The sequence below is a fragment of the Curtobacterium sp. MCLR17_040 genome (assembly GCF_003234735.1).
Classification (GTDB): domain Bacteria; phylum Actinomycetota; class Actinomycetes; order Actinomycetales; family Microbacteriaceae; genus Curtobacterium; species Curtobacterium flaccumfaciens.
In genome coordinates this window covers 1-54,724 of record NZ_QKTE01000014.1, presented here as the reverse complement: position 1 = coordinate 54,724, position 54,724 = coordinate 1, and the positions used below count along the sequence as shown (strand labels likewise).

Below are 54,724 nucleotides of genomic sequence, written 5' to 3'. Positions count from 1 at the left end.
ATGGGCTCGGACCTGCGCGAGAGCGACGTCACGAACGCCGCGGACAGCATCACCGCCTACGTCGACGCGATCGAGGAACTCCGGAACGGCGACGCCGCCGAAGGGCAGCGGATGCTCGACCAGGTCGCCGACTACAACGCCTACGACTGCCGTTCGACCCTGCGCCTGCGCGACTGGCTCCGCTCGCTGCGCACCGACGACCCCGATGCGGCCGACCCCGCGCTCGAGCTCGAGGTCCCGCCGATCCCGGTCGAGCGCGAGCCGAACCCGGTGTCCGTCGCCCTGGCCGCGCAGCTCGAGGACGTCGACGCCCTCGACCGCACCCCTGACCAGACCGCGCTGGCGCTCGCCGCAGCCGCGATCGACTACCACCGCCGCGAGGCCAAGACCTTCTGGCAGGACCACTTCGACCGCCTGCGGAACCCGGTCGACGACTGGGCCGACACCCGCGACGTCCTGGTCGTGGAGCGTGCGTCCGTCGAGCGTGACTGGGACACGCTGCCGCGTGCCCGCTCACAGTCGCGGGAACTCCGGTTGTCGGGGACGCTCGCGCCCGGCTCGCGGCTCCGGCCTGGAGGCACGCCCCACCTGGTCTACGACGACCCGCTTCCGCCATCGGTCGCCTCACCGGGCCCCGGGTCGAAGGGCGCGTCGTCGCGCGCCGTGATCGTGGACGTCTGGGACAACGGCGATGCCGTCGAGGTCCTGCTGAAGGAGGGCCTGCCCGTCGGTGGCGAACCGCACCACGAGTTCCCGGTGGCCCTCGCCCCGTCGGCACCGCCCCGCGCGAAGCCCCAGCCCGAGGCGATCGCCTGGTGGGGTCAGGCCGTGCTCGACGAGCTGCCGGCGATGCTGCCCGACCCGGCGCTCGACCTGCTGCGTCGGGTGCCCCCGCGTGGCCCGATCGTCCCGGTGCAGGGCGACGACACGGTGTCGGCCGTCGTGTCGACCCTGCTCGGCCTCGACCGGTCGTACCTGGCGATCCAGGGCCCTCCCGGCACGGGCAAGACCTACGTCGGCTCGAACGTCGTCGCCCGGCTCGTCCGCGAGCATGGCTGGCGTGTGGGGGTCGTCGGCCAGTCACACGCGACGTCGGAGAACTTCCTCGCCTCGGTGGTCAAGGCCGGCGTCCCGGCGGACCGGGTCGTGAAGGTGCCGAAGTCCGGCGCGACCGAGGACGAGCTCGACGCCGCGGCCTGGACCCCGGTGAAGAACGGTGCTGCGGTCGCCGCGTTCCTGTCCTCCTCCGAGGCCTCGGGTATCGGCGGTGTCGTCGGTGGCACGGCATGGACGTTCGCGAACGAGTCGACGATCGAGCGCCGTTCGCTCGACCTGCTCGTGGTCGACGAGGCCGGACAGTTCTCCCTCGCACCGACCATCGCGTCGTCGGTCGCCGCGACCCGGCTCCTGCTGCTCGGGGATCCCCAGCAGCTGCCCCAGGTGTCACAGGGCTCGCACCCGGAGCCCGTCGACGAGTCCGCGCTCGGCTGGCTCGCCGACGGCCAACACGTCCTGCCGCCCGAGTTCGGCTACTTCCTGGCCCGCACCCGCCGCATGGAGCCCGCGCTGACCGAATCCGTCTCTGCCCTGTCGTACGACGGAAAGCTCGCCTCGATGGTCTCCGGACGGCACCTCGACGGCATCGACGCGGGTGTGCACCCCGTGCCGGTCGTCCACGCGGGCAACACGACGTCCTCTACTGAGGAGGCCGCCCGGGTCGTCACCCTCGTCGGTGACGTCGTCGGCCGCACATGGACGGACGGTTCCGACACCCGTGCACTGACCGACGAGGACGTCATCGTGGTGGCGCCGTACAACGCGCAGGGGGCACTGATCCGGCAGGAGCTCGACCGCAAGGGCTTCACCGGCACCCAGGTCGGCACGGTCGACCTGTTCCAGGGCCGAGAGGCCGTCGTGTCGATCGTGTCCCTGGCGGCGTCGAGCGCAGCGGACATCCCGCGCGGCCTCGACTTCCTGCTCATGCCGAACCGGTTGAACGTGGCGATCTCGCGGGCGAAGTGGGCGGCGTACCTCGTGCACTCACCGGCGCTGACCACCGGACTGCCCCCGTCGATCGCGGGCCTGTCCCTGTTGTCCCGCTTCATCGAGCTCGTCGAGCCGTGCCCGCAGGCTGTCCGAGCCTGATCGCGAAGGCGGGGGACATGCTGGAGGACTGGGCGAGCCGACCCGCGCCGTGGCGCTCTCGGGCGTCGACGGCTGACCTCGTCGTGACCGTTTCGCTGTTCGTCGCGACGGCGCTGGCTGGGATCGCCGCTGTGCTCATCGGGTGGGTCTTCGCCGGACTGTCGCAGTACAGCTGTGACTGGGAGACGTCGACGCGTCCGTGCACGCCGTGGGTCGCGTGGCTCCCGAGCCTGGTCGAGAGCATCGTGCTCGTCGCCGTCTTCGTCGGGGGTGCGGTCGTCGCCGCACGGGTTCGGCGGACGAGGTCGCAGGGATGGGCGGTCGCTGTCGGCACCGCGACCGTCATGGCGATCGTGGTGTCCGTGACCTGGGTGGTCGTCGCGGAGCACGCCGGCTGAGTCAGCGCTGCGTGACGGTTCTGGTTCACGAACCCTGGGGATCGTGAACCAGAACCGTCAACCGCGAGAAACCATGGGCCCGCCCGCCGCGCTGTGACGCCAGAACGAGGGCTGGCCGGACCAGGCGTCGTCCTGAAACGGTGGAGGCATGGGGGAGCACACGATCACCGCGGACCGTCCGAGCCCGAAGGGAACGGCGCCGCTGACACTCCGCGCCCGCAAGCCCGGGTACGCCGTGATGCAGCAGTGTCTCGCGATCCAGGCCGACGGCCGCGCACTGACGACCTGGCAGCGGTTCTGGGGGCACGACCCGCTCCGGCCGGAAGCCCGTTCGTGGTTCAAGGGGGCGATCGGCGAGCGGCAGGTCGCGGCGCAGCTCGAGGAACTCGGCCCGGACTTCACGGTCCTGCATGCCGTCCCGATCGGGAGGGGCAGCACGGACATCGATCACATCGTGGTCGGTCCGACCGGCGTCTTCTCGATCAACACGAAGAACCACTCCGGTCACGCGGTCTGGGCGGGCGGACGCACACTGATGGTGAACGGCCAGCGGACGCCGCACGTGCACCGCGCGCTGGCCGAGGGAGAGCGTGCAACAGCACTGCTGTCGGCCGCAGCGGGCGGTCCGATCCTCGTGCAGCCGATCCTGGTGGTCGAGACTGCCGAACTCCGGTTCGGCAAGAAGCCGCCGGCCGCCGTGGTCCTCGAGCCCGAGCGTGTGGGGAGCTGGATCCGCGGCCTCCCACGTGCGCACTCCGACGAAGCCGTGCGCTTCCTGTCGATGCTGGCGGAGGAACGGGGCACCTGGCACGTCGATGCCGTGGTCATCAACGACACACTCCGCCACGTCCAGCGCTTCGAGCGACTCGAACGCGAGATCGCCGACGCTCGCTCCCGCCGCAGCCTCATGCGCCGGGCTCGGGTCGTCGCGGTCCTGGCAGTTCCGGCGGGTGGTCTGCTCGGGTACTGGTGGGCCGTCGCTGTCGCGGCGATGGCGGCTGCCTGACGACGATCGCGCCGAGCCTCTGACGCAGCGGTCAGTCGTCGCTGGTCGGGACGCCGCTCTGCATCTGCACCCGCATCTGGGCGAGGACATCGGCGTGCAGGAAGTTCGCCTCGGCCGCACTCGTGGGGTCAACCACGATGCCGAACTCCTCGGGGAGCGCGGACACGAGCTCGGACATCGGCACCGGACGCCCCTCGGCCTCGGGCAGACCGGCGGCGAGCTCGGCCGGGTCGGTGAAGACCGGCACGAACGGCTTGTCCCGGATCATGACGTGGGCGACGCTGCCGGCTTCCGGAGTGCCCGCCGGCTTCCAGGGGACCCATGCCGCGCTGCGCAGGAAGCCCGCGGGCGAGGCGGCCATCCGGCGGCGGAGTTCGGCGGCCGCGGTCGGCGGGGCCTTGTCGACCCCTCGGCCGAAGGCTGATCCGTTGGTCTGATCGGTACTCACACCAGCCATGCTGTCACGGTCGGCGGACACGGCGGGGCCGAGCCGCGCCTCCAGGCCGAAGCCCGGAGCACGCGGACGTGCGCCGGGCGTCGGAGGTGACGGTCTCAGTACGCGGCCGACTGCCCGCCGTCGATCGGGACGACCGTCGCGTTGACGTAGGACGCGTCGTCCGACAGCAGGAAGGCGACGACGGCGGCGATCTCGGGGGCCTCGCCGTAGCGCTTGGTCGGGTTGACCTGGATGAACTCCTCGGCGGCCTTGCGCGGGTTCTCGGCGTCGAGCTGCTTCATCGAGTTCTCGACCATGGGCGTCCAGATGGCTCCGGGGGCGATGGCGTTGATGCGGATGCCGTAGCGGCCGTACTCGACGGCCGAGTTGCGGGTGAGGCCGACGACGCCGTGCTTGGCTGCCGCGTACCCGGACTGGTTGCCGATGCCACGGATGCCGCCGACGCTCGCGGTGTTCACGACCATGCCGGAGCCCTGCTCGCGCATGACCTTGAGCACCTTCTCGAGCCCGAGGAACACGCCGCGCAGGTTGATCGACACGACGCGGTCGAACTCGGCAGCGGTGAAGGACTCGGTGGGGTTCTGCTTGCCCTCGATGCCGGCGTTGTTGAAGAAGCCGTCGATGCGGCCGAAGCGCTCGGTCGTGGCGGTGACGTAGGCGTCGACCTGGGCTTCGTCGGACACGTCGGCGACGGTCGTCAGGACCTGCGCATCCGGGGTGGCCTCGAGCACGGCGGCCTTCGTCGCCTCGAGTCCCTGCTCGGAGACGTCGACGAGGGAGAGCGCAGCGCCCTCGGCTGCCAGGCGGACGGCGGTCGCGCGGCCGAGGCCGGAGCCCCCGCCGGTGATGAGGACGACGCGGTCAGCGAAGCGGGTGGCGCCGGTGGTGGTTTCGGGCATGGTGGGAGGCCTCCTGAGGTCTTCGACGGTGAAGGGCTCGGGGTCCGCGGTGGGGCAGCGAGTCCGATCGATGCATCTGCATCGAGATACCTAGACTACACCTGTCGTTTAACGGCGGAGTCAGCAGGCGTCCAGCACCCGCACCATCGCGTCCCGCTCCGCCGGAGCCACCCACAGGCGGTACTTCGCCTTCACCGTGACCTGGTGCTCGACGTAGGTGCAGCGGAACGCCTTGTTGGCGGGGAGCCAGGTCGCCGCGTCGCCGGAGCCCTTCTGCGAGTTGGACCGCCCGTCGACGGCGAACAGGTTCACCGGGTCGTTCGCCAGCGCCTGCCGCTCGGTCTCGGTGAGCCGCTGCGCCCCGGTGCGCCAGGCGTTCTCGAGTGCGACGACGTGGTCGATCTGCACGAGCGTCGAGGTCGTGTTGCCGCGCACGAAGTCCACCCTCGCACCCGTGTACGGCGAGACGAGGGTGCCGGTGAGCACCTTGCAGCGGCCCTCGCGGGTGATGTCGGCGAGATCGCGGGCGAGGACGTCGTTCCGGGTGTCGCACCCGTTGCGGTCGACGTCGAGCCAGGCGCTGCCGAAGTCGCCGGTGCGGTCGTAGCCGGTGCCGGCGGCCTTGCCCTTGACGGGCAGGTCGGCGAGCTGGGTGCGTGCGCGGACCGCGTCGGCGTCGGCTCCGCGGCTGACGGTCGGACTGGAGGCGGGGTTCGCCCCCGACGACGCCTGCTGCGGTCCGATGGTGGTCGTCTCCCCGGCCGTGGGGTCGCCCGCAGCGGTCGTGCCCGCCGCGTCGGCGTCCGGCCCGAGGACGCCGGACGCGTCGAGCGCGTACCCGCCGACGGCGAGGGCCAGGACGACGAGGACGGAGGTCAGGGTGATGCGGCTGCGGCGTCGGCGGGACGTCATGCGGTGGGACTCCAGGTGGTGCGGGGCGGAACGTGGTGCGGGTCGAACGGGGGCGCGGGCGGCGGGTCAGGTCAGCAGCGAGCGGATGTCGTCGGCGGTGAGGTCGTCGGCGAACAGGGCGTCGTCGTCGATCATCGTGGCGAACAGCTCGGCCTTGCGAGCGGCGAGGGCGAGGACCTTCTCCTCGATGGTGTCCTCGGCGATGAATCGCTGGACGCTGACCGACCGGGTCTGCCCGATGCGGTGCGTGCGGTCGACGGCCTGGGACTCGGCGGCGGGGTTCCACCACGGGTCGAGCACGAACACGGTGTCCGCCTCGGTCAGGGTGAGCCCGAACCCGCCGGCCTTCAACGAGATGAGGAACGCCGGGGCGGTGCCCTGCCGGAAGCGCTCGATGACCTCGGGGCGCTTGCGGGTGGAGCCGTCGAGGTACTCGTAGCCGATGCCGCGGGCGTCGAGGGCGTCGGACACCATCCGCAGGAACGAGGTGAACTGGCTGAACACCAGGGCGCGACGGCCCTCCGCCGCGAGCTGTTCGAGTTCGTCGAGCAGCAGGTCGAGCTTGGCCGAGGGGATCGGGGTCGATCCCGACGTGACGTCCGAGTCCGCTGACGCTGACCCGGACGACCCGGACGACCCGGACGACACCAGCGCCGGCGACAGCGCGAGCATCCGCAGCAGCGTCAGCGACCGGAACACGATCATCCGGTTCTTCGACAGGTCGTCGATCAGGTCGAGGACCTTCAGGCGCTCCCGGTTCAGGGTGCGCTCGTACAGCTCCCGGTGCCCGGGGTCGAGCGTGACCCGGACGACTTGTTCTTGCTTCGGCGGCAGGTCGGCCGCGACGGCTTCCTTGGTGCGGCGAAGCATGAGCGGCCGGATCCGTCGACGCAGCCGCCCGGTGAGCTCTTGCCGGGCCTCGCCGCGGAGCTCGGGCGAGGCGAGGGGCTTCACGTAGTCGTCGCCGAACCGGGTCCAGGTGGACAGCAGCCCCGGCGCGACGATGTGGAACAGTGCCCACAGGTCGGTCAGGCCGTTCTCGAGGGGGGTGCCGGTGATCGCGAACTTCACGGGTGCCTGCAGCTCCGAGGCGACGCGGTGGGTCTGGGACTGCGGGTTCTTCACGAACTGGGCCTCGTCGAGCACCAGCGCCGACCACGGCAGGTCCGTCCAGGCGCGGGCGTCGAGCCGGAGCAGCGCGTACGAGGTGACGACGATGTCCGACGCAGCGGCGGTCCGGGCGACGAGCCCCGGGTCCTTCAACGACGTCGAGGTCACCGTCGCGACCCGCAACGACGGCACGAACTTGGCCGCTTCGGCCGCCCAGTTGCCGACGACCGACGTCGGTGCGACGACCAGGAACGGGGGCGCGTCGGGCTCCGCGGCACGACGGGCGGCGACCATCGCGAGCACCTGCAGCGTCTTGCCGAGGCCCATGTCGTCGGCGAGCACCCCGCCGATGCCGTGCGTCACCAGGAACGACAGCCACGCGTACCCGGCGTGCTGGTACGGCCGCAGGTCGGCGTGCACGGTGTCCGGCACGGGGACGTCACCCGGGGGAGTCGCCCCGAGCAGCCCCGAGGTGATCGCCTGCCACCGCTCGTCGTGCGAGGTCTCGTCGGCCAGCAGGTCGAACTCGGTCCACAGCCCGGCGTGCAGCGGCGTGACGGCGATCGGCTGGTCGGGCTCCCACTCGTCCAGCTCGCGGGCCTCGTCGATGAGCTCCTTGAGCCGGTCGAACGCGGGGTCGGCCAGCGACAGGTACGAGTTGTCGACGAGCTTGAGTCGTCGCTGCCGACCCGCGAGCGCGGTGAGCAGCGGCGTGAAGGGGATCTGCTTGCCGTTGACGCTGACGATGATGCCGAGGTCGAACCAGTCGTGCTTGTCCGACGGCATCGTCGTGACGCGGATGTGCGGCCGCCCGCTCAACCGCTCGTAGTCGAGCCGCTCACCCTGCACGACCGTGCGGACGCCGAGCGACGGCAGCTCGGGCAGGAACTCGTTCGCGAACACCGCGACGTCGGCCCCGTCGATGGTGCCGTCCTGGAACCAGTCCAGTCCGCCACCGGGTCCGGCAGGGCGGACGGGAGGCCCGGCCTGCGTCGCGTCGTCGGTCGGCGTCGACGACGTGGTCGGCTCCACCGCCGCGGCCGGGTCCGCGACGGGAGCGTCGTCGCTGCCCGTCGGATCGTCGGCGGCACGGAGCCCGGACAGGTCGGGGAGCGGGCCGTGCAGGGACACCGGGTCCTTCCGGCCGTCGACGTGCCAGCGCCAGTGCAGGTGCACGCGGTCGTCGGTGCGCGGGGCGCGGGCCGGCTCGAAGGTCGCGGTGAGCACGAGCTCGGGCGGGGTGCGCTCGGGCAGCTCCACCGAGCCGTCGGAGCTGACCAGCCCGAGGGCACCGCGCAACCGGGGTGACCAGTCGGCCAGGAACTCGTCGACCTCGGCGGTCGGCACGGTGATCCGGGTGCCTTCGACGAGCATGCGGCGCTGGTCCTCGGGCACCGGCGCCGGGGTCGGTGCGACGGCGACCGTGAACTCGGGGCTCTCGCGGAACACGTAGACGCCGTGGTCGCCGATCATCCGCGCCGCTCCGGGCACCACGGGCCGGCCGTCGAGCACGGCACTCGCACCGATCACCACGGCGTCGTCGTGCCGGCCGACGTCGAGCAGCACCTGCGCCTGCGTGCCGAGCACCGCACCGCCCTCGCGCTTGCCGGTGACGAACGCGATGTCGAGCGCCGCTGCCTGCTGCAGGAGCGGCCAGAGCAGGGGGCTCCGGAAGTCGTCGAGGTGCAGCCAGTCGCTCTCACCCGGCAGGCCCGCGAGCTGTCCGGCGCGGTGCAGGGCGGCGAGCTGCAGGAACCAGGCGTGCTGCTCGGCACCGACGCCGAGCCGGTTCTGCGAGTACGGGAGCGTGCCCCACGTCAGCTGCCCGCGCACCCAGTTGCCGGCGTCGCTGCGGGTCACCGGCCGGACGCCGAGCCGCACGCCGCGGGACGGCGCCGGCAGGGCGCGGCCGGCGGCACGGGCGCGCGAGGCGAGCTTGGCGGGGACCGCGTCACGCAACTCGAACTGCAGACCCATCCGGGTGCCCTGCGGGATGGGCGCCCGATCGTCGTCACCGGCGAGGCGGGCGAGGTCGTGCCTCCAGTCCGAGGGCGGCGGAGCCGGCGTCTCCGGGCGTGGGCCGGCGTTCGCGGCGAGGGCGCGGGCGTTGATGGTGAGGAGCGCGGCCGCGACGTGCTTGCAGTCACCGCCGAGCGGGCAGCTGCAGGTGCTGCGGACCGGGCGGACGAAGTCGCCGCGCGCCGGGGTGGTGTCGACGCGGAGTTCGTACGGGTCGTCGGCGGTGCCGGACACGATCGCGGTGACCGTGCCGTCGTCGTCGTGCCAGGTGGCGTCGTCGACCAGGCCGGCGCGGACGACGTCGCGTGCGCGGCCGAAGGTCTGCGGCCCGACGAAGCGGATGACGTCGACGGCGTCGATCATCGGGGCAGCAGGCACGGGACCATCGTGCCAGTCGCCACCGACGATCCGGGCCGCCACCCTGTGCGACGGACATCTGACAGGACTACCGTCCAACTCGGAGCGCGACGACTGCGGTCCACGGAACCGATTGGAAACGCATGCCGGACCGACTGCGGTGGGTACGCGATTCAGCCGACCACTGGAACGGGTGGATCGACGCCGAGGTCGTGTGCGACATCACCCGGACCGACACGTACACCGTCGATTCCCCGGACCACTCGTTGACCGGCGGGCACTCGTCCTTCGAGAGCGCGGCGGCTCAGGTGCACGGCTGGGTGCGCTGGACCGGCCGTTAGGCCGCGGAACGCAACCCGGTTGTACGTCCACCCGCTGCTCCCTAGCGTGAGAGGGCAGGCCGGGGACCACCCGGAGGTGACCACACCGCTCTGCTCCAGGAGAGAGAGGTGTTCCCATGACCGACACGACCGAGTCGCAGGCGCCCGCTCCGGGTTCCGATCCTGCTGCGCGCCCCGCTTCGCCGCGGTCGCTCGTCGCCGTGGCCGGTCAGGACACCGACGAAGCCATCAGCTCGCTCGCCGGCATGTACGCCGGCAAGGCCTGGTACTCCCGCGCCCTCGACCAGGAGTACTGGTTCAAGTACGTCGGTGTCGGTGACCAACGGCTGAGCGTCCGCCGTTCCCAGATGCACGGCTACCTGCGCGGTGACGTCGCCACCGAGGGCGAGGTCGTCGTCCAGTGGCTCGAACGCGGCGAGGCCCGCGTCGACGTCGGCCGCGACGAGGTGCGCATGCAGCCCGGCGTCCCGACGCTGTTCCCCGTCGAGCGCCGGTTCGAGATGGAGTACCAGGACTGGGACCAGCGCCTGGTGCACCTGCGCCGTGACCTGGTGCTCGACGTCGCCGCCGAGGACCACCTGGTCGACGGCACCATGGCGTTCGACACCACGACGACGCCGGACTCCGCAGCCCTCGGCCTGTGGCGGACCGCCGTGTCCGGCGCGCTCCGTGCGCTGCGCGAGGAGGGCGACGAGTCCCTTGCCTGGCACGAGGCGCAGCGTGACGTCGCCCGGGCCCTGTTCCGGATGTACCCGCTGCAGGCCGAGCGGTTCCCCGCGGGCTACGGCACCCGCAGCGACGGACGGCTCCGGGCCGCGGTCGAGTTCATCCAGGCGCACGCCCACCAACCGCTCACCGTCGCCGACATCGCACAGGCCGCGGGGCTGAGCATCCGGGGGATCCAGGAGTCGTTCCAGCGGGCGTTCGAGCGCTCGCCGATGACGTACCTGCGCGAAGTGCGGCTCGGACGGGTGCACGAGGAACTGCGGATCCTCGACCCGCAGGCGACCTCGGTGGCGGACGTCGCCCGGCGGTGGGGCTTCGCGCACATGGGGCGGTTCGCCTCGGTGTACGCGAACCGGTTCGGGGAGTACCCGCGGGAGACGTTGCGGCGTTGAGGGGCGCGGGCGTCGGCTGTGCTCAGCGCTTCGTCGGCTGTGCTCAGCGCTTCGCCGGCTCGGCCAGCTTGCTGTGCTTCCGCGAGTACCCGAAGTAGACGCCGAGCCCGATCGCGAACCAGATCGCGAACCGCACCCACGTCTCCCACTGCAGGAACGTGACGAGCCACAGCGACGCGATGACGCCGATGATGGGGATGACCGGCATGAACGGCAGCCGGAACTGGCGGTCCAGGTCGGGCTGCCGGTAGCGCAGCACCACCACGGCCGAGCACACCACGACGAACGCGAGCAGGATGCCGATGTTCGTGAGCTCGGCGACGACACCGATCGGCAGCACCCCGGCCAGGATCGCCGACGCGATGCCGAGGATCCAGGTCACCCGGGTCGGCACGTGCCGCTTCGGGTCGGTCTTCGCGAACCACTTCGGCATCAGGCCGTCGCGGCTCATCGAGAACCAGACGCGCGAGGCACCGAGCATGAACGTCACCAGCACCGTGACGATGCCGACGATGGCACCGATCGCGATGACGTTGGCGACACCGCCGAGCCCGACCGACGCGAACGCCGACGAGAAGCCCGAGGCAGGGTCGATGTCGGTGTACTTCTGCATCCCGGTGAGCACGAGGGTCGCCAGGACGTACAGCACCATCGAGATGCCGAGGGACAGCAGGATCGCCTTCGGCATGTGCTTGCGGGCGTCGGTGGACTCCTCGGCCGCGGTGGACATGGCGTCGTAGCCGAACACGGCGAAGAACACAGTGGCAGCGCCGGTCATCACGCCGCCGAAGCCGAACGGGAAGTACGGGGAGTAGTTGGCGCTGTTGATGTGGAACACCCCGAGCACGACGATGAGCACGACGAGCGCCACCTTGATGCCGACGGCGACGAACTCGAACCGTGCGGCGCTGCGGATGCCGCGCGTGAGGACGAAGGCGGTGAGCAGGCACAGCGCGATCGCGAAGACGTCGATCACGTGGCCGTCACCGGTGCCCGGGGCGCCGAGCATCCACGCGGGCAGGTCGATGCCGAACTGGCCGACCAGGAAACCGACGTAGCCGGAGATGCCGATCGCGACCACCGCCACGATCGCCGTGTACTCGAGCAGCAGGTCCCAGCCGATGAACCACCCGACGATCTCGCCCAGCACCGCGTAGCCGTACGTGTACGCGCTGCCGGCCTTCGGGATGAGCCCCGCGAACTCGGCGTACGACAACGCGGCGGCGGCGCTCGCGACCCCGGCGACCAGGAAGCTGATCAGCACCGCGGGTCCGGCGACGCCGTTCGCGACGGTGCCGGCGAGGGTGAAGATGCCGGCGCCGATGATGCCGCCGATGCCGATCGCGGTGAGCTGCCACAGACCGAGGTGCTGTTTCAGGCCGCCCTCGCCCCCGGCCTCGTCATCGATCGTGTCGATGGGCTTCCGTCGGAACAGGGTGCGTGTCGTCGTCGTCACCCGCCCATGGTGCACCCGGAGGCGATTCCGCGCACGCACGCGGCTGCACCGCAGGCACCGGGCGTACACCTGGAGCATGCGCCACCCGAAGAGGACCGAGCCCGGCCCCGGCCAGGAGTCCGTCTGGGACTACCCCCGCCCACCCGCCGTCGAGCGGGTCACCGCACGCGTCGTCGTCCGTCTCGGCGGTACGGTCGTCGCCGACACGACCGACGCCGTCCGCGTGCTCGAGACCTCGCACCCGCCGGTCTACTACCTGCCGATGGCCGACCTGGCCGAGGGCGCGCTGGTCAAGGCGCCGGGTTCGAGCATGTGCGAGTTCAAGGGCCTGGCGCGCTACTTCGACGTCGTCGGTGGTGACGGGACGGTCGCGAGCCGCGCCGCCTGGAACTACCCGACGCCCGTGCCCGGCTACGAGTCGCTGCGGGAACGCGTCGCGATCTACCCGTCAGCGATGGACTCGTGCGAGGTCGGCGGCGAACGGGTCCAGGCCCAGGACGGCGACTTCTACGGCGGCTGGATCACGGCGGACATCGTCGGGCCGTTCAAGGGCGCGCCCGGCACGCTCGGCTGGTGACCCGGCTTCGTCCGGCGGGGCGGCCCTGACCCGGGGTGTTTCGTTTCGTGCGCTACGGGGCGGACCCGACCCGGGCCTCCCGGACGGACCGCGTCAGCGGTTGGCGTACGGCGACCAGAACGGCGGCGGGAACGCGCCCCCGGTCACGATCACGAGCACCTGCCAGACGAGCATGACGAGCCCGACGCTCCCGATCACGATGCCGATCCACGACCACACCTGCACGGCCCGGCGACGACCGGCGATCCGGATCGCCCGCCAGCCACTGAGCACGCACACCAGCCCGAACACCGCACCGAGCAACACGTGCTGCACGGTCGACTGTGCGGGCACGATGATGCCGAGGTAGAACGCGACCGGTCCGAGCACCACCGCGAAGGTCGCCGGGGCTGCCGGCGGTTCGTGGTCTCGAGCGACTGCTCCCATGGACCGCATGTTAGCGAGTGAACCTCGCTTCGAACACGTCCGAGTCGCGCAGCGCGGGCACCCGGTCGCGGGAACGGGCACCATGGAGGCATGCGTTCCTTCTTCCGCGTCCTGCTCGGCCTGGCCCTCGTCGTCGCGGGCACGAGTCACCTCACCTTCGCGCGCAAGGAGTTCACGGCGCAGGTCCCCGAGTTCGTCCCGCTGGACGACGACACGACGGTGCTCGCGTCAGGGGTCGCGGAGATCACGCTCGGCTCGGCCCTGGTGCTCGCTCCGAAGCCGGCCCGCCGCTTCGTCGGCTCGGTCGCGGCCCTGTTCTTCACGGTGATCTTCCCCGGCAACCTGTCGCAGTGGGTCAACCGTCGCGACGCCTTCGGCCTGGACAGCGACGAGAAGCGCTTCGTCCGCCTGTTCGGTCAGCCCGTCCTCATCGCGCTCGCCCTCTGGTCGACGCGCGGCCGGCGTTCCTGATGGGCGCGCCCGCGCGGCAGTCCGGCCCGGCCCCCGGGACGGGTCCTGGGGCGGGTCCTGCGTCGGGTCCGGATCCGCTCGGGTCCGGTCCGGCGCGCTTCGGTCGGGAGGCCCGGCACCCCCTGGCAGGACGCGCTCGCGTCGCGGACGTGGTCGCCTCCACCGCGCTGCTCGTCGTGCTCACGGTCGGTGCGTTGGCAGCGGGGTGGGGGATCAGGCTCATGTCGCTGGCGTTCGTGTCGTGCGCGGCGCCGGGGAACACCTGCAACGAGACGCTGGGTGACTCGGTCGTCGTCGTCGGACCGATCATCGTGGCGGCGGTGCTGGTCGCGACCATCGCCGTCTGCGTCCTGCGGCTCGTGCGGCGTCGGCTGACCTGGCCGGTGGTGCTCGTCGGCATGGCGGCCATCGTCGCGGTGTTCTTCGCCTCGCTGCTGCTCGTCGACAGCTCGGTCACGCACGGCATCTGAGGGACTCTTCCCTCACAGGCCGGGCTCGTGGAGCGGCTCTCCACAGAACCCGGACCGCGCCTCGGGTGGGGGCTTCCGGTTCGCCACGCTGGAGTCATGCCTGACACCGAGATGCTCGACCGCCTGATCCGTGAACCCGTCCGCACCGACGACGACGTCGTCCGACTCGTCGAAGCCGTCGTCGAACGACCGCTGCGCCGGCAGTGCTGGGTGCTGTTCCTCGACGACCGGGGGATGTCGATCCCGTTCCTGTTGCCGATCGCCGACCTGCCGTACTCCCCGGACGAACACGTCGACGACTTCGCGGCCCTGATCGCCGACATCGTGGCGCAGCTCGGGGCCGTCGACGTCGTGCTTGTGTGGGAACGCCCCGACGCCGACCGGCTCTACCCGGTGGACTGGGAGTGGGTCGACGCCTGCGCCTGTGCCCTCGACGAGCAGTCGGTCCGGCTCCGCGCCCAGGTCGTCGTGCACTCCGGGGGAGCCGCGATCGTCGAGTTCGACGAGGAGACGCAGGCGGTGGCCTCGTGAGCGATCAGCCCTGGGGAGCGACGTCCGGCACGTCCTGGCCGGTGAGCTCCTCGACGATCGCCTTCGCTTGCGGCCACGACTTCGCGTAGTGCTCCGGGTCGGAGTTGATCTGCACCGCGTGCGCCATCTGCGTCGGGCTCATCGTCTTCCAGCCGGGGACCTTCACGAGCTTCGTGTAGAACATCGTCGCGGCCGTGTACGGGTCCATTCGCTGCTCGTACGTGCCCCACGCGCCGTTGTCGCGCTGCTGGAACAGGCCGCGGCTGTCCGGGCCCGCGGCGTCGCCGTGGTCCAGGTTCACCAGGCTCGACTCGCCGATCGCGGTCATCACCCCGACGGCCTGGGTGTGGGGGCCGATGCCGAGCGCCTGGGCGGCTTCGATCACGTGCGCGGCGTTCACCAAGCGGTCCTGGCAGAAGCCACCGACGGGTCCGGCCGGCACGACCATCCCGCCGATCGTCTTCGAGGCGACGGCCGGGCACGCGGGCGTCGGGGTGGCGGCGCTGGACTTCGCGATGCCGGCGAGCGAGTTGACCGCGATCACCACGAGGACGACCACGCCGATGCCGACCGCCACGATCCCCGCGCCGAACACCGAGGCGAGGGTGATGCCGACACGGCGCATGACGGGACCTCTCGAGGGGCTGGGCGGGTGCTGGGCGGGCGGAGCGGGAAGAGCAGCACGAGCGTACGGGCGCCTCCTGGGAAGCCTGCGGCGGCCCGCCGTGATCGCCCGTTCGGAGGTTCGGGGGTTCGGTCGTCAGCGTTCGGGGTTCGGGGTCCGCGGTTCGCCGCCGGTTGCTCGCCGCCGGGCGGGTACGTCCCTGACAACGAGTGACGGTTCTGGTTCACGAAGCGGGGGCTTCGCGAACCAGAACCGTCACGGGTCACTCGTGCACGGCGGTCACCGCTCGCGTCGACCGTCCTGCCGACCCCGACCCTGACCCTGACGCAGGCGCCAGCCTCCCGCGGACAGCGACAGCGCGGCGATCACCGCGATGACGATGGTCCAGATGACACTGGTCGCGTCCATCAGACGTCTCGGTGGTCCTGCGGCGGCCGCTGCACCTTCGTCGGCTCCGTCACGAGTCCGGTCGGGGCCTTCTCGGCCTGCTTCCGTCCGTGGGTGAACCAGGTCAGGATCCAGAGCAGCACGCCCAAGGCCAGCAGCGCGCCGGCGATCTGGTACTGCTGCGGGTCACGACCGGACGAGAACGGCAGGACGAGCCAGAGGCACGTGATGATGCCGATGACCGGGATGATGACGCCCGCGCGGAAGTGCTTGTGGTCGACCTTGTCGCGGCGCAGCACGAGCACGGTCACGTTCACGACGGCGAACACCGTCAGCAGCAACAGCGAGGTGGTGCCACCGAGGACGACGACGATGGGGGAGTCGGGGTCGAGCGAGACCCATCCGATCAGCAGCAGCGAGATGAGCGTGGTGAAGACGATCGCGGTCGACGGGGTGCGACGGGCGGGGGAGATGCGGGACAGGAAGCCCGGCAGCACGCCCTGCTTGCTCATGCCGTAGAGCAGGCGCGACGCCATCATCATGTTGATCAGGGCCGTGTTGGCGACGGCGAACATCGAGATGAAGGGCAGCAGGTCGGCGATCGGGAAGTCCGGCGCGGCGGTCTGCACGACGGTGACGAGCGGGGTCTCGTTGCCGGCCAGTTCACCGATCGGCACGACGGCCACGGCGCAGATCGACACGAGCACGTAGATCACGGCGGTGATGCCGAGGCCGGTGAGCATGATCTTCGGGAAGATGCGCGAGGGGTCCTTGGTCTCCTCGGCCATGTTGACCGAGTCCTCGAACCCGACCATCGCGAAGAACGCCAGCGACGTCGCGGTGCTGATCGACAGCAGCAGGGACTTGTCCTCCGGCGTCTCGAACATCACGACCCGCGAGAAGTCCGCGTTGCCGCCCGCGATCGCCCAGAACCCGATCAGGATCACCATGACGAGACCGGACAGCTCGACGAGCGTCAGCACGACGTTCGTCTTGACGCTCTCGCTCACCCCGCGGAAGTTGATGAACATCACCGCGAGCATGAAGCCCATCGCGATGAGCATCACCACGCCGTTCGGCAGCTCGATGCCGAACCCGGCGCCGAGGTTCGCTGCGAACGCCCGCGATGCCGTCGACGCCGATGTGATCCCTGAACACATCACGATGAACGTCACGATAAAGGTGACGAAGTGGATGCCGAACGCCTTGTGCACGTAGAGCGCGGCACCGGCGGTCTGGGGGTACTTCGTCACGAGTTCGAGGTACGAGAACGCCGTCAGCAGCGCGACCGCGAACGCGATGAGGAAGGGGAGCCACGCTGCCCCGCCGACCTCGGCCGCGACCTGGCCGGTGAGCGCGTAGACACCCGTGCCGAGGATGTCGCCGACGATGAAGAGCAGCAGGAGCTTGGGACCGATGACCCGGCGGAGCTCGTGCTGCTCCTGCTGTGGGCGGTCCGTCTTGGTGGTGGCCATGCGTCACCCTTGCGCGCGAGACGCCTTCCTGTCCAGTCCCACAGGAAGGTTTCTCGCGATCGCAACACGGTCGCTCGGCGACGGATACGCTCCGGCCATGGACCAGCAGTCGAACACCACCGAGGAGCCCATCGAGTTCGCGGACTTCAACGCGAAGCTCCTGGTGCTCGACGTCCTCTGCTACGACCTCGACGTCCTGGACCCCTACGACCCGGACGCCGAGGACGAGACCGACGAGGACCTCGACGTCGACGGGCAGGACGACCGGGCGCGCGAGTACTACGACGACCTCGACCTGCTGCCGTCGCACCTGTCGCTCGTCACCGAGGTCACAGTGGACTCCGACCTCGAGGTGCTGCAGGACGTCCACCCCGGCTGGGTCGGCTCGGACGACCGCTTCGACCCGCAGAACTGGGACGACCTGCTCGACCTGCCGGAGCTCCGCACCGTGTACGCCGCCGCACCACTGCCCGCCCACGTCGCCGAGCGGCTCGCGGCCAAGGGCGTCGAGGTCCGATCCGCCTGAGCGGGACGCGACCGGGTCGCGACCGGGACGGACCGGGCGGACCGACGGCTAGCGGTCCAGCGCTCGCAGCTGTTCGGTGAACTGCTTCGCGCCGCCCTGCGCCGGGTGCCGCACGGCGGTCGCCTCGATGCCGGCCAGGGCGAGCGCTCCCTGCGCCTTCCGACCGACGGCGACCACCCGGACCCGGTCCACGCCGCCGAGGGCCTCCAGCAGCGCGAGGGCGACGGGCGCGCCCGAGCGGACCTCGGCGGGCCGCGGCGTGCGGTTCGTCAGCCGGTCCGGCGCCACGAAGGGGTGGTGCGGGAAGATCGCCCACGCCACCGGGAGCGCACCGCGCCAGCCCTCCAGCGCGGCGTGCACGACGCGCGACGAGGCCTCCCACGGTGCCGTCGGCTCCGGCGGGACGCCGTACTCGGGTCCGAGCTCGCGCATGCTCGTGAACGGCACACCCGTGTTCGTCATGCCGCGCCACCCCGGTGCCTCGGCCACGAGCAACGTGTCAGCCCCCGGCCCGGACTGCTCCAGGTACCGCGTCAGGTTCGCTCGCCGGAGTCGTCCCTCGGGCGATCCGACGTCGTAGAGCGCCTCGGCGTCAGACTCGACGGGCACCGCGTCGAGCGCCGCCCAGAACGCGGCGAACCGGCCACCCGTCCCGCTCACGAGCGCCCGAGCACCCGGCGGTAGACGTCCTCGAGCCCCGCGGCCGACCGCTCCCAGCTCAGGCGCTCCGCGTGCTCCCGGCCCGCAGCGGCGAGCCCGGCGGCGTACGGCGCATCCGTCAGGATCCGCTCGATCTCGTCCGCCCACTCCTGCGGGTCACGGGACTCGAGCACGACGCCCGTCTCCCCGTCGACCACGGCCTCGCGCAGGCCCCCGGCAGCGGCGGCCACGACCGGCACCCCGGAAGCGGAGCCCTCGAGCGCGACGAGCCCGTACGTCTCGGAGTGGGACGGCACGAGCACGGCTGCCGCGCCGCGGAACAGGAACGCCAGGTCGGCGCGCGACTGCGGCCCGATGAAGGTGACGTGGTCGGCGATGCCCCGCGCGTCGGCGAGCCGACGCAGTTCGTCCACGTAGTCGCCCGCCTCACTCGAGACGTCGCCCGCGATGACCAGGGTGGGGCGGGCCTCCAGGCTGATGTCCGCGATCGCCTCGATCGCCAGGTCCAGGCCCTTGAGCGGCTGCACGCGCGCCGCTGCGACGACGTAGGGGGTGGCGGCGCGGCGCGCACCGACGGCGGCGGGGCGGAAGACGGACCCGTCGACCCCCGGCGGCACGATCCAGATGCGGGCGTCGTCGCCGCCGAGCCGGGTGCGCACGGTCGACGCTTCGGCCTCGGAGACCACGACGACGGCGTCCGACTCGCGGGCGAGTAGTTCCTCGCCGGCGATGCGGCCGGCCGACTCGGGACGTTCGCCCTCGGACAGCGGCGTGGCCGGGTCGGCTGCGATGGAGTGGAACGACTGCACGTGAGGGATGCCGCGCTCACGGGCGACGGGCAGCGCGGCCGCGCCGGAGAACCAGTGGTGCGAGTGCAGGACGTCGAACGGCCCGAGCTGCTCCAGCTCGTGGCGGAACGGTTCGATGAACGCGTCGTGCTCGCCCTTCGGCACCGGCTCGGCCGGCCCCGCGGACAGGAACCGCAGGCACACGCCCGGTACGAGCGACACCGAGTCCGGCTGCGTCGGGGCGGACCGGCGCGTGATGATGTCCACGTGGTGGCCCAGATCGGCCAGTGCCTCGGCCTGGTGCCGGACGACGACGTTCATGCCGCCGACCTCGCCCGAACCGGGTTCGTCTCCGGGGGAGGTGTGCAGCGACACCAGCCCGATGTGCAGGGGTTCGGTCGTCGCGCTCACCGCTCAACCCTAGCCGCGCGGCCTCCGCTGCGACGGGCGTGCGGGTGCCACCACGACGGGCCGTCCTGGCGGGTCTGGAACACGTGCGCGCCCCGGCGTAGCATTGGTGCATGCCCAAGCGAATGGTTCGGACCGTCTCCGGCTCGGAGCGCGTCAAGCGGACGCGCGCCGTCGCTGCGGTGATCCACTCCGGGCGACTCGAAGGCTTCAAGGACAACCCCGAGTGGATCCGGTACATGGACCGCTTCGCGAAGGGCGAGATCAGTCGCGAGGAGCTCCGGGCTTTCGCGCACCGTCGGTGAGTCCTCGACCCGACGGCGGGTACTACGACGACCAGTACGTCCTCCGCAACAAGTTCGGGGCCACGAGCCGTGATCAACTCGCGGAACTCGAGGTCCCCGAGGTGCAGGACCGAGAGTTGGACCTTCTGCTCGGTGAGGTTCCCGGACTCGCGGGGCTCCTGCCATCGGAACGGGTGCGCCGTATTCACGCCCATCTCTTCCAGGACGTCTACGTCTGGGCAGGTGAGTACCGGCTCGACGGCATCGCGAAGAACCCTGACGAACCGTTTCTGGTGCCTGAACTGATCCCCGCACGGATGGCCCGACTGGACGATGAGCTCGCTTCGCCCCGGATGCCGGAGCGTCCTCTGGACTTCTTGACCGAACAGTTCGCGACGCTCAACTACATCCATCCCTTCATGGAGGGCAACGGGCGAACCCAGCGGGAGTTCTGGCGCGAGTACGCGGCCGAGCGCGGTGTCGTGCTCGACTGGCGGAGGGTCACGACGAATGAGAACCATCACGCCGCCCGCCGGTCGATGCTCGGTGACTTGCAACCCCTTCGCGAACTCCTCACGAAGGTGATCTGCACGGCGGCTGCAACGGGCGAGATCTGATCCTTCTCGCGCCGTCAACGCTGCGACGGGCGCGCGGGCGCCACCACGACGGGCCGGCGGCCCGCCTCGTCCAGCGGGTCGTTGGGGAGGCCCGGATCACCTCCCAGGATCTGCACGCGCTGGTCGCCGTGTCGCTCCCAGAACGCCGCCGTCCACGCGCACAGCGCCCCGTCGAGCAGGTCCTCGCGGTGCTTGTGCGTCGGACCGTGCAGCACCGACGGGTCGGCGAGCCGCTGCGTCAGCGGGTGGGAGTCGAGCAGCAGCGGCGGGTCGAGCGGGGTCTCGCGCAGCCGCCGGACCAGCTCGTCGAAGGCCTCGGCGCGACGGGCACGTGCCTCGGCGGCGGGGATCCGGAGGTCGAGCCGTTTGTACCGGGGCCGTTCCTCGTCGTAGCCGAGCTCCTCCACGCCGACCAGCGTCGTGTACGGGTAACACTCGAACATCGCCGGACCGGTGCGTCCCCGCATCGAGTCCGTGTCGGAGACGTACCCGACGCCGAGTGCGGTCAGCCGGTCGAGCAGCGCTGAGCCAGCGCTCGCCGCAGATGCCTGGTTGGTCGGGTTCGCGGCGACCTTCCACCGGCCGTACCGCTGCCCGACCTGCCGTTCGGACTCGCGGATGCCCGTCGGGTTCGTCACGACGAGCGAGGCGTCCACGGCGATCAGGGATCGTGGCCCGAGGTGCTCGGCGATCCAGTCCGCGACGGCGTCGACCCCGCGGGCCCACCCGGCGTCGGTGATCGTGCCGTCGGAGTCCATCGCGACCAGCCCGGTCTCGTTCGCGGCCTTCCGCTCGGAGCCGAGTCCCCACGCGAGGTCGATGCCGAGGTACGCGTTCACCCGCCCCATCCTGCCGGGTGCACGGTTCATCCTCACAGCGCGGCTGCCCCGGAGTGGGGGTGCAGCGGTCGACGGAGAACGAGGCACCCTGGATCGTCGTACCGAACACGAGGGGATGTCGCAGGATGCGCTGGTCAGCACTACCGACGAAGGCGAAGGCTTCGGTCGTCGTCGCGATCGCAGCGGTGATCTGGGTCGGAGGCGTGGGCACCGCTGGTGCTGTGGTCGGTGCCGCCGTGACCAGTGCCAGCCAGGACACGGCTGCCCCGCGAGCCGTCGCCGACGTCGCCACGACCCCGACACCCAGCGCGACGCCGACCCCGACCCCGACGCCGACCCCGGTCGTCGAGGTGTCGGAGGTCTCGAAGGACTTCCCGATCCACTTCCGGAAGACCACCATCGACGTTCCGACCCTGGCGAAGGGCCAGACGCGGCTGCAGACGGCGGGTGTCGACGGCGTGCTCACCCGCACGTACCGAGTGACCACCACCGACGGCGTCGAGACGGACCGAGTCCAGGTGTCCAGGACCGTGTCGACGGCACCGGTGCCCGAGGTGACCGCGATCGGGTCGTACGTCGAGCCTGCTCCGGCCCCCGCGGCCCCCGCGGCCCCCGCGGCTCCCGCGCCTGCGCCGGCTGCTCCTGCTCCCGCGCCCGTCGAGCAGGCGCCCGCGCAGTCGCAGGACTTCATCACGCCCGGGGCGTTCTGCGCCGATGCGCAGGCCGGTGTCGTCGCGCAGGCGGCGAACGGCAACTCGTACACCTGCGGCGGCAAGGGTCCTGATGCGAACGGTCACTTGCACTGGAACGTCATGTGATTGCTGCCCGCAAGACACCGGTGTTCGTGCGCTGAACACCGGCGTGCGCGTGTTCGACCAGGAAACACCGGTGTCTTGCGGGAACGCGGCGGGCGGTCCCGGCTGCGGGCGGGCGGCCGGCACGCGTGTACGGTCCGCTGCATGGCGAGCGAAGCGACGACGGTGCGGGTGCCCGGCCCTGACGGTGACCGCGAGGTCCGGATCAGCAGCCCCTCGCGGGTGCTCTGGCCCGAGGCGGGCATCACGAAGCTCGACCTCGCGGAGTACCTCGTCACGGTGGGCGACGCCTTCGTCCGGGCGAACGGCGACCGGCCGATCTCGCTGCAGCGGTTCCCCGGCGGCGTCGACGGCGAGCAGTTCTTCTCGAAGAACCCGCCCAAGGGTGCGCCCGACTACGTCCGCTCGGTCACGGTGACCTACCCGAGTGCCCGGTCCCACCCGCAGCTCGTGATCGACGAGCCGGCCGTGGCCGTGTGGGCCGCGCAGATGAACACGGTGGTCTTCCACCCGTGGGCCTCTCGTGCCGAGGACAGCGACCACCCGGACCAGCTCCGCATCGACCTCGACCCGCAGCCCGGCACCGACTTCGGCGACACGGTGCCGGTGGCCGAGGAACTGCGGAAGGTCCTCGACGAGGTCGGCCTGACGACCTGGATCAAGACGAGCGGCAACCGCGGCCTGCACGTGTTCGCGCCGATCCGCCCCGAGCACGAGTTCCTCGACGTGCGGCACGCGGTGATCGCCGCAGCACGCGAGCTCGAACGCCGGATGCCCGACCAGGTCACGACGGCGTGGTGGAAGGAGGAGCGAGGACAGCGGATCTTCGTCGACTTCAACCAGGCGAACCGCGACCGCACGATGGCCGGTGCCTACAGTCCCCGAGCTCTGGCGCACGCATCGGTGTCGACGCCGATCGCGTGGGAGGAACTGCGCACCGCGGACCCGACGACCTTCACGATCCGCACGGTGCCGGAGCGGCTGCGGACCACGGGCGACCCGTGGGAGTCGATGGGGGAGCAGCCGGGCAGCATCGCGCCGCTGCTCGAGTGGTGGGAGCGGGACCTGGCGAACGGCGAGGGGGAGCTGCCGTTCCCGCCGGACTTCCCGAAGATGCCGGGGGAGCCGCCGCGCGTGCAGCCCTCACGAGCGAAGAAGCCGAGCTGAGGCCCAACGGCCGAGCAGCCGAACCTCAGGCTGCAGAGGAGACGTCCCGCTGACGGTCCGGGTCCTCGACGCGCGTGGTGTGCGTCGGCAGCCCGATGCTGGCGGTGTGCAGGCGGGTCAGCCGCGACCAGGTGCCGCGGTGCACGTCGGTGATGCCGTCGACGATCACGAGCCGAGTCCGACCGTGACGAGTGCGAGCGCCGTGGCGGTCACGCCGGCGATGGCGCTGATGACCGCGCTGAGCTGCAGGACGCGCTGGCGCCGTGCCTCTCGGACTTCTGTGAAGGGGCTCCGCCGAGGGTGGCGGACAAGCGTGCTGGTGCTCATGTCGATCCGCTCCGATCCGGGCATCCGGACTGGACGCCTCGTGCTGCTGAGATCATCCTGGCACGGCTTCGCTAGTTCGGCTAACTACTTTTCCGCAAACGTGACAGAACAGCGACAAACGGACACCGCAGTGCGTTCCGTCGTCAGGACAGCACGTCGTTCAGGTCGTACGCACTCGGCACCTCGAGCTGGTCGAACCCGCACGACGTCGCCTCGCGGTCGGGCCGCCACCGCTCGAACTGCACGGTGTGCCGGAACCGGTCGCCCTCCATCTGGTCGTACCGGACCTCGAGCACCAGCTCCGGCGCCAGCCGGACGAACGACGTGTCGCGACCCGACGAGAACCGCGACCGTTCTCCGTCACCGGTGACGGGCCTCCCGTCCGCATCGCGGAGCACGACGGGCTCGAGCTCGTCGATCAACGCGGCCCGGCGCTTGTCGGAGAAGGCGGAGACGCCGCCGACCTGGCGGAGCTCGCCGTCCGCGTCGTACAAGCCGACCAGCAGCGACCCGACGCCGGAGCCGCTCTTGTGCACGCGGTAGCCGATCGCGACGACGTCGGCGGTGCGGTGGTGCTTGATCTTGAGCATCGAGCGCTTGTTCGGTTCGTACGGCCGCGCTCGCGGCTTCGCGACGACGCCGTCGAGCCCGGCGCCCTCGAAGGCGGTGAGCCACTCGCGCGCCTGCTCGACGTCGAGTGTGGTGCGGGTGACGAAGAGCGGGTCGGTCATCGCGTCGCCGAGCTGCTCCAGGCGCTCGCGGCGCTCGTCGAAGGGGCGGTCCACCAGCTCCTCGCCGTCCACCGCCAGCAGGTCGAAGGCCACGAACTGCGCCGGGGTCTCGACGCTGAGCTTGGCGATCCGCGAGGCTGCCGGATGGATGCGCTGCGACAGCGCCTCCCAGTCGAGGCGCTCGGCACCGGGCTCGCCGGAGCGCAGGATCACCTCGCCGTCCAGGACGACCGGGTGGTCGCGGCCGCCGAACTGGGCGTGGAACGCCTCGACGAGCTCGGGGAAGTACCGGGTGAGCGGCTTGGCGCCGCGGCTGCCGATCTCGACGTCGTCACCGTCGATGGTCACGATGCCCCGGAAGCCGTCCCACTTCGGTTCGTACCGCAGCCCGCCCTTCGTGCTGTCCGGGTCGGGGACGGTGGCGACGGCCTTGGCGAGCATCGGTGCGATCTCCATGGGTCCTGTCTACTCGCGGGCGGTGGCGGGGCTGCGCACTTCGTGAGCAGGAATGGTCGGGTCCGGCTCGACGACCCGACATCTTCTGCTCACGATGCGCGGCCGGGAGGCCCGGATCACCCCGGGCAGGTCGGCCAGCGTCGGTAGGGTGGCCGGCGTGACGACCGTGCCCCCACCGGCAGCGCCGGCCCCGGAACCGATCAGCCCCGTGCAGGCCGCCGCGCTCCGCGACGGCGTCCTGCCACCGGTCGAGCAGGTCCGGCCGGGCATCTGGACCCTCGCGGTGCCGTTCCGGTTCGGGGTGCCCGACGCGACCCTCGTGTACGTCGTCGAGGGGTCGGACGGCTCGCTCGCGGTGATCGACCCCGGGTGGTCGGTCGACGGCGGGCTCGACGAGCTGCGGGACGGGCTCGCCGCGATCGGACGGACCCTGGACGACGTGTCGCTCGTGGCCGTGACGCACCTGCACGCCGACCACCTGGGTGCCGCAGCGGCCATCCGCCGGGCGACGGGAGCACGCGTGGCGATGCACGGCCTCGAGGTCCGTGCGCTCGAACGGGAACGCGCCGACGCCGAGCGGAACGACGCGGACATCGCGACGTGGGGCCTGCCGGAGCACCTGCGGGCCGGGGTCGTCGAGGCCTGGGGCAGCGGACGCCGGATCGGGATGGGCCGGATCGAGTCGCCGTACGCCGACGTGCTGCTCGAGGACGGCGACCTGCTGCCGATCTCCGGTCGGACGATCCGCACGCTGTGGACCCCGGGGCACACGAGCGGGCACGTGTGCTTCCTCGACGAGGCCGACGGGCTGCTGTTCTCCGGCGACCACGTGCTGCCGCGGATCAACTCCGGCATCGGGCTCGGCGGCCGGACCGGGACGAACCCGCTCGGCGACTACCTGGCGTCGCTCGCGCGGCTCGACCCGTACGCCGACCTCGAGGTCTGCCCGGGGCACGAGTACCGGTTCCGCGACGTCGTCACCCGCGCGCAGACTCTGGCTCGGCACCGGGAGGAACGCTCCCGCCACGTCGCCGCGGCCCTCGACGCACTGGACCGTCCGACGCTGTTCGAGGTCGCCGCCCGGGTGCCCTTCAGCGGCGGGATCGAGTCGATGACCGGGTTCCTGCTCGCGAGCGCGCTGACGCAGACGGCCTTCCACGCGGAGCTGCTCGGGCGGGCCGACGAGGTGCGGCCCGCCTGACGAACGCCGCGGCCGCGCGGGTCAGCCGAGCGTCGTCGCCAGGCGCTCGATCGTCGTCTTCGCGTCGGCGAACTCCGCGGCGGCGTGCTCGGCCAGCGGTGCGAGGTCCGGCAGCCGGTCGGCCAGGGTCGCGCTGACGGTGATCGGGTACAGCTTCATGCCGAGCGCGGTGCCGAGCACGATGTGCAGGACGGGGGAGCCGTGGTCCCAGCCCTCGGTCGGAGTGCCGGCGTCGTAGGTCGCGCCGCGGCTCACCACGGTGACGACGGGTCGTCCGGCCAGGGGCTGCACGCCGCCGGTCAGGATGCCGGGCACGTGGATTCGGTCGATCCAGGCCTTCAGGGTCGACGGCACGGTGTAGTTGTACAGCGGCGCACCCACCACGACGACGTCGGCGGCCAGGAGCTCGTCGATGACCTCCTGGCGCAGGGCGTCGGCTTCGGGCGCGACGGTCTCCTCTGCGGTGCGGTCGGCGGCGGCCCAGTGCAGCGCGGAGCTCTCCAGGTGGGGGAGCTGGTCGACGTGCAGGTCCCGCCGGACGACCGTGTACTCCGGGCCTCGGGCGCGCCAGGCGTCGGCGAAGGCCGCGGTCAGTGCGCGCGAGCGGGAGTGGGACAGGTCGGCCGAGGAGTCGATGTGCAGCAGCATGGGCATGTCGCCAACGCTACCGGCGCGGACCCGGCCGGGCGCGGATGCGGAAACGGCCCCGCCTGCTCCGGTGGAGGAACAGGCGGGGCCGTCACGGGCCTCCCGTCCACCGCGCGGGCACGCGACGGACGGGAGACGACTCAGGGTGTCAGCGCTGGGTGCGACGACGACGCGCGAAGCGGGCGCCGATGAGGCCGGCACCGGCGACGAGCAGGCCCAGGGCCCACGGCAGTGCGTCGGTGGTGTCCGACCCGGTGTAGGCGAGCTGGCCACCGGTGTTGACCGGGGCGACGGGGGCCGCTGCCGGCGCGACCGGGGTCGGGTCGGCGATGCCGGCGACCGCTGTCGGCTGGACGTCGACGGCGAACGAGGTGGCGAAGTCGCCGGCGGCGACGGTGAGGTTGTGGATCGAGGCGTGCGGGAACGTGACGCCGATGAAGCCGAACTCACCGATCTCGGGGTCTGCGGCGATGACGTCGGTCGAGACGTCCGACGTCACGGTGGGCGTGATCGACTCGTCGTCCTCGCCCAGGACCTCGTTGCCGAACCGATCGACGACCGTGCCGGTCACGATGAGCGTCCCACCCTGCTTGATCGTGGGACGACCGCCGTCGACCTCGGTGCCGACCTGGCCACCGTCGCCGTCACCCTGCGTGATGACGGTGTAGACCTTGCCGTCCGGGTCGATGATCCACGTGGTGCGCTTCTTGGTGTCGTTCTCGTCGAAGTCGAAGGCTCCGGCGCGATCGGTCGTGTAGACGAAGAGGCCGAGCGGCGCACCGGCCTCGACGTTGAGCGAAACGTACTGCGTGGTCGTCTCGGTGCCGCTGGTCGCCGTGACGGCGAAGGTCCAGTCCCACGCCTCGGTGGTGACGCCACTGAGCTCACCGGTCGACGCGTCGAAGGTCAGACCGTAGGGGAGCTGGTCCGCGGGGGACATCTCGTCCTCGGGGTACTCCTCCGCGTACTCGGCGTCGTCCTCGTCGAACCAGGCGAGGCTGTACTTCGGCTCCGGGAAGCCCTGCGCACGGAAGGTGTGCGAGAAGGCGTCACCGGCGGCGGTGCTCAGCTCGAGCGGGCTGTCCTGCGTGGCGCCGGCCTTGGTGGGCTGGCCGTCCTCACCGAGGAACGCCGGGGTCTGCGTCACGGCGGCGGTGGCCTCGGACTCGACCGTGGAGGTCTCGGTCGCGCCGGGCAGCGTGCCCGTCACGGCGACCGTGATGGTCTTGCGGACGTCGGTCGGGTCGACGACGTAGCTCGCGGCCTTCGACAGGACGTTGCCGTCCTGGTCGGTCCACGAGTACTTGTACCCCGCCTCGTCGTCGAAGCCGGTGACGACGGCGACGAGTCGGGTGCCGACCTTGGCCGTGCCCTCGATGGTGACGGTGGCGTCGGCGGCCTTGGCCGTGACGTCCGGCTTCGGGGTCTCGGTCGGCTTCGGAGCCTCGGTGGCGGCTGGCGCGGTGGTCTCCGGCGCGGCGGGCTCGGTGGCCTCGGGGGTGGGTGCCGGGGCTTCCTCGACCGGAGCCGGGGTCTCGGGCGCGGTCTCGACGGGCGGGTCCGTCGGCGTGGGCGTCTCGTCGGAGACGACCGGAGCGGGCGTCTCGGCGGCCACGATCGGCTGCGTCGTGTCGAGCGTCTCGGCGTTGGCGGCCGTCGCGGTCATGATGCCGAGGCCGGTGGTCAGGCCGACCAGGGCGACGGTGGTGCCGACGGCGCAGGCGCGACGGACAGTGGAGGTGCTGCGGTGCACGGGATCCCCCAGGGATTCGGTCCGGGCTCATCGCCCAGATCATGTGAATTTGCCGAGAATGTCGGCGTTCTCGGATCGTAGCGGGATGACGTTGCCGGGCTGTGACGATTCACCGGAATGTGACCCGGGTTGGGGGTGCGTGCGGGAAACCGCCGGACCCCCGCACGCGCGGCCTGCCCTGTGGGCTCGGAACGACGGACGGGAGGCGCGGTGCGGGCCCGCACCGCGCCTCCCGTCCGTCCGGGGCCGCGTCTCAGGCGCGACGGCGACGCAGGCGGTGGACCAGCAGACCGCCGCCGGCGGCGAGCAGGCCCAGCGCCCACGCGAGCGGCCCGGAGGCGTCAGCGCCCGTGTAGGCGAGGTGCCCACCGCCGCCGACCGTCGGGGTCGTGTCGCCGACGGTCGCGACCGACGGCCGCACGTCCACGTCGAACGTGGTCGAGACGTCGCCGAGGGCGACCGTGATGGTGTGCGGCGAGGCGTGCGGGAACCCGACGCGGGGCTCCCACTCGCCGTACGGCAGCGTCACTTCGTCGCTGGCCACGCTGCTCGTCACGACGGGCTGCGCGCCGTCGGACTCCTTCGTGCTGTTCCCGAACGCGTCGAGCGCCGTCACCCGGACGACCATCGTCGCCCCCTGGGCCACCGGGACGGCGTCGACCGGGATCGACTTCGGGCTCTCCGCGAAGATCTCGCGCAGGCCCTCGGCGTCGCGGAGCCACCCCTTCGGCGACCCGATCGTGCCGACGAGCAGGCTGAGTTCCTCCGTCGCGGCGGGACGGATGGACAGGTGGACGTACTGGGTAGCAGCGCGGGACCCGTTCATGGCCATGACCTGGAAGTCGTACTCGCCGGCCACCGTCGGGGCGCCGCTCAGGATCCCGCTCGTGTCACCGACGGCGAGGCCGAGCGGTGCGATCGGGTGTTCGTTGCCCGGGACGGGGAACGCCGTCGGGCCGGTCAGCAGGACGTAGTGCAGCTCCGTCGACGACCCCGTCGCGGTGAAGGTTCGCTCGATCTGCTCGCCCGCGGTGGTCTCGATGCGGATGGGTGACTCGGGCGTCGAGGGCTCGGTGAACGTGATGGTGTCCGGGGCGGCGGGCTCGTCGGTGTCCTCGGCGCCGACCACGACCTCGAACGACGTGGAGACGCCCCCTTCGGAGACCGTCACGGTCCGGGTGCCGGTGCCGCCGAAGGTCACGGTGTTCGAGGAGTCCCCGTCGTTCCACACCGCCGAGTCGGAATCGTCCGTGCTCGTGACCGTCGACCGGGGGTAGTCCGGACCAGGCGTGGTCCGGTTGCCGTACGCGTCGACCGCGAGCCCGGCGAGCGTGAGGGGGGTGTCCTCGGCGACGGGGATGCTCGGCACGATGCGGACGCGGCCCTGACCCGCTGCCTGTTCCCAGATCGTGCCGTCGGTCTCGACCTGCCACAGCCCGTTGTAGTCGGGGGTGGCGACGCCGAACGTCACGCCCACGGGGTCACCGGGAGCGACCGTCAGCTCGACGTACTGCGTGATCTCGGTCGAGCCGCTCAGGGCGACGACCTGGAACCGGAAGGTCCCGGCTTCCTTCGGGTCGCCGCTCAGGACACCGGTGTCGACGTTGACCCAGTAGTCGGAGGACGGGGCGTCCTGGATGGCGTAGCCGACGGTGCCGTCGCCGCCGGTGGTCTCGAAGGTGCGTGTGAAGGGCGTGCCGCTGGTGGCGGTGAGCTCGATCGGGTCCTCGGCGGTGGACGGTTCCGTGAAGGCGAGGTCGCTGCCGTCGTCGGCGGCGGGTGCCGCGGGTGCCGCGGGTGCCGCGGGCGCCGAAGGTGTCGCCGGTGCGGTGGGTGCCGTGGGCTCTGGTGCCGGCGTTTCCGGGACCGCAGTCGGCGTCGGGTCGGTGGACGGGCCTCCCGGCTGCTCGTCGGTGTCGACCGTCGTGACGGGCGTGGCGGGTTGGGCCGGCGTACCGGGCTCGGCCGGCGTACCGGGTGTCGCCGTGCTCGTGGCGGTCGTGGGCTCGGCCGCGACGGCGGTCGCGGCGCCGATGCCGAACGCGGACGACGCGGTGACGATGGCGACGGCTGCGCCGATGGCAGCGACCCGTCGTGTGGTGGAGGTGCAGGGCTGGTTCATGGGATCCCCCTCGGATGCCGGTCGGGGCACCGGGAGGTGCCCTCATCCAGGAGATGTCTGCGTCGACGAGATCCTGACGGATGCACAGGTCTCGATCCGGTCACAGCGCTGGCTGGCGCGAGCTGGCTGGCGTGCGCTGGATGACGTGCGCGCCGGCGGATCAGTCGCCGACGGCCGCCGCCGCGCGCTCGAGCGCGTCACGGAGTGCGCGGACCGCCGGGGACGACGACCCCGCGGACCGCACCACGGTGAAGATCGTGCGTCGGGGCCCCTCCGGCAGCTCGAGCAGCCGACAGGTCGTCGTCCGACCGGTCCACATCAGGTCCGGCATCAGGCTCACCGCGTTGCCCGACTCGACCAGGCGGATCTGCGTCTGCAGGTCAGCGGTCTCGTACCGGACGTCGGGCTCGAAGCCCCAGCGCCGACAGACCTGCTCCGCGAAGTGCCGCGACGCGGTGCCGCGGGGTTCCATCACCCAGGGCATGGTGCGGGCGTCCTCGAGCGACGACACCGGGCGCAGGGCAGTGTCGAGCGGGGGCAGGGCGAGCCGGACGGCGTCGGTCGTCAGGTCGGAGCGGTCGAGCCCGGGCAGGTGCGGAGCGGCGTGGGCCGGGTACTGCTCGGCGATGACCATGTCGAAGTCACGAGCCCACGTCTCGTTCAGTGCGGTCTCCGGTTCCCGCTGGACCATCTCGACCCGGACGTCGGGGTGTTCCGTGGCCATCTCGTGCAGGGCGCTCGGCATCAGGGCGAGGGCCGCGGACTGGAACACCGCGACCCGGACGCGGCCCTGCACGGACGACAGGGTGTCCTCGACCTGGGACTGCGCGTGCTCGAGGACGTCGAGCACCTGGCCCGCCGCGGCCACCAGCACCTCGGCCTGCGGGGTGAGCTGGAGCCGACGCCCGGCCTTGCGGAGGAGCTGCACGCCGGCCTCCCGCTCCAGGGCGCTCAGCTGCTGCGAGACCGCCGACGGGGTGAAGTTCACGGCCTCGGCGACGGCCGCGATCGTGCCGCGGATGGACAGCTCACGGAGGAGCACGAGACGGCGGACGTCGAGCATGGTCCGACGCTAGCCGGATCAGGACCGGAACGGTAGCGGAACTGAACGGTATCCATCAGGAACGCTCACTTCCGCTACCGCATCCCGGACCTCCACACTGAACCCATGACGACGCTGCACGAGGACTCCGCCATCGACCACGACGCCCTGGCGGACCAGTCCGTCGCGCTCGTCCGACAGTGGCTCGCCGAGGCCGAGTCCTACCCGGTCGACGGCTCCGCGAAGCAGCTCGCCGGCGTGCTCGCCGACCCCGCCGGACTCGACTTCGCCGTCGGGTTCGTCGACGGGGTCGTGCGACCGGAAGACCTCGCCGTCGCCGCCCGCAAGCTCCGCCAGATCGCCCCGGACGCCCCCGGGTTCCTGCCCGCCGCGCTCCGCGGACTCGTCCGGCTCGGCGGCGGCATGGCCCCGATGCTGCCGAACGTCGTGGTCCCCATCGCCCGACGCGTCCTCCGCAACATGGTCGGCCACCTGATCGTCGACGCCACCGACTCCAAGCTCGGCCCGGCCATCGCCGGCATCAAGCGCGACGGCGTCCGCCTCAACGTCAACCTGCTCGGCGAAGCCGTCCTGGGCGAGCGCGAAGCCGCCCGCCGACTCGAGGGCACGCACAAGCTCCTGGCCCGCGACGACGTCGACTACGTCTCCATCAAGGTGTCCTCGACCGTGCACCCGCACTCGCCGTGGGCGTTCGGCCACGCGGTGGACGACATCGTCGAGCAGCTCCGACCGCTCTTCCAGCGTGCCGCAGCCGCCACCCCGGCCAAGTTCATCAACCTCGACATGGAGGAGTACAAGGACCTCGACCTCACCATCGCGGTCTTCACGAAGCTCCTCGACGAGCCCGAGTTCCTCAGCCTCGAAGCCGGCATCGTGCTGCAGGCGTACCTGCCCGACGCGCTCGCCGCGATGCAGGAGCTGCAGGAGTGGTCCGCCGCCCGCCGTGCCCGCGGTGGTGCCGGCATCAAGGTCCGTCTGGTGAAGGGCGCGAACCTGCCGATGGAGCAGGTCGAGGCCTCGGTGCACGGTTGGCCGCTCGCCACCTGGCACACCAAGCAGGACTCGGACACCAACTACAAGCGCGTGCTCGACTGGGCGCTCACCCCGTCGCGCGTCGAGAACGTCCGCGTCGGTGTCGCCGGGCACAACCTGTTCGACGTCGCGCACGCCTGGCTGCTCGCCGGTGAGCGCGGCGTGCGGGACGGCATCGAGTTCGAGATGCTGCTCGGCATGGCGCAGGGGCAGGCGTCGGCCGTGAAGAACACCGTCGGTTCGCTCCTGCTCTACACGCCGGTCGTGCACCCGGGCGAGTTCGACGTCGCGATCGCCTACCTGATCCGTCGCCTCGAAGAGGGAGCGTCGCAGGACAACTTCATGTCCGCGGTCTTCTCGCTGGTGTCCTCGCCGCCGCTGTTCGCCCGTGAAGAGGAGCGCTTCCGCGCCTCCCTGGTGCCGCTCGCGACGCCCGAGGGCCTCGAAGCACCGGCCTCACACCGGGTCGCCGACCGCTACGCCGCCGTCGGCCGCCCCGGCCCCGGCCACTTCGAGAACACCCCGGACAGTGACCCGTCGGTCGGCGCCGTCCGCGCCTGGGGCGACGCCATCACCGCACGGGTCGCCTCGTCGACGCTCGGCGTCCGCGCCGTCCAGGAGGCCCGGGTCGACTCCGCCACGGCGCTCGACACCGCGCTCGGTCGCGCCAAGGCCGCCGGTGCGGTCTGGGGGACCTGGTCCGGTGGTGCACGTGGCGCCGTGCTGCACGCCGTCGGCGACGCACTCGAGGCGAACCGCGCCGCCCTCATCGAGGTCATGGCGTCGGAGACCGGCAAGACCATCGACCAGGCCGACCCCGAGGTGTCCGAGGCGATCGACTTCGCGCACTTCTACGGCACCCTGGCGTCCTCGCTCGACGACGTCGACGGTGCGACCTTCACGCCCGCGGCGCTGACCCTGGTCGCGCCGCCGTGGAACTTCCCCGTCGCGATCCCCGCCGGATCGACCCTCGCTGCGCTGGCGGCCGGGTCCGCCGTCGTGCTGAAGCCCGCGCCGCCCGCCGAGCGCTCCGGGGCCGTGCTCGCCTCGATCATCGAGACCGCGCTCGACGCCCACGGGGCCCCGGCCGACGTGCTCGCGTTCCTGCAGGTGTCGGAGAACGACCTCGGGCAGCAGCTCATCGCGTCGCCGATGGTCGACCAGGTCATCCTCACCGGTGCGTACGAGACGGCCGAGCTGTTCCGCTCGTTCCGCCCCGACCTGCCGCTGCTCGCCGAGACCTCGGGCAAGAACGCCGTGATCGTCACGCCGTCGTCCGACCTCGACCTCGCCGTGAAGGACGTCGTCGCGTCCGCGTTCGGGCACGCCGGCCAGAAGTGCTCGGCCGCGTCCCTCGTCGTCATGGTGGGCTCGGTCGCGAAGTCGAAGCGCTTCCGCAACCAGCTGCTCGACGCGGTGGCCTCGCTCACGGTGGGCTACCCGACCGACGCCGCGACGCAGATGGGTCCCGTCATCGAGCCGGCCTCGGGCAAGCTGCTCGACGGCCTGACGAAGCTCGGCGCGGGGGAGTCCTGGGCCGTCGAGCCGAAGCAGCTCGACGAGACCGGCAAGCTCTGGAGCCCAGGTGTCCGACAGGGCGTCCGCCGCGGCTCGGAGTTCCACCGCACCGAGTACTTCGGCCCGATCCTCGGCATGATGACCGCCGACTCCCTCGACGAGGCGATCGACATCGTGAACGAGGTCGACTACGGCCTGACCTCGGGCCTGCACTCGCTCGACCCGGCCGAGATCGGCACGTGGCTGTCGCGGATCCAGGCGGGCAACCTCTACGTCAACCGCGGCATCACGGGCGCCATCGTCCGCCGCCAGCCGTTCGGCGGGTGGAAGAAGTCGGCCGTGGGCGCCGGCACGAAGGCCGGTGGGCTGAACTACCTGCTCGGGCTCGGGTCGTGGACGCCGGCACCGGCGGTTGCTGCATCCGGTGTCGCCGTGTCGGGTCCGGTCTCGGCGTTCGCCCGGGCTGCCGAGGTCGCGTCGCCGATGCTCGACCGTGCGCTCGCGTCCGACGAGCAGGCCTGGTCGACGCTGTTCGGCACTGCGACGGACGTCTCGGCGCTCTCCGCCGAGCGGAACATCGCCCGGTACCTGCCGTTCCCGTCGGTGCAGGTGCGCCTGGCCGCGGTCGCCGACGCGGACGCTGACGCCTCGGTGATCGAGCTCGTCCGCGTCGTCGCAGCCGCACTCCGGGCGGGCACGACGATCGAGGTCTCCACGGCCGCGACGCTGCCGTCGTCCGTCGCCTCGGCGATCCGGTCGCTGCCGATCGTGCGCTCGCTGTCGCAGACGGTGTCCGACGGGGCCTTCGCGAGCTCGGTCGCCTCGGGTCCCTCGACCCGGGTGCGGCTCATCGGTGGGGACACCTCGGCGCTGTACTCCGCCGTCGGTGGTCGTCCGGACGTCGCGGTGTACGGCGGCCCGGTGACCGAGGCCGGGCGGCTCGAGATCCTGCCGTTCGTCCGCGAGCAGGCGGTGTCGATCACGGCGCACCGCTTCGGCACGCCGAACCACCTGACCGACGACCTGATCTGACCCCGGACCGCGGCGCTGGCGTTCGGGTCCAGCGCCGCTTGCACGACCGAAGTGCCCCCGAACCGCGCGATCGCGTGGTTCGGGGGCACTTCGGTCGTGCGGCGTGCGGAACGCCGTGCACGGGGCTGTCCGGTCGCCGCACCGCCTCGGGTGCTTCGGAGGGACCGAGCGTTGCCTCGGGTGCGCGTCGCAACCACGGCGCGCAACCCATGAGGAGCTCCACCATGACCGAGCCGTTCGCACGCCCGACCGCCCTGGCCCACGTCCGTGTCACCGTGACCGACATCCACCGGAGCAAGGCCTTCTACCAGCTGCTGCTCGGCACGGATCCGGCGATCGACTTCAGCGACCAGGTCGACGAGCCGGGTGTCCGCGAGGACCGCGAGCGTTTCTACGGCGGATCGGTGTTCCGGCTCGGTGACCAGGTGTTCGGACTCCGTCCGGTCGCTCCCGCAGGGCAGACGTTCGATCCGGACACCGTCGGCCTCGACCACGTGAGCTTCGTCGTGGGTTCGGTCGACGAGCTGCACGAAGCGGCCGCCCGACTCGATGCCGCGGGTGTCGAGCACGGCGACGTCACCGACCTCGGCGACGCCGGCATGGTGATCCTGTCCGTGCAGGACCCTGACGACATCAACCTCGAGCTGGCTGCCCTCAAGGGCTGAGGTCGTCAGTCGGCGACGGCGGGCTGCTGCGCGACCATCGAGCCGGTCACGAGCTCGCGGAGCTCGGCGGGCAGCGGGATCGGACGGCGGGCGCCCTCGCGGTCGATGATGACGTGCACGAACTCACCGGTGGCGAGCAGGGCGCCGTCGGACTGGCGGAACAGGCCGAACTCCCACGACAGGCTCGTGGTGCCGAGGTGCTTCGAGCGCATCCCGACCTCGATGACGTCCGGCCAGACGGCGGACTCGACGAACCGGCAGCTCGACGACACCAGCACGGCGATCCACTCCGACGAGAACGGGTCGAGCCCGGCGGCCTCGCGGAACCAGTACGTCGACGCGTTGTCCATCGCCGAGTAGTAGATCGTGTTGTTGACGTGCCCGAACATGTCGTTGTCGTTCCACCGGGTGGGGTAGGAGCGGCGGAACGGGTACTCGTCGATGGTCATCGGTCTCCGATCGGTGGTGCGGGTGTGGCGTGCACCGCGTCGGGCCGCAGGACGTACTCGAACGCCGCACGGGCCCGGTCGGGATCAGGGGTCTCACCGGAGATGAACTCGGCGTAGGTGAACGACTCGGAGATCCGGACGAGCAGCCGTGCGAGCTCCTCAGCCGACAACGGTGCCGGATCGAACGTACCGGACGACTCCTGCTGCTCGATGAGAGCGTTCACCCGGGCGACGAAGCGGCTCTGCACGTCACTGTCCGAGGTGGTGAGCAGACGCATCGCCCGAGCGGGTTCGCGCGTCAGGAACGCCCGGAAGTACGGGGCGTCGATCAGGTCGGCGGTGAACCGGTCGAGCACGACGACGAGCCTGGCAGCTCCGGTCGCCCCGATCTCGTCGGCGGCATGGGTGGCCCTGTCGATGGTCGGGACTGCGAGGGACCACAGGATCTCGGACAGCAACCGGTCACGGTTGCCGACCCACCGGAACAGCGACGTGCGGTCGACGCCGAGTGCGGCAGCCAACGCCCCCATGTCGATCCGTGAGCCGGCGATGAAGGTGTGACGGGCCTCCCGGAAGGCGCGCAGCGCAGAGTCTGATGTGTACACGCGATCCTCTCTTGCAACGTTTTCGAGAATGATGCATCGTGGTTCCCATGTCAACGACGATGCCCGCGACGCCCCTGCTCGAATCGGACTTCTACGGCTTCCAGCAACAGCTCACCGAGCAGGAGCGCGCGTCGCTCGGGCAGCTCCGGCAGTACCTCGAGCGCGAGGTCGCGCCCATCGCCGACGAGTACTGGGCGCGCGCCGAGTTCCCGATGCAGGTGATCGCGCCGCTCGCCGAGCTCGGCATGTACGGGCCCGGCGTCCCGCTCGTGCGGCAGTTCGAGAACTCGGCCGTGTACCGCGGCTGGGCGGCCCTCGAACTCGGACGCGTGGACGCGAGCGTCGCCACCTTCATCGGCGTGCAGTCCGGCCTGGCGATGAACTCGATCGCGGTCGCCGGCAGCGACGAACAGCAGCGCGAGTGGCTCCCGCGGATGGCCACGGGCGAGATCGTCGGGGCGTTCGGGCTCACCGAGCCGTACTCCGGCAGCGACTCCGCGAAGGGCCTGCGCACCACCGCCCGGCGCGAGGGCGACGAGTGGGTGCTCGACGGCGAGAAGCGCTGGATCGGCAACGCCACGTTCGCCGACGTCGTCGTGATCTGGGCGAAGGACGTCGCCGACGGTCAGGTCAAGGGCTTCCTCGTCACCACCGACACCGCGGGCTTCACCGCGACGAAGATCGAGGACAAGATCGCGCTGCGCGGCGTGCAGAACGCCGACATCGTCATGCACGACGTCCGGGTGCCCGAGTCGCGCCGGCTGCAGAACGCGACGTCGTTCCGCTCGACCGCCGAGGTGCTCCGACTGACCCGCACCGAGGTCGCCTGGCAGGCCGTCGGCATCGCGGTCGGTGCGTACGAGGCCGCGCTGGCCTACGCCCGCGAGCGGATCCAGTTCGGCAAGCCGATCGCCGCCCACCAGCTCGTGCAGGACCTGCTCGTCAAGTCGCTGTCGAACATCACGGCCTCGATCGCACTGTGCACGCAGGCCTCGGCCATGCAGGACGCCGGGGTCGGTGGCGACGAGCACTCCGCGATGGCCAAGGCGTTCGCCACCGCGAAGATGCGGGAGACCGTCGCCTGGTGCCGCGAAGTACAGGGCGGCAACGGCATCGTGCTCGACAAGGGCGTGGCCCGGTTCTTCGCCGACGCCGAGGCGATCTACTCGTACGAGGGCACGCGCGAGGTCAACACCCTGATCGTCGGACGGGCGATCACCGGGCAGGCCGCGTTCGTCTAGCGGCCCGCCCGGCTTGCGCCGGCTCGCCGGGCGCGTGCGCTACCCGAGCAGCGCCGGCCGCTCCCACTCCTGGTCGAGCACGTGCTGCCCCAGGAACGCGAACACCGTCTCGTACCAGACCACCGCGTGCTGCGGAGCGAGCACCCAGTGGTTCTCGTCCGGGAAGTACAGGAACCGGTGCGGCATCGAGCCGTCCGGTCCCGCGTGGTGCTCCGCGAGCTCGGACCAGAGCCGCAGCCCCTCGCCGATCGGCACCCGGTAGTCCTTGTCGCCGTGGATCACGAGCATCGGTGACGTGATGTCGGCCACGAACCGGTGCGGGTCGTTCGCCGCGATCCCCTCGGCGTCGAAGATCGACGACCAGTACTGCGACGAGTCCGTCGTGCCGTTGAACTGGTCGAGCGCCCACAGGCTCGCGTGGGTGACGATCGCCCGGAACCGGTCGGTGTGCCCGGCGACCCAGTTCGCCATGTACCCGCCGAACGACCCGCCCATCGCGGCGGTGCGGGTCGCGTCGATGTCCGCCCGCGCCTCGGCCACGTCGGTGATCGCCATCAGGTCGGTGTACGGCGCCTGCCCCCAGGCGTTCCAGCCGCGGTTCACGAAGTCGAGTCCGTATCCGGTGGAGAGCGCTGGATCCGGCAGCAGCACGGCGTAGCCCCGGGCTGCAAGCAGCATCGGGTTCCAGCGCCAGGACCACTGGTTCCACGAGTTGAGCGGTCCGCCGTGGATCCACAGGACGAGCGGGTGCGGCCCGTCGCCCTCGGGCACGACCAGCCAGCCGCGCACGCGGGCGCCGTCGGCTGCGGTCGTCTCGACCTCTTCCAGATGGGCGGGCACGTCCGGCAGGGGCGCCGGAGTCGCCAACGGGGTCACCGTGCCGTCCGTCGCGATCCGCACCGGGTGCAGCGGGGCCGCCCAGGAGGCCCGGAGCGCCACGACCACGCCCGTCGCCGCCGCCACGCGCAGGCTCGAGTACGCCCAGTCGTCGTGCGTCAGCTGCTCGACGGCGCCGCCGTCGAGGGGGATGCGGAAGACCGGCGCGCGGCCGTCCTGGTCGGCGACCGCCAGGAGCGCGCGGTCGCCGTGCTCGAACACGAGTTCGCTCGGCCAGCGGTCCCAGTCGGTCGCGACACGGCGGGCGTCGGAGCCGTCGATGCCGGCGACCCAGACCTCCTGCTGGTTCGCGCCGGCCGGTGTGGAGCGGACGGTGCGGACCCAGGCGATCGTCCGGCCGTCGTGGCTGAGCGCCGGCATCTCGTGGTCGACGTCGACGTCGTCGAACAGCACCGTGCGGTGGCCGTTGGACAGGTCGATGGTGACGAGCGTCGAGCGGTCCCCACGGGCCTCCCGGACGCCGACGGATGCCAGCAGGACCGAACCGTCGGGCGTGAGCGCCCCGTTGACGTGGTCGAGCGAGCGTCCGGGGGCCGGTGTGCGGTCGACGGGCTGGACGGGCTCGGCGCTGGCGCCGACGGCGTCGCTGCCGGTGTCGCTGTCGCTGTCGGCCGTCTCGAGCGTCAGCACGTGCGTCTGGGCCGGCCCGAGGTCGTGGTCCCAGTACCGGACCGGGTAGGTCTCGTGCAGGATCGCGCGGACCTGCTTGTCCTTCCGGCTCTTCCGGAGCTCCGCGTCGGCCTCGAGCACGGTCGCGGGGTCGGAGCCGGCCCCCGGCAGCAGGTCGGCGGTCAGCGCCACGACGTCCGACGAGGCCGCGGTGGCCAGGACCCCACCGACGCCGCCGGCCAGGCGGGTGAGCGGACGTGCCTCGCCACCGTTCGCAGGCAGCACCCAGAGCTGGGCTGTCTCGAGGTCGGTGGCGTCGGCGTCGGGCCGGGCGGAGACGAAGAGCAGGTCGCCGGTGCGGGTGAAGGCGATGCCGCCCTCGCCCCTGGCGGAGCGCGTGAGGCGGACCGGGCGTGCGGCGGGTGTGCCGGCGTCGTCCGCGTCCTCGGCCGGGGCTGCTGGTACCTGCCAGATCGACCGGCGGTACCCGGTGCCGTCGGGGTCGAGGGCACTGACCGTCAGGGCGACGCGGGTGCCGTCGGGGCTGATGTCGATGCCGTCGACGCGGGGGAGCGCGATGTACTGGTCGAGGTCGGAGAACGGGGTGCTCATGCGTGCACGCTCGCCAGGTCCTCGGCCCAGAAGGCGGCGACCTGCTCGGCGACCACGGTGCCCTGGGCGTGGCCGGCTTCGGCCGACGGTGCCTGGGTGGCGAGCGAGAGCGAGTTCGTGCCGAAGGCCTGCTGGGACGCGCTGTCCGCCACCACGACCTCGACCGACGAGCCGCCGGCCCGCAGGGCCTCGACGGCGACGTCGAGCCAGGGCCCGCACGGGGACGGGCCCTCGGGGCCGCAGGCGATGACGAGCACGCGCTCGTACCCGGCGGCGGCGTCGGCGTTGGTGCCCGAGCGGACACCACCGTCGACGTACGGGCGGCCGTCGATGGCGACCGGCGTCCAGACGAAGGGCACCGAGCAGCTGGCCGCGACCGCACGGGGGAGCGGCACGCCGTCGGCCGCCGTCAGCAGGCGGAAGGTGCCGTCGGTGGCGTCGACCGCGGTGACGGCGAGCGGCTTCTCCGGCCACTCGGTGGACGGGAGCGTCTCGCCGAAGGTCGCTGTCCGCTCGTCGTCGCTCTGACCACCGACGACCTGCTGAGCGGCCTGACCGAGTCGAGCCCGGGCGTCCTGCTCGCCGGTCGCACCCTGCAGTGCTGCGCCGATGTGCTGCTGCACGGCCTCGACGTCGATGGGGGCCGGCTCTTCGTAGGTGGTCGGCGCCGGGGTGTGCTGCTGGTCGTAGGCCTGCTGGACGGCACCGTTCCGGACGAACGCGCCGACGACGCTGCCGGCGCTGGTGCCGACGACGAGGTCGGCGGCGTCGAGGTCGACGCCGGCTTCCTGCAGGGCGACGAGGACGCCGACTTCCCACGCGATGCCGGCGACACCTCCGCCGCCGAGGACGAGGGCTCTGGATCCGGGAACGGGCGTGCTGACGTCGGTCATGGGTCCTGCTTACCAGCTGCGTGCGACGGGCCGGTGGAGGCCGATGGATCCTGTGGAGAACCCGCCTGTGGACAACTCCGTCCGCGTCGGTGGCGTGACCTAGCGTCGTGGCCATGGGGCAACAGCGTTCAGGACGGGTCGGCACGGTCGTGTGGCCGATCGTGGTGGCTGCTGCGCCCACCGCGGCGTTCCAGCTGCCGAACCTGTTCGTCACGCCGTCGGTCCGACTGTCGCTCGTCGCGTTCGGGCTCGTCGTGCTCGTCGGCGCCGTGACCGTGCAGGTGGTCCGGACCCGGCGCAGCGACGCCGCCCGGTCGGTGGCCGAGGACAACGCCACCGCGGCGGAGCTCGAGCAGTCGACGGCGGTCCGGTACGCGTTCGGCCAGATCGCCACCCGGCTCGTCCGGTTCACCGAGCTGCCCCGATCCGAGCGCCACGGTGAACTCTCGGTGGTCGCCGACCGCGTCGCCGTGGCCCTGGCGTTCTACCTGCTGCCCAAGGTGCCCGACGTCCGCGCCAACGTGTACCAGCTGTCCACCGATCTGCGTGCGCTCGAGCCGATCGGTCACGGTGGGGCCGGCGACACCGCCGGGGTCTTCCGCGCCGGCACGCCCTACGGCGACCGCAACCTCGAGTGGGTGCTGGTCGGCGGATCACCCCGGATCGTCGGTGACCGCTCGGCCGACGTCGACGTCGACCAGGACCTGCCGGGCTTCGAGCCGCGGTACACCTCGTACGTCTCGGTGGTGATCCGGTCGGACCAGTACTCGTTCGGCATGCTCACCGTCGACTCTCCGGTCCCCGACGCCTTCACCGAACTCGACGCCAAGAACATCGCGATGATGGCGTCGTTCATGGCCGTCGCGTTCTCGCTGACCTACTCGTTCCCCGAGCGCGACCGCAATCCAAGGAAAGGCCCGTGATGCTCACACGCTCTGTCGGACGCTCGACGTACGATGCCCCCATGACGACCGTGAACCCTGCTCCGCCGTCGTTCGGGCGTGCCCGGATCTCCTCGCCGAACTGGAACGACACCACCACCGACGCCGACTACGAAGACCTCGACGTCATCGCCGCCAACATCGAACGCGAGCGCGCTGCAGCCCGGCTCCGGGTCACCGCAGCCATCGCCGCGCGTCTGGGTCGCTGACCCCTCCCGCATCGTCCACGACGAACGGCTCCCACGCATGCGTGGGAGCCGTTCGTTTTAGCCGGAGCCGGAGCCGGAGCCGGAGCCCGAGCCGGCTCCGATGTCGCAGCTACGGCGCCTCGGTCACGTCGATGAGCACCTTGCCGACCGTGTCCTGCTCGACCGCGTCGTGCGCCTGGGCGGTCTGCCCGAGCGTGAAGCGGGTGAGCGGGAGCCCGGCGTCCTCGCCGACCGGCAGCACACCGTCGTGCAGCGCCTCGGTGACGTCCTCGGCTGCCGCGGACAGCGCCTCGTCGCCGATCGTGTAGAGCAGCAGGAACTGGTAGCGGGCGTTCACGCTCATGTTCGGGCGGATCGGCAGGCTCGCCTCGTCGCCGCCGTTGTTCGCGTAGATCGACACGACGCCGTGGTTCGCCAGCACGTCGGCGACCAGCGCGGCGTTCTGCGGGATCGACACCTCGACGACGATGTCGACACCGTCCGGCGCGATCGACCGGATGCGCTCGGCGGCGTCCTCCTCGCGGTAGTTCACGACGTGGTGGGCGCCGGCCGCCGTGGCGAGGGCTGCCTTCGCGTCCGAGCTGATCGTCGTGATGACGGTCGCTCCGGCCCAGCGGGCGAGCTGGATGGCGGCGTGCCCCACGGCACCGGCGCCGCCGGCGACGAGCACGGTGAAGCCGTCGAGGGCTCCGGGTCCCAGTCGTGCGGGGCCGTCCTCGTGGGTGGTGAGTGCTCGGTGCGCCGTCATCGCGGGGACGCCGAGCGAGGCGCCGACGTCGAACGAGACACCGTCGGGCAGCGGGACCACGCGCGACTCGGGCACGACCGTGTACTCCTGTGCCGTGCCGGTCGGCCGTGACGCCGCCGCCATGAACAGCCAGACGCGGTCACCGACGGTCAGCCCGTCGACTCCGGGGCCGACGGCGTCGACGACACCTGCGCCGTCCTGGTTCGGCGTGATCTCGGGGAAGGGCAGTCCGTCGCCGTACGTGCCGCCGGCACGGGCCTTCCAGTCGGTCGGGTTGACGCCGGAGACGACGACGCGGACGCGGACCTCGCCGGCTCCGGGCTCCGGGATCTCCCGCTCGACGAGTTCGAGGACGTTGCTGGCACCGGGCTTCGTGTAGACGATCGATCGCATGTCCCCAGGCAACCACTCGTCGCCGTCGGGGATTCCGAGTGCGGGGTGCTCAGTGCGCGTCGTACCCCTCGCGCGCCTCGGCCACGTCGGGCATGTGCGAGGTGGCCCAGTCCTCCAGCGGCACGAGCACCGTGCGCAGCGATCGCCCGAGCTCGGTCAGTTCGTACTCCACGTGCGGCGGGATCTCGGGGAACACCGTTCGCGTCACCATGCCGTCGCGTTCGAGCGCCCGCAGCGTCTGGGTGAGCATCTTCTGGGAGACCCCCTGCACCCGGGCCGCCACCGCCGAGTACCGTGCGGGACCGTCGGCGAGGGCGCCGATCGTCAGCACGCTCCAGCGGTCGCCGATGCGGTCGAGCAGCTGCCGGCTGGGGCAGTCCGCCGCGTAGGGGCTGTACTCGAGTGCTGACATGGTGTCCTCCGCAACGCACCGCCAGGTGCCTACTTACTCAAAGAGAGTAACTCTTGTACGGTGACTGTCAACGTCACCGACGCCCAGCACGTCCACGAAGGGAACACCATGACCAACATCGTCGTCTTCGGAGGCACCGGTTACGCCGGCTCCGCCATCACCCACGAGGCACTCTCCCGCGGCATCACCGTCACCGCGGTCGCCCGCGACACGAGCAAGCTCGAGCCGGCCGAGGGTCTCACCCTGGCGCAGGGTGACGCGTTCGACGCCGACTTCGTGTCCGAGGTCACCAAGGGCGCCGACGTCGTCATCGTCTCGCTCCACGCCGTGCAGGCCGACGGCAGCGAGCTGAAGGACAAGTTCCAGCACTTCGTCGACGCCGCCGCTGCAGCCGGTGCGCGGCTCGGCATCGTCGGCGGTGCCGGCTCGATGCGCGTGTCCGAGGACGGCCCCCGCCTCTTCGACACCGACGGCTTCCCGGACGCCTTCAAGGGCGAGGCGAAGAGCCACGCGCAGATCCTCGACGCCCTCCGTGCGTCGGACACCGACGTCGACTGGTTCTACGTGAGCCCCGCCGCGGCCTTCGGCGGCTACAACCCGGGCGAGCGTCGCGGCACCTACCGCGCCTCGGACGAGGTCCTGCTCGCCGACGCCGAGGGCAACTCGGACATCTCCGGCGCCGACTACGCCATCGCGTTCGTCGACGAGATCGTCACCCCGGTGCACCACCAGGCGCGTTTCGGCGTCGCCTACTGAGGCACTGCCCCTCGCGGGACACCGGTGTTCACGCAACACACCGCGGGATCCCGCGGTGTCGAGCGTGAACACCGGTGTTTTGCACACCGCCGGACCCGACCAACGGGCGGACGGGAGGCACGGGGCGGGGCCGCCACGGGCCTCCAGGCCGGCGGGTGGTCACCGCCAGGGCCCGCGTCAGTGCGCGACGATCGCCGGCACCGGTAGGTGGTGGCGCATCCGCACCGCCAGGTGCAGGCCGCCCCGGCGGGCGAGCACGAGCGCGATCACGGCGGCGGCCGCAGCCGGCACGCCTCCGGCGACCATCATCCCCACGTGCGCACCGAAGCGGTCGACGATCTGGCCCATCAGCGGCCCGCCGATCGCCTGTCCACCGAGCAGCACGAGGACGTAGAGCGACATCACCCGGCCGCGGATCGCCACGTTCGACGACAGCTGCACGAGCGAGTTCGACGCGGTCTGAAACAGCAGCTGCGACATCCCGACAGCAACCAGCGCGACGGTGAACGGTGCGATCGCCGGGATCGACCCCGAGACGACGAGCAGCAGGCCCGTCCAGAACACCCCGCCGACGATGGTGCGGAGCCGGACGACGGCCCTCCGGGTGGAGAGCAGCGCACCGACCAGGGCGCCGATCGCCACGGCGGAGTTGAACACCCCGTAGCCGCCGGCGCCGACGTCGTACACCTGTGACGCGAAGGCGGACAGCAGCACGGGCATCGTCAGCGCGAACACCGAGAAGAACGCGACGAGGATCACCGGCACGATGATCGTCGGCTTGTGCACGGCGTAGCGGAGGCCCTCCACGAGCTGCCCCTTGCCGCGGGGCGCCGGCGGTGTGCGGTGCAGTTCGGAGACCTTCAGGAACCCGAGCGTCACGACGACGGCGACGCAGGCGATCGCGTTCACGCCGAACGACCACCCCGCACCGACCGCGACGAGCAGGGCCCCGGACAGCGCCGGGCCGATCATGCCGCCCAGCTGGAACACCGACGAATTCACGCTGATGGCGTTCCGCAGGTGCTTGTGCCCGACGATCTCGGTGACGAACACCTGCCGTGCCGGGTTGTCGATCACGGTGACCATGCCGACCAGGAAGGCGATCACCCAGATGTGCCACGCCTCGACGACGCCGGCGAGCGTCAGGACGGCGAGCAGCGCGGACAGCACCGCGAAGGCTCCCTGGGTGATCATCATGAGCGCGCGCTTCGAGAACCGGTCGACCAGGACGCCCCCGAGCAGCCCGAACAGCAGCATCGGCGCGAACTGACAGGCGACCGTGATGCCGACCTGCGCGACCGAACCGGTCAGCTGCAGCACGAGCCAGTCCTGCGCGATCCGCTGCATCCAGCCGGCGGTCATCGCCACCAGGTTCGTCGCCGTGAACAGCCGGAAGTTCGGCACGGACAGGGCGATGAGCGTGTGGCGCCACGGCGGTCGCGTGGCCTGGATCGGGAGCGGTTCGGTGGGCGGGGGGAGGGTCGTCGGTGACGCGCTCACGGTGCGGGGTTCTCCGGACGTCGGTGTGGATCTGGTACCCCAACGAAACTACGTGGCGCCGGGCCATTCGATACCCCTATGGTGGCTATCACTCCATTGCGATGTCGAATGAGGTCGCACCGACGGAAGGCGCGACGTGCTCGATCCGGTCCTGTTGCAGACGTTCCTGGCCGTGGCGGAGACCGGCAGCTTCACGCAGGCCGGGACCCGGCTCGGCATCAGCCAGCCGACGGTGTCCCAGCACGTCCGGCGCCTGGAGACCGCGGTGGCGCGCACCCTGGTCGCCCGGGACACCCGCGGCGTCGCCCTGACCGACAACGGGGACGCGATGGCCGGGTTCGCACGGACGATCCTCGCCGCGCACGCCACCGCCGACGCCTACTTCTCCGGCGCGGCCACCCGCGGGCGGCTGCGCTTCGGGGCGGCGGACGACCTCGCCATCACCCAGCTGCCGCGGATCCTGCGGGACTTCCGACGGCTGCACCCGCAGGTGAACCTCGAGCTCACGGTGAACCAGTCGGCCCCGCTGCTCCGCCGGGTGCACGCCGGCCAGCTCGACCTGGTGTTCATCAAGCAGACGGCGGGGGAGTCCGCCGAGGGCACCCGGGTCGCGACCGACCAGATGGTGTGGATGGCGCAGGACGGCATCGCCCTGGAACCCGGCGAACCCGTCCCGCTCATCGCGTACCAGGCGCCGAGCATCAGCCGGCAGATGGCGATCGACGCCCTCGAGGCCGCCGGCCGCACCTGGCGGATCACCTGCAACACCCGCGACGTCAACGGGGTGCTCGCCGCGGTGCGCGCGGGCATCGGCGTCGCGGTGTTCCCGCACTCGCTGATCCCGGCCGACCTGGTGAAGGTGTCGCAGCGGCTCGGGCTGCCGGACCTGCCGGCGGTGGACTACGTCCTCATCGCCAACCCGACGGTGCAGCGGGAACCGATCGACGCGCTGACGAACGCGATCCTGTCCCGCGGGGTCGTCCGCGCCGTCTGAGCGCGTGCATCGGCGGCGAGACGCCGGCGTGTTCGGGCTGGTGTCCGCAGCAAGACGCCGGCGTGTTGTCTCGACGCCGCCGAGCCGCCGAGACGCCGCGACTTTCGGGGGCGTCTCGACGTCGACGCGGCGTCCTGCCGAGACGACGGCGTCTGAGCGCTCGCCGCGCTACGGGGCAAGCGTCGGGGTCGTGCCGGTGCCGGTGACGTCCGGCAGCGTCACGCCCGCGAGCGGCAGCAGCGCCGCCGCGACCGCCCACAGCAGCACGATCGTGCCGACGCCACCGAGCACGGCGCCGAGCAGCGCGACCGGCCGCTGCCACGTGGCCGTCCGGTCGCGAAGCGTCACGATCGAGAGGACCAGCGCGAGCAGTCCGAGCACCACGCCGACGCCGTGCACGGTCGCGGGCGCGGTGAACCACCAGGCCGCCAGACCGATCGTCGCGATCCCGGCGACGGCGCCGAGCACTGCGCCGGCGGTCGCACCGAGCGCACGGCGTGGCCCCGGCAGGGCGGCTGCGGCCACGGGCTGGTCGAGCAGTTCGGTCGGGAGGCCCGCCTCGCCCCCGCCAGCACCCTGCGGCACCGGGGTGGGTGCGACCAGGGCCGTGGTCGCCTGGGCTTTCGGGGTCGCGACGGCGGTGCCGCCGGGAGCCGCGGTGGTGGGCGCCGCGTGCAGCACGGCGTCGAACGACCCCGCGGCTGCGGGTGTGGGTGCTGCCGACCGTGCGGCGGCCTGCTGGTGGGCGAAGCGTCGGGGTGTCCGGTAGCCGATCGGGCCGACGGGCTCGGGTTCGGTGCCCTCGACGACCACGTGTTCGAGGCCGGGCACCGAGAACCGGGGCTGTCCGGCGACGGGCACCGCGGGTGCGGCGGTCGGCGGTGCCTCCGGCGAGGGGGTGGTGAGCGGTGCGACGAGTGGTGCGGCGTCCGCCGAGGCGGGTGCGGCGGCGACCGGGGAGACCGGCACCACGAGCCCGGAGGCGGGGACCGACGACGGCGGCACCGCGGGGGTCTCGAACGGCACGGTGTGCACGTTCGGCGACGTCGGGGCCGGGGGCAGCAGTTCCTGCTGCGGCGGGAAGTCGGGCACGGGGGCGTCGGCCTCGACCAGTGCGGCGATCGACGCGGGCTCGGACGTCAGTGCGTGCGCGGCCGGCGCATGCGCGGCGGGTGCCTGCTCAGCCGCGGCGTTCCCCGCCGGGGCGACCGTGGTCGGTGGGACCGGCGCCGCGTGGGCGGCGCGTGACGAGGCGGGGGTGGGGCGGGCCTCCCGGCCGGAGGCGTTCACGTGACCGGCGGCGGCGACCCGCTCGGGCGCGACCTCGTCGACGGGCGGCGCGGTCACCCAGGCCGGGACGGGCCGACGGGGCCGGTCCGATTCGGGCATGCGATGCGCTGCCACTGCGGCGCTCCTTCCGTCGACTGATCCATGCTCAGTTGTAGCGGCAACCGCTGTGTGGATCGCAGCCCCAGTTCGGGGTCGCCGCCGACCGAGGACGACATCGCCGACATGACGACGATCTTCGACCGGGCCTGAGCGGGCTTTTCGCGCCCGGTCGTTTCGCGCTGAGCGACAGGTCACGGGCTGCGGAGCCCGTGAGGTGTCGCTCAGCGCGAAACTGCGTCGGGGGCGCGTCGCTAGCGCGTCGCGGCGGCCAGGGCGTCGCGCAGCTCGGCGGCGGTCATCCGCGGGCCGTAGCCGGGAGTGTCCCGCTGGATGCGCCAGCCCTCCGCGAGCGGTCCGGCGTCGACGACGTCGAAGCCGAACGCGTCGATGAGCTGGGCGACGGTCTGCTTGGCGGAGTCGTCGTCGCCGGCGATGACGAGGGCACGACGATCAGGGGTGCCGGCGGGCGTCGCGTGGCCGGTCAGGTCGTCGGCGCCGATGTGGTTGAACGCCTTCACGACACGGGCGCCGGGCAGGTGGTCCTGCAGCATCTCGGCCGTGGTCGTGGACTGGTCGTCGAGGGCGGCGATGTGGCCGTCGCGCTCCCAGTAGTAGTTGTTCGTGTCGATGACGACCTTGCCGACGAGGGGCTCGACGGGGATCGTCTCGATCGCGGCGAGCGGCACCGTCACGACGACGATCTCGCCCGCTGCGGCTGCCTCGTCGCGGGTCGCTGCGCGTGCGCCGTCGCCGAGTTCCGTGACCAGGTCGGTCAGGGTCTCCGGGCCGCGGGAGTTCGCGATGACGACCTGGTGGCCGTTCCGTACCGCGAGTCGAGCGAGCTGGGATCCGATGTTGCCGGCGCCGATGATTCCGATGGTTGTCATGGTGTCCCTGCAACGCTGCCCGCCCTCGTGCATTCCCCGGGGCGCGAACGCCCCGCCGGGAGCATGATGGCGGCATGGACCCCGAGTTCCGCGACGAGACCGACCAGGACCGCTACGCGATGTACGTCCGCGGCGAGCTCGTGAGCGTGCTCGACTACCGGGTGAACGGTGACGCTGTTGCCTTCCCGCACACGTACACGGTCCCGAAGCACCGCGGCCACGGCTACGCGGCGCAGCTCGTCGAGTACGCCGTCGCCGACGTCGAGTCGTCGACCACGAAACGCATCGTCCCAATGTGCTGGTTCGTCGGCAAGTGGTTCGACGAACACCCCGAGAAAGCCGACCTGCTCAGCCGCAGTGCCGCGGACTGAGCACCGAACGAAGGGGCTCCCGTGCCCACCATCACCCCGTTCCTCTGGTACGACGACCAGGCCGAACAGGCGGCCGAGTACTACGTCGGACTGTTCCCCGACAGTCACGTCGACAGCGTGAGCCGGATGCCCGACGGCCGTGCGCTCGTCGTCGAGTTCACGTTGCTCGGTGCCCCGTACCGCGCGATGAACGGCGGCCCCGGGCACCCGCACACCGACGCCGTCTCGTTCCAGATCGACGTGGACACGCAGGACGAGCTCGACCGGCTGTGGGACGCCCTGCTCGCCGACGGCGGGAGCCCGACGGCGTGCGGCTGGTTGACCGACCGCTGGGGTCTGGCGTGGCAGGTGACCCCGTCGATGCTGGGGGAGTTGATGAGCGGATCGGGTGATCCGGAGGCGAATGCCCGCGTGTTCGAGGCCATGATGCAGATGGTCAAGCTGGACATCCCCGCACTGCAGGCTGCCGCGGGCGGTCGCTGACCCCACTCTCCGCGGACCCGCCGGTAGTGTGACCGGACCAGAAGACCGCCGGCCGGCGCCGGCACAGACAGGCTGGAGCCACCATGGACCACCCGAGTTCGAGGGTCCGCAACAGCGACATCAGCCGGGCGTACACGGAGCTCGCCCGCATCACCCGTCGGGCGAGCATCCGGGCCCGGGGCTCGGACCAGGTGTTGAGCGTCGTCGACCAGTCCCTCGTCGACTTCGTCGTCCAGCACCCGGGCTGCATGGCCATCGACATCGCCCGCTACCTGCGGCTGAACCGTTCGACGATCTCGCGGCAGCTGTCCGGGCTCCTCGCGACCGGGCTGGTGCGGACGACCGACGGCGGCAGCGGCAACGCGAAGCCGCTCGAGGCGACCGACGCCGGCCGCGCAGCGCTCGAGCGGTCGGTGCAGCTGCACCGGGACGCGCTCGACGAACGGCTCGCCGACTGGTCGGACGACGACATCGCACTGCTCGCCGGGCTGCTGGAGCGCCTCGGCGCCTCGGACGAGGCCGGGCTCCCGATGCCGGCACCCACCGAGTCGTGACGACGTCGTTCGTCCTGCTGTCCGACACGCACCTGCCGAAGCGCGCGAAGGACCTGCCGCCCGGGCTGTGGGCCGACGTCGACGCGGCCGACCTCGTGGTGCACGCGGGGGACTGGGTCGACCTGGCCACCCTCGACGCCGTGCAGGCGCGGTCCCGCCGCTTCGAGGGCGTGCGGGGCAACAACGACGGTCCGGAGTTCGACGACCGGCTGCCGCTCGTCGCCCGGTTCGGTGTCGAGGACCTGCGCTTCGCCCTGGTGCACGAGACCGGGGCATCGACCGGTCGGGAGCGCCGGATGGACGCCGAGTACCCGGACACCGACGTGCTCGTCTTCGGCCACTCGCACATCCCGTGGGACACCGTGGCGCCGTCGGGGATGCGCCTGCTGAACCCCGGTTCGCCGACCGACCGCCGTCGCCAGCCCGACCACACGTGGATGCGCGGCACGGTCACCGGCACCGAGCTCTCCGTCGAACTGGTGCGGCTGCCCCCGGTCGCCGGCTAGCCCCGGTCGCGTGCCTGCGTCGGCGCGCCCCGTTCCCGAAAGCGACAGATCCCTGCGGAACTTCTCCGGACATCTGTCGCTTTCGCGGGGTGTTCGACGGCCGTCAGCGCAGCAGTGTCGCTTCGGCGGCACCGACCGCGCCGCCCGCAGCCGCGGTGGCCCCGGCACCAGCAGCCCCTGCCAGCGGCATCCGGAAGAACGCGAGCTCCCACTCCGCCGAACGCCGGAACGCCCGCGCCATCCGCCCCCGCTCGTCGGGCGTCGCCGCACGGGCTGCCTCCTCGACGAGCCGGGTCGCCTCGGCGCTCGACGCCGCGAACCCCGGGTCCCCGTACGCCGTGATCCAGTCCGCGAAGGCGTGCCCGTCCGGAGCGACCCCGAGCTGCGACCCGACCCAGGCGTAGACCCGGAAGCACGGCAGCACCGCGGCGGCGAGCACCGCACGGGAGCCGGAGTCGGCGGCCTCCTGCAGGTGCGCGAGGTACCCGCCGCACGTGGGGTGCACGGGATCGTCGGCGTGCGAGCCGGCCAGCCGACGGTGGTGCAGGTCGCGGGCCTCGTCGGCGCACCCCTGCGCAGCCGCCGCCCAGAACGCAGCAGCATCACCAGCGCCAGCACCGGCACCGGCAGCGCCGCCCCCGAGTGCCGCCAGGTGCCGCTCGTACGCCCGCAGGTAGTGGACGTCCTGCGCCAGGTAGCCCGCGAACACCTCCGGCTCGAGGGTCCCGTCCCGGAGCCCCACCAGGAACGCGCAGTCGATCGTCTCCTGCAGCACCGATGCCGCATCGGCCCACCACACGTCCGTGTACGACAGCGCCGGCAGGGCTGCCCGCGCCTGCGCCCCGTGGTCGACCGGGCCGTTGCCGCTCCCGACCGACAGTGCGTCGGCCCCGCGCAGCGCCGCCGTCAGCCACTCCTTCGCCACCCCGACCGCGAGCTCCCAGTCGCCGTGCCGCGCGGCGAGCGTCGCGATCGCACTGGAGAGCGAGCACCCGGTGCCGTGCGTGTTCGTCGTCGCGACCCGGGGACCCGTGAACACCCGCACGGTACCGTCCGGTGCCACGAGCACGTCGTCAGAGGTCGGCCCCTCGTCGTGGCCGCCCTTCGCCAGCACCAGGACGTCCCAGCGCGCCGCCACCGCACGCGCCGCCGCCAGCGACGAAGCCGACGCCGACGCACCACGACCGGGCACACCGGACCCGGCCAGTTCCGCCAGCACCACGAGCTCGGCCCGGTTCGGCGTCACCAGGTCGGCGAGCGCGAACAGCGCTCCCATGGCCGCGGCCGCGTCCTCGTCGAGCAGCCGGTCCCCGCTCGTCGCCACCATCACCGGGTCGACGACGACCACCGGCGGCCGGTGCTCCCGCAGCCAGTCCGTCACGACCCGCACGACGTCGGCGGTGCCGAGCATCCCGATCTTCACCGCGTCGACCACGACGTCGTCCGACACCGCGTCGAGCTGCTCCCGCAGGAACCCGACGTCCGGCACGTGCACCGACCGCACCCCGTGCGTGTTCTGCGCGACGAGCGCCGTCAGGACCCCCATCCCGTACCCGTCGTGCGCGGCGATCGCCTTGAGGTCCGCCTGCATCCCGGCCCCGCCCGTCGGGTCGGTCCCGGCGATGGTCAGCACCCGTGGGACGCTCATGCGTCCGCCCCGTGGTGCGTGGCGTCGGCCTGGAGGGACGGATCGCCTGCACCTGACGGCCTCGCCTCCGTCCCGTGGTCGGGTCCAGGGCCCCACGCGGCCACGTACGCCGCCGCCGCGGATCCGGGGTCGGCCGCAGCGCAGATGCCCGACACGATCGCGACCCCCGCGGCACCGGCAGCCCGGAGCGGCGCGACGTCGTCGAGGGTCACCCCGCCGATCGCCACGCACGGCACGTCGGTCGCGGCGGCCAGCCGGGCGAACCCGTCGTGGCCCAGCGCCGGCGGGTGGTCCGCCTTCGTCGCCGTGGGGTGCACGACCCCGACGCCGAGCAGGTCCACGGTGCCGCGGGGGAGTCGCTCGACGGCAGCCAGGTGCGCGAGCGTGTTCGCGGTGAGGCCCACGTGGGCGTCCGCTCCGAGCAGGGCACGGGCGGCGGTGACGGGGACGTCGGACTGGCCGAGGTGCACGCCCGCGACCCGGTGTCCCGCGTGCCGTGCGGCGAGGGCGACGTCGAGCCGGTCGTCGACCACCACCGTCGCACGGTCCCCGACGGCGTCGGCGACCGCCGCGGTGAGTGCCAGCAGGTCACGCGCCGAGGCGTCCTTGTCCCGTACCTGCACGATCCGGACCCCGGCGTGCACGGCGGCACGGACGACCCCGAGCACCCCGATGCCGTGCCGGTCGGCCAGGGCACCGTCGGTCACCAGGTAGACGCCGAACCCGGCGGACTGCAGCCCGCTCATGCCGACACCGCCCGGGCACCGACAGGAGCGGTCTCGACCGTGATCCGGGCCTCGCGGACGACGTCCTCCGGGGTCAGCGACGCCAACCGGTCGAGGAACAGCGGCTGGAAGGTCCCCGGCCCACCGGCATCCCGCGCCGCGAGCTCCGCGGCGATCGTGTGCACGGCGGTGGCGGCGACGGCAGCGGCACCCGCGTCCTCCGGCGCGACCGACGTGAACGCGGCGACGACCGCGCCGAGCGCACACCCGCCACCGGTGATCCGCGTCAGCAGGTCGGTCCCGTTCGCCACCCGGACCACACCGATGCCCGGCGCGACCAGCAGGTCGACCGCACCCGACACGGCCACCGCGGCCACGAGCCTCCCGTCCGAAGCAGCGACGGACGCGACCCGGGCGTCCTCCGTGCCCACCGTGCTGTCGACCCCGCGGCCACCGGCCGAGTCGCCGAGCAGGGCGAGCACCTCGGAGGCGTTGCCCCGCAGCACCGTCGGGTGCAGCGCGAGCAGGTCGCGCGCCAGGGCGGTGCGCACCGGCAGCGAGCCGACCGCCACCGGGTCGAGGACCCACGGGGTCCCCGCGTCACGGGCGGCGTGCACGGCCTCCAGCGCGGCGACCCGCGGTTCGGCGTGCGGGGTACCGGTGTTCACCAGCAGGGCATCGGCGACGCGGGCGAACGGCCCCGCCTCGGTCGCCACGTCGACCATCGCGGGCGAGGCCCCGAGCGCGAGCAGCACGTTCGCCGTGACGTTCTGCACGACCGTGTTCGTGATGCACTGCACCAGCGGGGCCCGGGCACGCACGGCCTCGAGCAGTTCGGCGGTTCGGTGGGCCCAGGCAGGGGAGGGCGCAGCGGTTTCCATGGACGATCCCTTCGCGAGTACGAGCTCGAGCAGGTTCGACGGGTGTGATCTCAGCCGCTGGATGCGGCACCCCGTGTCTCGAGCGACACCGTACACGACGCCCGGTGACCACTTCGAGGCCCGCTCCGGGCACCGTGTGCCAGGGTTGGAGCGTGCCAGATGCAACGCCCCCCGGGCCCCCACCCGGCC

General features: G+C 71.9%; 56 protein-coding genes, 1 pseudogene and 1 riboswitch (1 of these 58 cut by a window edge). Of the genes and pseudogenes, 26 read left to right on the top strand and 31 right to left on the bottom strand.

The window, feature by feature from the left end; all coding sequences use genetic code 11:
• From DEJ01_RS12555 to DEJ01_RS12545, 3 genes are all read left to right on the top strand, one after another.
• Window positions 1–2,145: the 3' portion of a TM0106 family RecB-like putative nuclease gene (locus DEJ01_RS12555; protein WP_111093167.1), read on the top strand. Its footprint begins 1,365 nt before the window's first position; the window shows 2,145 of its 3,510 coding nt (coding positions 1,366–3,510); the start codon falls outside the window, past its left edge; it ends in the stop codon at window positions 2,143–2,145.
• 17 nt (window positions 2,146–2,162) lie between these two features.
• Window positions 2,163–2,543, top strand: a complete 381-nt coding sequence (locus tag DEJ01_RS12550; RefSeq protein ID WP_146247610.1) for a hypothetical protein — start codon at window positions 2,163–2,165, stop codon at window positions 2,541–2,543.
• 148 nt (window positions 2,544–2,691) lie between these two features.
• Complete coding sequence (locus tag DEJ01_RS12545; protein WP_111093165.1) at window positions 2,692–3,549, top strand: nuclease-related domain-containing protein; 858 nt, start codon at window positions 2,692–2,694, stop codon at window positions 3,547–3,549.
• A 31-nt stretch (window positions 3,550–3,580) separates the two neighbouring features.
• Here DEJ01_RS12545 and DEJ01_RS12540 read toward each other — a convergent pair whose 3' ends face one another.
• From DEJ01_RS12540 to DEJ01_RS12525, 4 genes are all read right to left on the bottom strand, one after another.
• Complete coding sequence (locus tag DEJ01_RS12540; RefSeq protein ID WP_146245733.1) at window positions 3,581–4,006, bottom strand: SseB family protein; 426 nt, start codon at window positions 4,004–4,006, stop codon at window positions 3,581–3,583.
• A gap of 95 nt (window positions 4,007–4,101) precedes the next feature.
• The gene (locus DEJ01_RS12535) at window positions 4,102–4,905 is read right to left on the bottom strand and encodes an SDR family oxidoreductase (protein ID WP_111093163.1); all 804 of its coding nucleotides are present in this window, start codon (window positions 4,903–4,905) and stop codon (window positions 4,102–4,104) included.
• 120 nt (window positions 4,906–5,025) lie between these two features.
• Window positions 5,026–5,817: an HNH endonuclease family protein gene (locus DEJ01_RS12530; RefSeq protein WP_220038690.1), complete on the bottom strand. Its 792-nt coding sequence runs from the start codon at window positions 5,815–5,817 to the stop codon at window positions 5,026–5,028.
• Window positions 5,818–5,883: 66 nt separating this feature from the next.
• Window positions 5,884–9,324: a DEAD/DEAH box helicase gene (locus tag DEJ01_RS12525; RefSeq protein ID WP_146247609.1), complete on the bottom strand. Its 3,441-nt coding sequence runs from the start codon at window positions 9,322–9,324 to the stop codon at window positions 5,884–5,886.
• 122 nt (window positions 9,325–9,446) lie between these two features.
• Here DEJ01_RS12525 and DEJ01_RS12520 point away from each other — a divergent pair, with 122 nt between their 5' ends.
• Both DEJ01_RS12520 and DEJ01_RS12515 read left to right on the top strand, forming a co-directional pair.
• Entirely contained in the window at window positions 9,447–9,644 is a 198-nt protein-coding gene (locus tag DEJ01_RS12520; protein ID WP_027465181.1) for a hypothetical protein, read from the top strand.
• A 116-nt stretch (window positions 9,645–9,760) separates the two neighbouring features.
• Window positions 9,761–10,762 carry an AraC family transcriptional regulator gene (locus DEJ01_RS12515; RefSeq protein WP_111093161.1) on the top strand — a complete coding sequence of 334 codons (1,002 nt, stop codon included), beginning with the start codon at window positions 9,761–9,763 and terminating at the stop codon, window positions 10,760–10,762.
• Window positions 10,763–10,805: 43 nt separating this feature from the next.
• Here the strand turns inward: DEJ01_RS12515 and DEJ01_RS12510 are convergent, their stop codons facing one another.
• Window positions 10,806–12,218 carry an amino acid permease gene (locus tag DEJ01_RS12510; protein WP_111093160.1) on the bottom strand — a complete coding sequence of 471 codons (1,413 nt, stop codon included), beginning with the start codon at window positions 12,216–12,218 and terminating at the stop codon, window positions 10,806–10,808.
• Window positions 12,219–12,294: 76 nt separating this feature from the next.
• On the opposite strand from DEJ01_RS12510, the gene DEJ01_RS12505 reads away from it, so the two are divergent.
• Entirely contained in the window at window positions 12,295–12,795 is a 501-nt protein-coding gene (locus tag DEJ01_RS12505) for a DUF427 domain-containing protein (protein ID WP_071247210.1), read from the top strand.
• Window positions 12,796–12,888: 93 nt separating this feature from the next.
• On the opposite strand, the gene DEJ01_RS12500 is transcribed toward DEJ01_RS12505, so the two are convergent.
• Window positions 12,889–13,221 (bottom strand): hypothetical protein, encoded by a 333-nt coding sequence (locus DEJ01_RS12500; protein ID WP_146247608.1) that lies wholly within the window; start codon window positions 13,219–13,221, stop codon window positions 12,889–12,891.
• Window positions 13,222–13,311: 90 nt separating this feature from the next.
• Here DEJ01_RS12500 and DEJ01_RS18450 point away from each other — a divergent pair, with 90 nt between their 5' ends.
• The 3 genes and pseudogenes from DEJ01_RS18450 (at window position 13,312) to DEJ01_RS12485 (ending at window position 14,693) form a co-directional block, all read left to right on the top strand.
• Window positions 13,312–13,692 (top strand): hypothetical protein, encoded by a 381-nt coding sequence (locus DEJ01_RS18450; RefSeq protein ID WP_071404200.1) that lies wholly within the window; start codon window positions 13,312–13,314, stop codon window positions 13,690–13,692.
• Window positions 13,659–14,162: pseudogene (locus DEJ01_RS18310) on the top strand (DUF6264 family protein); the annotation flags it as partial. The gene DEJ01_RS18450 and the pseudogene DEJ01_RS18310, both read left to right, overlap by 34 nt.
• Before the next feature lie 96 nt (window positions 14,163–14,258).
• A complete protein-coding gene (locus tag DEJ01_RS12485) occupies window positions 14,259–14,693 on the top strand; it encodes a hypothetical protein (RefSeq protein ID WP_071404198.1) in 435 nt (144 codons plus the stop codon).
• Between the two features lie 4 nt (window positions 14,694–14,697).
• Here DEJ01_RS12485 and DEJ01_RS12480 read toward each other — a convergent pair whose 3' ends face one another.
• From DEJ01_RS12480 to DEJ01_RS12475, 3 genes are all read right to left on the bottom strand, one after another.
• Window positions 14,698–15,318 carry a hypothetical protein gene (locus DEJ01_RS12480; RefSeq protein ID WP_111093158.1) on the bottom strand — a complete coding sequence of 207 codons (621 nt, stop codon included), beginning with the start codon at window positions 15,316–15,318 and terminating at the stop codon, window positions 14,698–14,700.
• Between the two features lie 279 nt (window positions 15,319–15,597).
• A complete protein-coding gene (locus tag DEJ01_RS18445) occupies window positions 15,598–15,726 on the bottom strand; it encodes a hypothetical protein (RefSeq protein ID WP_258375711.1) in 129 nt (42 codons plus the stop codon).
• Window positions 15,726–17,180, bottom strand: a complete 1,455-nt coding sequence (locus DEJ01_RS12475) for an APC family permease (RefSeq protein WP_111093157.1) — start codon at window positions 17,178–17,180, stop codon at window positions 15,726–15,728. Before DEJ01_RS12475 ends, DEJ01_RS18445 begins: the two co-directional genes overlap by 1 nt.
• Window positions 17,181–17,277: 97 nt before the next feature.
• Between DEJ01_RS12475 and DEJ01_RS12470 the strand changes: the two genes are divergently transcribed.
• Entirely contained in the window at window positions 17,278–17,706 is a 429-nt protein-coding gene (locus DEJ01_RS12470) for a DUF6892 domain-containing protein (protein WP_111093156.1), read from the top strand.
• Between the two features lie 48 nt (window positions 17,707–17,754).
• On the opposite strand, the gene DEJ01_RS12465 is transcribed toward DEJ01_RS12470, so the two are convergent.
• Together DEJ01_RS12465 and DEJ01_RS12460 are read right to left on the bottom strand one after the other, a co-directional pair.
• Window positions 17,755–18,366, bottom strand: coding sequence for a uracil-DNA glycosylase (locus DEJ01_RS12465; RefSeq protein WP_111093155.1), 612 nt, complete (start codon window positions 18,364–18,366; stop codon window positions 17,755–17,757).
• Window positions 18,363–19,565, bottom strand: coding sequence for a glycosyltransferase (locus DEJ01_RS12460; RefSeq protein WP_111093154.1), 1,203 nt, complete (start codon window positions 19,563–19,565; stop codon window positions 18,363–18,365). Before DEJ01_RS12460 ends, DEJ01_RS12465 begins: the two co-directional genes overlap by 4 nt.
• A gap of 110 nt (window positions 19,566–19,675) precedes the next feature.
• Here DEJ01_RS12460 and DEJ01_RS18200 point away from each other — a divergent pair, with 110 nt between their 5' ends.
• Window positions 19,676–19,867 (top strand): antitoxin VbhA family protein, encoded by a 192-nt coding sequence (locus tag DEJ01_RS18200; protein WP_146245006.1) that lies wholly within the window; start codon window positions 19,676–19,678, stop codon window positions 19,865–19,867.
• Window positions 19,864–20,463, top strand: coding sequence for a Fic family protein (locus tag DEJ01_RS12455; protein WP_181437819.1), 600 nt, complete (start codon window positions 19,864–19,866; stop codon window positions 20,461–20,463). Before DEJ01_RS18200 ends, DEJ01_RS12455 begins: the two co-directional genes overlap by 4 nt.
• A 14-nt stretch (window positions 20,464–20,477) precedes the next feature.
• Here DEJ01_RS12455 and DEJ01_RS12450 read toward each other — a convergent pair whose 3' ends face one another.
• A complete protein-coding gene (locus tag DEJ01_RS12450) occupies window positions 20,478–21,302 on the bottom strand; it encodes a DUF429 domain-containing protein (protein ID WP_220038688.1) in 825 nt (274 codons plus the stop codon).
• A gap of 125 nt (window positions 21,303–21,427) precedes the next feature.
• On the opposite strand from DEJ01_RS12450, the gene DEJ01_RS12445 reads away from it, so the two are divergent.
• Together DEJ01_RS12445 and ligD are read left to right on the top strand one after the other, a co-directional pair.
• The gene (locus DEJ01_RS12445) at window positions 21,428–22,120 is read left to right on the top strand and encodes a G5 domain-containing protein (RefSeq protein ID WP_111093152.1); all 693 of its coding nucleotides are present in this window, start codon (window positions 21,428–21,430) and stop codon (window positions 22,118–22,120) included.
• A gap of 141 nt (window positions 22,121–22,261) precedes the next feature.
• Window positions 22,262–23,284, top strand: a complete 1,023-nt coding sequence (gene ligD / locus DEJ01_RS12440) for a non-homologous end-joining DNA ligase (RefSeq protein ID WP_111093151.1) — start codon at window positions 22,262–22,264, stop codon at window positions 23,282–23,284.
• A gap of 25 nt (window positions 23,285–23,309) precedes the next feature.
• On the opposite strand, the gene DEJ01_RS18195 is transcribed toward ligD, so the two are convergent.
• From DEJ01_RS18195 to DEJ01_RS12430, 3 genes are all read right to left on the bottom strand, one after another.
• Entirely contained in the window at window positions 23,310–23,453 is a 144-nt protein-coding gene (locus DEJ01_RS18195; protein WP_155896788.1) for a hypothetical protein, read from the bottom strand.
• Window positions 23,450–23,611: a hypothetical protein gene (locus DEJ01_RS18190; protein ID WP_163343780.1), complete on the bottom strand. Its 162-nt coding sequence runs from the start codon at window positions 23,609–23,611 to the stop codon at window positions 23,450–23,452. Before DEJ01_RS18190 ends, DEJ01_RS18195 begins: the two co-directional genes overlap by 4 nt.
• A gap of 143 nt (window positions 23,612–23,754) precedes the next feature.
• Window positions 23,755–24,798: an ATP-dependent DNA ligase gene (locus tag DEJ01_RS12430; protein ID WP_111093150.1), complete on the bottom strand. Its 1,044-nt coding sequence runs from the start codon at window positions 24,796–24,798 to the stop codon at window positions 23,755–23,757.
• 157 nt (window positions 24,799–24,955) lie between these two features.
• Here DEJ01_RS12430 and DEJ01_RS12425 point away from each other — a divergent pair, with 157 nt between their 5' ends.
• A complete protein-coding gene (locus DEJ01_RS12425; protein ID WP_181438439.1) occupies window positions 24,956–25,999 on the top strand; it encodes an MBL fold metallo-hydrolase in 1,044 nt (347 codons plus the stop codon).
• A 21-nt stretch (window positions 26,000–26,020) separates the two neighbouring features.
• Here the strand turns inward: DEJ01_RS12425 and DEJ01_RS12420 are convergent, their stop codons facing one another.
• The 4 genes from DEJ01_RS12420 to DEJ01_RS12405 all read right to left on the bottom strand — a co-directional run bounded on the left by DEJ01_RS12420 (window position 26,021) and on the right by DEJ01_RS12405 (window position 31,585).
• Window positions 26,021–26,653, bottom strand: coding sequence for an FMN-dependent NADH-azoreductase (locus DEJ01_RS12420; RefSeq protein ID WP_111093148.1), 633 nt, complete (start codon window positions 26,651–26,653; stop codon window positions 26,021–26,023).
• A 142-nt stretch (window positions 26,654–26,795) separates the two neighbouring features.
• Window positions 26,796–28,400, bottom strand: coding sequence for a putative Ig domain-containing protein (locus tag DEJ01_RS12415; RefSeq protein ID WP_111093147.1), 1,605 nt, complete (start codon window positions 28,398–28,400; stop codon window positions 26,796–26,798).
• Between the two features lie 253 nt (window positions 28,401–28,653).
• A complete protein-coding gene (locus DEJ01_RS12410) occupies window positions 28,654–30,522 on the bottom strand; it encodes a hypothetical protein (protein WP_111093146.1) in 1,869 nt (622 codons plus the stop codon).
• 160 nt (window positions 30,523–30,682) lie between these two features.
• Complete coding sequence (locus DEJ01_RS12405) at window positions 30,683–31,585, bottom strand: LysR substrate-binding domain-containing protein (protein WP_111047392.1); 903 nt, start codon at window positions 31,583–31,585, stop codon at window positions 30,683–30,685.
• Window positions 31,586–31,690: 105 nt separating this feature from the next.
• On the opposite strand from DEJ01_RS12405, the gene DEJ01_RS12400 reads away from it, so the two are divergent.
• Together DEJ01_RS12400 and DEJ01_RS12395 are read left to right on the top strand one after the other, a co-directional pair.
• A complete protein-coding gene (locus DEJ01_RS12400) occupies window positions 31,691–35,167 on the top strand; it encodes a bifunctional proline dehydrogenase/L-glutamate gamma-semialdehyde dehydrogenase (RefSeq protein WP_111093145.1) in 3,477 nt (1,158 codons plus the stop codon).
• Window positions 35,168–35,391: 224 nt separating this feature from the next.
• The gene (locus DEJ01_RS12395; protein WP_111093144.1) at window positions 35,392–35,832 is read left to right on the top strand and encodes a VOC family protein; all 441 of its coding nucleotides are present in this window, start codon (window positions 35,392–35,394) and stop codon (window positions 35,830–35,832) included.
• 5 nt (window positions 35,833–35,837) lie between these two features.
• Here the strand turns inward: DEJ01_RS12395 and DEJ01_RS12390 are convergent, their stop codons facing one another.
• Together DEJ01_RS12390 and DEJ01_RS12385 are read right to left on the bottom strand one after the other, a co-directional pair.
• A complete protein-coding gene (locus DEJ01_RS12390) occupies window positions 35,838–36,281 on the bottom strand; it encodes a thioesterase family protein (protein WP_111039501.1) in 444 nt (147 codons plus the stop codon).
• Window positions 36,278–36,886: a QsdR family transcriptional regulator gene (locus tag DEJ01_RS12385; RefSeq protein WP_111093143.1), complete on the bottom strand. Its 609-nt coding sequence runs from the start codon at window positions 36,884–36,886 to the stop codon at window positions 36,278–36,280. The genes DEJ01_RS12390 and DEJ01_RS12385 overlap by 4 nt, the downstream gene beginning before the upstream one ends.
• 59 nt (window positions 36,887–36,945) lie before the next feature.
• Here DEJ01_RS12385 and DEJ01_RS12380 point away from each other — a divergent pair, with 59 nt between their 5' ends.
• On the top strand, window positions 36,946–38,127 hold the full coding sequence (locus DEJ01_RS12380) for an acyl-CoA dehydrogenase family protein (protein ID WP_111093142.1): 1,182 nt from the start codon (window positions 36,946–36,948) through the stop codon (window positions 38,125–38,127).
• Window positions 38,128–38,166: 39 nt separating this feature from the next.
• Here the strand turns inward: DEJ01_RS12380 and DEJ01_RS12375 are convergent, their stop codons facing one another.
• Entirely contained in the window at window positions 38,167–40,245 is a 2,079-nt protein-coding gene (locus DEJ01_RS12375) for an alpha/beta fold hydrolase (RefSeq protein ID WP_111093141.1), read from the bottom strand.
• Entirely contained in the window at window positions 40,242–41,138 is an 897-nt protein-coding gene (locus tag DEJ01_RS12370; protein WP_111093140.1) for a patatin-like phospholipase family protein, read from the bottom strand. The genes DEJ01_RS12375 and DEJ01_RS12370 overlap by 4 nt, the downstream gene beginning before the upstream one ends.
• Window positions 41,139–41,251: 113 nt before the next feature.
• On the opposite strand from DEJ01_RS12370, the gene DEJ01_RS12365 reads away from it, so the two are divergent.
• Together DEJ01_RS12365 and DEJ01_RS12360 are read left to right on the top strand one after the other, a co-directional pair.
• Window positions 41,252–42,061 carry a GAF domain-containing protein gene (locus DEJ01_RS12365; protein WP_146247607.1) on the top strand — a complete coding sequence of 270 codons (810 nt, stop codon included), beginning with the start codon at window positions 41,252–41,254 and terminating at the stop codon, window positions 42,059–42,061.
• A 41-nt stretch (window positions 42,062–42,102) separates the two neighbouring features.
• Window positions 42,103–42,288: a hypothetical protein gene (locus DEJ01_RS12360; protein ID WP_111093138.1), complete on the top strand. Its 186-nt coding sequence runs from the start codon at window positions 42,103–42,105 to the stop codon at window positions 42,286–42,288.
• A 109-nt stretch (window positions 42,289–42,397) separates the two neighbouring features.
• Here the strand turns inward: DEJ01_RS12360 and DEJ01_RS12355 are convergent, their stop codons facing one another.
• The gene (locus DEJ01_RS12355; RefSeq protein ID WP_111093137.1) at window positions 42,398–43,429 is read right to left on the bottom strand and encodes an NADPH:quinone reductase; all 1,032 of its coding nucleotides are present in this window, start codon (window positions 43,427–43,429) and stop codon (window positions 42,398–42,400) included.
• Between the two features lie 49 nt (window positions 43,430–43,478).
• Complete coding sequence (locus DEJ01_RS12350) at window positions 43,479–43,841, bottom strand: helix-turn-helix domain-containing protein (protein ID WP_111093136.1); 363 nt, start codon at window positions 43,839–43,841, stop codon at window positions 43,479–43,481.
• Window positions 43,842–43,949: 108 nt separating this feature from the next.
• On the opposite strand from DEJ01_RS12350, the gene DEJ01_RS12345 reads away from it, so the two are divergent.
• Window positions 43,950–44,597: an NAD(P)-dependent oxidoreductase gene (locus tag DEJ01_RS12345; protein WP_111093195.1), complete on the top strand. Its 648-nt coding sequence runs from the start codon at window positions 43,950–43,952 to the stop codon at window positions 44,595–44,597.
• A gap of 177 nt (window positions 44,598–44,774) precedes the next feature.
• On the opposite strand, the gene DEJ01_RS12340 is transcribed toward DEJ01_RS12345, so the two are convergent.
• The gene (locus DEJ01_RS12340; RefSeq protein WP_111023764.1) at window positions 44,775–46,097 is read right to left on the bottom strand and encodes an MFS transporter; all 1,323 of its coding nucleotides are present in this window, start codon (window positions 46,095–46,097) and stop codon (window positions 44,775–44,777) included.
• Window positions 46,098–46,233: 136 nt separating this feature from the next.
• Here DEJ01_RS12340 and DEJ01_RS12335 point away from each other — a divergent pair, with 136 nt between their 5' ends.
• Entirely contained in the window at window positions 46,234–47,091 is an 858-nt protein-coding gene (locus DEJ01_RS12335; RefSeq protein WP_071405389.1) for a LysR substrate-binding domain-containing protein, read from the top strand.
• Between the two features lie 168 nt (window positions 47,092–47,259).
• Here DEJ01_RS12335 and DEJ01_RS12330 read toward each other — a convergent pair whose 3' ends face one another.
• Together DEJ01_RS12330 and DEJ01_RS12325 are read right to left on the bottom strand one after the other, a co-directional pair.
• The gene (locus DEJ01_RS12330; protein WP_111093135.1) at window positions 47,260–48,480 is read right to left on the bottom strand and encodes a hypothetical protein; all 1,221 of its coding nucleotides are present in this window, start codon (window positions 48,478–48,480) and stop codon (window positions 47,260–47,262) included.
• 251 nt (window positions 48,481–48,731) lie between these two features.
• The gene (locus DEJ01_RS12325; RefSeq protein ID WP_111093134.1) at window positions 48,732–49,367 is read right to left on the bottom strand and encodes an NADPH-dependent F420 reductase; all 636 of its coding nucleotides are present in this window, start codon (window positions 49,365–49,367) and stop codon (window positions 48,732–48,734) included.
• 74 nt (window positions 49,368–49,441) lie between these two features.
• Between DEJ01_RS12325 and DEJ01_RS12320 the strand changes: the two genes are divergently transcribed.
• From DEJ01_RS12320 to DEJ01_RS12305, 4 genes are all read left to right on the top strand, one after another.
• On the top strand, window positions 49,442–49,738 hold the full coding sequence (locus DEJ01_RS12320) for a GNAT family N-acetyltransferase (protein ID WP_111093133.1): 297 nt from the start codon (window positions 49,442–49,444) through the stop codon (window positions 49,736–49,738).
• 21 nt (window positions 49,739–49,759) lie between these two features.
• On the top strand, window positions 49,760–50,221 hold the full coding sequence (locus tag DEJ01_RS12315) for a VOC family protein (protein ID WP_111054996.1): 462 nt from the start codon (window positions 49,760–49,762) through the stop codon (window positions 50,219–50,221).
• 83 nt (window positions 50,222–50,304) lie between these two features.
• Window positions 50,305–50,775: a MarR family winged helix-turn-helix transcriptional regulator gene (locus DEJ01_RS12310; protein ID WP_051596672.1), complete on the top strand. Its 471-nt coding sequence runs from the start codon at window positions 50,305–50,307 to the stop codon at window positions 50,773–50,775.
• Window positions 50,772–51,281 carry a metallophosphoesterase gene (locus tag DEJ01_RS12305; protein WP_111093132.1) on the top strand — a complete coding sequence of 170 codons (510 nt, stop codon included), beginning with the start codon at window positions 50,772–50,774 and terminating at the stop codon, window positions 51,279–51,281. Before DEJ01_RS12310 ends, DEJ01_RS12305 begins: the two co-directional genes overlap by 4 nt.
• 103 nt (window positions 51,282–51,384) lie before the next feature.
• Here DEJ01_RS12305 and thiD read toward each other — a convergent pair whose 3' ends face one another.
• From thiD to thiM, 3 genes are all read right to left on the bottom strand, one after another.
• Window positions 51,385–52,929, bottom strand: coding sequence for a bifunctional hydroxymethylpyrimidine kinase/phosphomethylpyrimidine kinase (thiD, locus tag DEJ01_RS12300; RefSeq protein WP_111093131.1), 1,545 nt, complete (start codon window positions 52,927–52,929; stop codon window positions 51,385–51,387).
• On the bottom strand, window positions 52,926–53,675 hold the full coding sequence (thiE, locus tag DEJ01_RS12295; RefSeq protein WP_258375710.1) for a thiamine phosphate synthase: 750 nt from the start codon (window positions 53,673–53,675) through the stop codon (window positions 52,926–52,928). Before thiE ends, thiD begins: the two co-directional genes overlap by 4 nt.
• Window positions 53,672–54,535, bottom strand: a complete 864-nt coding sequence (thiM, locus tag DEJ01_RS12290) for a hydroxyethylthiazole kinase (protein ID WP_181438438.1) — start codon at window positions 54,533–54,535, stop codon at window positions 53,672–53,674. The genes thiE and thiM overlap by 4 nt, the downstream gene beginning before the upstream one ends.
• A riboswitch (TPP riboswitch) is annotated at window positions 54,524–54,619 on the bottom strand. Its footprint overlaps the gene before it by 12 nt.
• Window positions 54,620–54,724: the final 105 nt, after the last annotated feature.

Excerpts from the sequence above, each read along its gene's own strand:
- DEJ01_RS12550 (WP_146247610.1), top strand. The coding sequence starts at position 2,163 with ATGCTGGAGGACTGGGCGAGCCGACCCGCGCCGTGGCGCTCTCGGGCG.
- DEJ01_RS12545 (WP_111093165.1), top strand. The coding sequence starts at position 2,692 with ATGGGGGAGCACACGATCACCGCGGACCGTCCGAGCCCGAAGGGAACG.
- DEJ01_RS12540 (WP_146245733.1), bottom strand. The coding sequence starts at position 4,006 with ATGGCTGGTGTGAGTACCGATCAGACCAACGGATCAGCCTTCGGCCGA.
- DEJ01_RS12535 (WP_111093163.1), bottom strand. The coding sequence starts at position 4,905 with ATGCCCGAAACCACCACCGGCGCCACCCGCTTCGCTGACCGCGTCGTC.
- DEJ01_RS12530 (WP_220038690.1), bottom strand. The coding sequence starts at position 5,817 with ATGACGTCCCGCCGACGCCGCAGCCGCATCACCCTGACCTCCGTCCTC.
- DEJ01_RS12520 (WP_027465181.1), top strand. The coding sequence starts at position 9,447 with ATGCCGGACCGACTGCGGTGGGTACGCGATTCAGCCGACCACTGGAAC.
- DEJ01_RS12515 (WP_111093161.1), top strand. The coding sequence starts at position 9,761 with ATGACCGACACGACCGAGTCGCAGGCGCCCGCTCCGGGTTCCGATCCT.
- DEJ01_RS12505 (WP_071247210.1), top strand. The coding sequence starts at position 12,295 with ATGCGCCACCCGAAGAGGACCGAGCCCGGCCCCGGCCAGGAGTCCGTC.
- DEJ01_RS12500 (WP_146247608.1), bottom strand. The coding sequence starts at position 13,221 with ATGGGAGCAGTCGCTCGAGACCACGAACCGCCGGCAGCCCCGGCGACC.
- DEJ01_RS18450 (WP_071404200.1), top strand. The coding sequence starts at position 13,312 with ATGCGTTCCTTCTTCCGCGTCCTGCTCGGCCTGGCCCTCGTCGTCGCG.
- DEJ01_RS12485 (WP_071404198.1), top strand. The coding sequence starts at position 14,259 with ATGCCTGACACCGAGATGCTCGACCGCCTGATCCGTGAACCCGTCCGC.
- DEJ01_RS12480 (WP_111093158.1), bottom strand. The coding sequence starts at position 15,318 with ATGCGCCGTGTCGGCATCACCCTCGCCTCGGTGTTCGGCGCGGGGATC.
- DEJ01_RS18445 (WP_258375711.1), bottom strand. The coding sequence starts at position 15,726 with ATGGACGCGACCAGTGTCATCTGGACCATCGTCATCGCGGTGATCGCC.
- DEJ01_RS12475 (WP_111093157.1), bottom strand. The coding sequence starts at position 17,180 with ATGGCCACCACCAAGACGGACCGCCCACAGCAGGAGCAGCACGAGCTC.
- DEJ01_RS12470 (WP_111093156.1), top strand. The coding sequence starts at position 17,278 with ATGGACCAGCAGTCGAACACCACCGAGGAGCCCATCGAGTTCGCGGAC.
- DEJ01_RS18200 (WP_146245006.1), top strand. The coding sequence starts at position 19,676 with ATGCCCAAGCGAATGGTTCGGACCGTCTCCGGCTCGGAGCGCGTCAAG.
- DEJ01_RS12445 (WP_111093152.1), top strand. The coding sequence starts at position 21,428 with ATGCGCTGGTCAGCACTACCGACGAAGGCGAAGGCTTCGGTCGTCGTC.
- ligD (WP_111093151.1), top strand. The coding sequence starts at position 22,262 with ATGGCGAGCGAAGCGACGACGGTGCGGGTGCCCGGCCCTGACGGTGAC.
- DEJ01_RS18190 (WP_163343780.1), bottom strand. The coding sequence starts at position 23,611 with ATGAGCACCAGCACGCTTGTCCGCCACCCTCGGCGGAGCCCCTTCACA.
- DEJ01_RS12430 (WP_111093150.1), bottom strand. The coding sequence starts at position 24,798 with ATGGAGATCGCACCGATGCTCGCCAAGGCCGTCGCCACCGTCCCCGAC.
- DEJ01_RS12420 (WP_111093148.1), bottom strand. The coding sequence starts at position 26,653 with ATGCCCATGCTGCTGCACATCGACTCCTCGGCCGACCTGTCCCACTCC.
- DEJ01_RS12410 (WP_111093146.1), bottom strand. The coding sequence starts at position 30,522 with ATGAACCAGCCCTGCACCTCCACCACACGACGGGTCGCTGCCATCGGC.
- DEJ01_RS12405 (WP_111047392.1), bottom strand. The coding sequence starts at position 31,585 with ATGCTCGACGTCCGCCGTCTCGTGCTCCTCCGTGAGCTGTCCATCCGC.
- DEJ01_RS12400 (WP_111093145.1), top strand. The coding sequence starts at position 31,691 with ATGACGACGCTGCACGAGGACTCCGCCATCGACCACGACGCCCTGGCG.
- DEJ01_RS12395 (WP_111093144.1), top strand. The coding sequence starts at position 35,392 with ATGACCGAGCCGTTCGCACGCCCGACCGCCCTGGCCCACGTCCGTGTC.
- DEJ01_RS12390 (WP_111039501.1), bottom strand. The coding sequence starts at position 36,281 with ATGACCATCGACGAGTACCCGTTCCGCCGCTCCTACCCCACCCGGTGG.
- DEJ01_RS12380 (WP_111093142.1), top strand. The coding sequence starts at position 36,946 with ATGCCCGCGACGCCCCTGCTCGAATCGGACTTCTACGGCTTCCAGCAA.
- DEJ01_RS12375 (WP_111093141.1), bottom strand. The coding sequence starts at position 40,245 with ATGAGCACCCCGTTCTCCGACCTCGACCAGTACATCGCGCTCCCCCGC.
- DEJ01_RS12370 (WP_111093140.1), bottom strand. The coding sequence starts at position 41,138 with ATGACCGACGTCAGCACGCCCGTTCCCGGATCCAGAGCCCTCGTCCTC.
- DEJ01_RS12365 (WP_146247607.1), top strand. The coding sequence starts at position 41,252 with ATGGGGCAACAGCGTTCAGGACGGGTCGGCACGGTCGTGTGGCCGATC.
- DEJ01_RS12360 (WP_111093138.1), top strand. The coding sequence starts at position 42,103 with ATGACGACCGTGAACCCTGCTCCGCCGTCGTTCGGGCGTGCCCGGATC.
- DEJ01_RS12355 (WP_111093137.1), bottom strand. The coding sequence starts at position 43,429 with ATGCGATCGATCGTCTACACGAAGCCCGGTGCCAGCAACGTCCTCGAA.
- DEJ01_RS12350 (WP_111093136.1), bottom strand. The coding sequence starts at position 43,841 with ATGTCAGCACTCGAGTACAGCCCCTACGCGGCGGACTGCCCCAGCCGG.
- DEJ01_RS12345 (WP_111093195.1), top strand. The coding sequence starts at position 43,950 with ATGACCAACATCGTCGTCTTCGGAGGCACCGGTTACGCCGGCTCCGCC.
- DEJ01_RS12330 (WP_111093135.1), bottom strand. The coding sequence starts at position 48,480 with ATGCCCGAATCGGACCGGCCCCGTCGGCCCGTCCCGGCCTGGGTGACC.
- DEJ01_RS12325 (WP_111093134.1), bottom strand. The coding sequence starts at position 49,367 with ATGACAACCATCGGAATCATCGGCGCCGGCAACATCGGATCCCAGCTC.
- DEJ01_RS12320 (WP_111093133.1), top strand. The coding sequence starts at position 49,442 with ATGGACCCCGAGTTCCGCGACGAGACCGACCAGGACCGCTACGCGATG.
- DEJ01_RS12310 (WP_051596672.1), top strand. The coding sequence starts at position 50,305 with ATGGACCACCCGAGTTCGAGGGTCCGCAACAGCGACATCAGCCGGGCG.
- thiD (WP_111093131.1), bottom strand. The coding sequence starts at position 52,929 with ATGAGCGTCCCACGGGTGCTGACCATCGCCGGGACCGACCCGACGGGC.
- thiE (WP_258375710.1), bottom strand. The coding sequence starts at position 53,675 with ATGAGCGGGCTGCAGTCCGCCGGGTTCGGCGTCTACCTGGTGACCGAC.
- thiM (WP_181438438.1), bottom strand. The coding sequence starts at position 54,535 with ATGGAAACCGCTGCGCCCTCCCCTGCCTGGGCCCACCGAACCGCCGAA.